Source organism: Streptomyces sp. NPDC041122, assembly GCF_055592445.1.
The window spans coordinates 169,163-225,984 of the sequence record NZ_JBVIYQ010000003.1 but is presented as its reverse complement, the minus strand read 5'-3'; the positions used below and the strand labels follow the sequence as shown (position 1 = coordinate 225,984).

The following is a 56,822-nucleotide window of genomic DNA, read 5'->3' as shown; positions in this document are numbered from 1 at the left end:
GTGCGGCGATCAGGGCCTGGGCGGTCCCGGTGTCCCGGGCGATGAGCGGGCCCACGACATGGGTCTCCATGTTGGGCCAGGCACCCGCGTAGCCGACGATTTCTCCGTCGGTCTCGGCGACTCTGAGCTGGTCGGTGAAGGCGGGCAGCCGGGTGATGACGTGCATCCGGTCATGGCCGAAGACTTCGGTGTCGAGCCGGAGGATGGCGGTCAGGTCTTCCGAGGTGGCCGGCCGGGTGGCGATGTCGGGCAGGGGGCCCGCGGGAACCAGGTGGCCCATGACCATCTCGGCCCGGCCGATCGCCTCGAACCCGAGCTGTTCGTACAGCGGACGGCCGAACGGCGTCGCGTGGAGGGTCAGCGGAGTGGTGCCCGCCTCCTCGACGGCGTTCTGCATCATGCGGCGGCCGATGCCCCGCCGGGCGTACCGCTCGGCGACGAGGACCATGCCGATGGCCGCGAGGTCGGGGCGCTCCGTAGCGCCGTACCGGGTCACCACATAGGCGCCGATCAGGCCGTTGCCGTCGGGGTCGTCGATGCCGTACCCCGTGCCGGCCGACAGGAGCAGGCCCCACTTGTGTTCTTCACGCGGCCAGCCCCGGTCTTCGGACAGGTCGGCGCAGGCCGGCAGGTCGCGGAGCGTCAGTCGGCGGATGGGCAGGGCGGAGAGGGAAGGTGTCGACACCTGGTTCAGGCTGTCGGACGTTCATCCTTGGCGTCCACCTGTTTGTGGAGAGAAGCACGGTGCTTTTGGCCACGGAGCAAGTGCGTCCAGCGGCGCGACGTTTCACGTGAAACACGATGTCGAGCGGGGAAGGCTGGGATGCGGAGGGGAGGGGTGTGTGGCAGCGGGAGCCGTCGCGGGCACTAGCCTCGGCGCACATGGCACGCCTACACCTCTTCGACCTGGACGGGACGCTGCTGCACGGCACGGCGGCGCCCGTGGAGATATCCCGTCAGCTAGGCCTCGACGCTGAGATCGCCGAGCTGGAGCGGGACTTCGTGGCTGGGCTGATCGGCTCACCGGAGTACGCGGCACGGGTGCACGTCCTGTGGGCGGAACTCACCGACGCCCACGTCACGGCCGCCTTCGACGGGGCACCGTGGCTCTCCGGCATCCAGGAGACCTGGGCCGCGATCCGGGAGAACGGGGAGTACTGCGCGGTGATCTCCCTCTCGCCGTCGTTCTTCGTCGAGCGGCTCACCGGGTGGGGCGCGCATGCCGCGCACGGCTCAGTCTTCCCGGCCGTGCCGTTCACCCGGCCCGTCGACCCGACGGGCCTCCTCGACGCCGCGGCCAAGGTGAAGGTCGCCGACCAGCTCTGTGGAGAGTTCGGACTGGAGCGGAGCGATTGTGTCGCGTACGGCGACTCGCTCTCCGACCTGGAGTTGTTCGGCGCGGTGCCCGTTTCTGTGGCCGTCAATGCGGATCAACGTCTGGTGAGCCTGGCCACCCACTCTTATGTCGGGCGGGATCTACGTAAGGCGTACGAATTGGTTCGGCACGACCGGTAATTATCGGCAATGCACAGTCAGAGCGGTGGAATTCCGGACGAGGGGTAGAGGGGCTTGTGTGTTCGACGGCTGCCGGTAAGGTCGATCAAGGTCGTACCCGGTGCGTCTCTTCGCACCCCGGGGGTACACGCGGCACTCCAGGGAGTGCACGCGCAGGGCAATGAAGCCTAACGGCGTGGAGAGATCCAGAACTCGGACTTTCCGTTATGCGGCTGTCACGGCGGCGGCAAATGGGATGCTGCGGTGAGATGACTGCGGGCAATGTCACATTCTCGACCTACTTGTCCGTAGGGTCCGGGACGCCGGGGTTCAATGTGGCCGTAAGGGCCGTCGAGGCAGAGCGGGGAAAGCAGGCAGCTTCCAGTAAGGAAGTGCACAGACCGACAGAGAGATGTTCGAGGCGAGGCACAGCATGGACGCTCCGACCACCACGTCGGCGGATGACGGCACTTCCGGTGACGGAGGCGGCTGGTTCACTCCGCGCAGACCTCCGCAGCAGGAGGAGGAGGGCGCACGGCACAGGCCGGACGCTTCCGGCGGCCCCTCCGAGGGGCATGCCCACCCGGCCGAGGCGTCCGAAGCGTCGTCCGGTACCGAGGCCGGTCCGATCGCGGCCTCCGGCGCAACGCCGCCTGCCGCAACACCTACCGCAACACCCGCAGCGGCGCCCGCAGCGACGTCAGTGGACGAGCGAATAGCCGCGGCTCCGGCTTCTCCGGCGCCGCCGCCCCAGCCCCAGCCGGCCTCGCCCCCCATCACCGCCCCGACGCCGTCGCCCTCACGGAAGGCGTCGCCCGACGCGGTGCTGGTGCAGCGCACGATGGCTGAGATAGGGCCCGTGGCGGACAAGGTCACCTCGTACTTCTACGCACTGCTCTTCACCCGTCACCCGGACCTGCGCGCCCTGTTCCCCGCGGCGATGGACACGCAGCGGGACCGGATCCTCAAGGCGCTGCTGACCGCGGCCGAGCACATCGACAACACCGACGTCCTCGTCTCGTACCTCAAGAACCTCGGGCGCGGACACCGCAAGTACGGCACGCAGCCCGAGCACTATCCGGCGGTCGGCGAGTGCCTGATCGGCTCGCTGAGCCGGTACGCGAGCGCCGTCTGGGACGACGAGACCGAGGCCGCCTGGGTCCGGACGTACACGACGATCTCCCAGACCATGATCGACGCGGCGGCCGAGGACGAACTGCGCGCTCCCGCCTGGTGGTTCGCAGAGGTCGTCTCGCACGAGCTGAGGACCCCGGACATAGCCGTCGTCACGGTCCGCCCCGACCAGCCGTACCCCTTCCTCGCCGGGCAGTACACCAGCCTGGAGACCCCCTGGTGGCCGCGGATCTGGCGTAACTACTCCTTCGCGTCGGCTCCGCGAGCGGACGGGCTGCTGTCGTTCCACGTCAAGGCCGTACCGGCCGGCTGGGTCTCCAATGCCCTGGTGCACCATGCCCGTCCCGGTGACGTCCTGCGCCTCGGCTCGCCCACCGGCTCGATGACCGTGGACCACACCACCGACAGCGGCCTGCTCTGCCTGGGCGGCGGCACGGGTATCGCGCCCATCAAGGCCCTGGTCGAGGACGTCGCCGAACACGGCAGGCGCCGCCCGGTCGAGGTGTTCTACGGCGCCCGCACCGATCACGACCTGTACGACATCGACACGATGCTGCGGCTGCAGCAGTCCCACCCGTGGCTGGCCGTGCGTGCCGTCGTCGACCAGCGGGCCCAGCTGCCGGACGCGGTGCGCGAGTACGGGCCGTGGGACGAGTTCGACGCGTACCTTTCGGGGCCGCCCGGCATGATCCGCAACGGAGTGGACGCGCTGCGGGACATCGGCATTCCGGACGGCAGGATCCGTCACGACGCCATCGAGGAACTGATGGCGGCGAACTAGCCGAGGAACGGATCGGGACGCCCAGCGGATCAGTCGAGGTCGGCCGTCAGCCGAGATCGGGGGCGTGCATCGCGCGCACGCCCTCGATGTTGCCGTCCAGGTAGTGCCGCAGGGACAGCGGTACGAGATGGACCGAGGCGATGCCGACCCGCGTGAACGGCACATGCACGATCTCGTACTCGCCGCACGGTTCCTCGACCTCGGGGCCGTGTCGACGGCTGGTGTCCATGGACTCCAGCCGGCAGACGAAGAAGTGCTGCACCTTCACGCCGGTTGCGCCACCGTCCTCGCCGATGTGCTCCACGGTGTCGACGAAACAGGGCACGACGTCGGTGATCTTGGCGCCGAGTTCCTCGTGGACCTCTCGGTGGAGCGCGTCCACGACGGAAGCGTCCTCCACCTCGACGCCGCCGCCTGGGGTGACCCAGTACGGATCGACGCCGGGCTTGGTGCGCTTGATCAGGATCAGGTCGTCTCCGTCCAGCAGGACGGCGCGTGCGGTGCGCTTGACCACGGGTCGGACGGTCATGGGGGGAATGTGGCCCGGACTGTTCCACGTGAAACATCGCGGGCCTGCGGCGCCCCCATCGGGCGCATGGATGTGTCCTCGTGATGGGACACTGACGCAGGGTCAACTAGCCTTGTGTGCACGGTTCTGCGCGCGTGGAACCGGAACGGTCCGAGCCACGAGGGGGGGAGGCTCGGACCGTTCGTTGTGCGCAGTCGCCATGGCGACGCGAGGGTTGCCCCGCGGGGTCAGCCGGTCGCGTCGGCCGACTCCTCCAGCGCCCGCAGTACGTCCGCCACCAGGTCGCCGGAGTCCTCGGCGCCCGCGGAGAAGCGGATGAAGCCCTCGGAAACGGCGTCGCCGCCCCACCGCCGGCGGCGCTCGGCCGTGGACCGCACGCTGCCGAAGCTCGTGGCGTCGTCGACCAGGCGCAGTGCGTCGAGGAACCGCTCCGCACGCGCGCGCGAGGGCAGCGTGAAGGAGAGCACGCACCCGAAGCGCCGCATCTGCTGGGCGGCGATCTTGTGCGAGGGGTCGTCGGGCATCCCGGGGTAGCGCAGCCCCGACACCTCGGGGCGGGCGCGCAGCGCCTCGGCGAGGGCCAGGGCGTTCGCGTTCTGCCGGTCCGCGCGCAGCTGCAGCGTGGCGAGCGAGCGATGGGCGAGCCAGGCCTCCATCGGCCCCGGAATCGCCCCGACGAGCTTGCGCCACTGCCGCACGGAGGCGGTCAACTCGGCGTCACGGCAGGCGACGTATCCCAGGAGGATGTCGCCGTGGCCGGTGAGCATCTTGGTGCCGCTGGCGACCGCGAAGTCGGCGCCGAGCTCCAGGGGACGCTGCCCGAGAGGGGTGGCCAAGGTGTTATCGACGGCCACAAGCGCGCCCCGCGCGTGTGCCGCTTCGGCGAGCCGCCGCACGTCGCACACGTCGAGGCCGGGGTTGGAGGGCGTCTCGATCCACAGCAGCTTGGCGCCGTCGAGAACGTCGAGCTGGGCGTCGCCGCCGGTCGGCGCGGTGCGCACCTCGATGCCGTAGGCCGTGAGCTGCTCCCGGACCAACGGCAGCACCTGATAGCCGTCGTCCGGCAGAACCACCGCGTCACCGGCGCGCAGCTGCGAGAACAGCACGGCCGAGATCGCGGCCATCCCGGAGGCGAAGACCAGCGTCTCGACGTCCGGGACGGCGTCCGGGCCACCGTCGGGCGCTTCGAGCTCGCCGATGGCGCGCTCCAGGTGCGTCCAGGTGGGGTTGTCGTCGCGCCCGTAGGCGTACCCGCCCGTCGGGTCGCCGGGCAGGTGGAAATGCGCGGCGAAGACGGGGCCGGGCAGTGTCGGCTCGTGCTTCACGGGCTCGGGCAGCCCGGCCCGCACTGCTCGCGTGCCGTCGCCGATGCGTGCCGCACCGTCACCCATGGGTCCCGCGTCCGTCATGCCGCCGCCTCTCCACTGCTCACACGTTCATGTACGACGCCGAGCAGGCTGCTCGGCGCCCGACCAAGCGCCCGCCCCGCGCCCGACCAAGCACCCGACCTGGCGCCTGGCAGGATCTCGCTCGCCGTCTCCCCCATTCTCCGACACGCCTCGAACGCCAGAACGCGACGAGCGTTCGAGCGCCTCGCACGAGGTGCTCCCGGGAGGTGCTCCCACGAGGTGCTCCCGAGCAAGAGTGCTCGCACGCGGTCACCCGCTCTTGGTCGCGCGCTCTCGGTCACCGCATCCGATCAGTCGTCGTCGGGGAGCACCACGTTCAACGCCCAGGACACGATCGAGATGATCAGGCCGCCCAGCACGGCGGTCCAGAAGCCCTCGACATGGAAACTGACGTCGAACTTGTCGGCCAGCCACGACGTGAGCAACAGCATCAGAGCGTTGACGACGAGGGTGATCAGGCCGAGCGTCAGGATGAACAGGGGAAAGGTGAGGACCTTGACCACCGGCTTGACCAGGAAGTTCACCAGGCCGAAGAGCAGGGCGACGACGATGAGCGTGCCCACCTTCTTGCCCGTGCTGTCGCCGGTCAGGGTGATCTTGTCGAGCAGCCACACGGCGACAGCCAGGGCCGCGGCGTTGGCGATCGTCTTGACTACAAAATTCTTCATGTGTGTGATCGTGGCAGACAGCGGCGGACAAAGGTCGGTCAGCAGGCATCAGCGAGGGGTGTGCGGGAGCGATGAAGGCATTCCGACTGGACGAGCTGGAAGCGGAGCGCGCCGCGAACGACGGTGCGTATCTGCAGTTCCTGCGTGAGCGGAACATGTCGGTCGGGCTGTACGCGCTGGACGCCGGCGAGGCCGACCCGCAGCAACCGCACCGCCAGGACGAGGTGTACATGGTCGTCAGTGGTCGTGCCTCGATCACGGTCGGCATGGAGACCACGCAGGTGGCACGGGGCAGCGTCATTTATGTGCCGGCCGGGGTGGCCCACAAGTTCCACCACATCAGCGAAGACCTGCGGGTGCTCGTCGTCTTCTCTCCGCCCGAATCCTGAGCTCCCTCCGCGGCGCGTAAATCCTCCTGCCAGCTTTCCCTCTGCGGGCTCTCCCTCTGTGGGGTGACCTCTTCAGGGCTGCGACCTCGGGGTTCCCTCAGGGTCGGATCAGGGGACGGCAAGGGGTCCGAGGCCCCCGTTGCGCCCTTCGGCGCCCTAGCATCGAATGCAAGACGCCAGGAACCTGCGGAGATTCAGGAAACCGCACCGAGGCGAAGAGCGCGAAGAGCGCGAAGTGCGGGCAGAGCGCGGAAGCGCGGACAGAGCAGAGAGAGGTAAGGACGATGGCAGCGAAGGAGATCTTTGCGGGAATGCCGTGGTGGGTGAAGTGGGTGGCGATACCCCTCATCGCACTCGTCGTGTTCGGCGGCGTGATAGCGGCTGTGGTCGGATTCGTGGTCGCCCTGCTCTTCAAGGCGCTGATATTCGTAGCCTTGGTCGGTGGACTCATCTATGTCGTACGGAAGTTCATATCCGGCTCGTCCTCGTCCCGCAGCGACTGGTGATCTCCCGGGTTCACCCGTCGGCCGGCTCCCGTGGCGGGGTTCCCTCGGGCGGGGGAAGTTTTCCCGTGCGGCTCCGTAGGGCGAAGGCCAAGGATTAGAGTCCGGAATCCGACGCGGGCTCGATATCCGCGGACGGGCGCACGTGCACGGTCCCTCCCTCGCTACTCCGGGCACGGGCGGACCCTTCACGCGCTTCGGGAGTGAACCTTGGACGCGGTCGACAACACCATGCCGCCGGTTGTTGATGCCGTCACTTCACCGTCCGACGACGTCTCCGCTGCCGTCGGGCCGACCCTCATCGGCTCCGTGCAGCGGGCGATGCGGTTGCTGGAAGCCGCCGCCTCGCACCAAGGCGGGGCGCCCGCAAAGCAGTTGGCCCGGGAGGCGGGACTCGCCCTCCCCACGGCGTACCACTTGTTGCGCACTCTGGCCCATGAGGGCTATCTGCGCCGGGAGAAGGGAGTGTTCGTGCTCGGCGAGGCCGCCGAGCGGCTGGGCGGAAGCGGAGCCCAGCAGAACCGGCGCGGAGCCATCGACAAGGCATTGGCGCACTGGCGGGACACCATCGGCGTCCCTGTGTACTTCGCCGTCTACCGCGAGGGCGAGATCGACGTCGTCGCCATCGCGGACACCCCGGGGAATCCGGCTGTCGAGGAGTGGGCGGACTTCCGGGAGACGGGCCACGCCCACGCGATCGGTCAGTGTCTGCTGGGTCAACTGGACGACGCGGCACGCAAGGACCATCTGGACCGGTATCCCGTGCAGTCGATCACGCGCTATTCGGTCCGCGACGACCGTGCGTTCGTCCGGCGGCTCGACGCGCGGGAACGAATGCAACCCGTGGTGGAGCGGCAGGAGTACGCGCTCGGCACGGTCTGTGCGGCGATTCCGATCACTGCCGGTGACACCGCGGCTACCATGGCCATTTCTGTTCCCTCCTATCAAGCCGATCGGCTGCTGCCCGCAGCCCACCGGCTGCAGCGTGAGATCGGAAAGCTACTAGGGACACTCGCCTTCTCTATCAGCATCTGAAAACTCACTCCTTGTGATCTGCCCTGTACGTTAAGCAAGATGCCAGGGGTGTCGGGAAGTTGGTTCCTGGCTCCTTGCGGGCGATGCGACGGGGTAGGGCGGGATGGGCGAGACGGTTCAGGCAGAGGTCATGATGAGCTTCCTTGTGTCCGAGGAGCTGTCGTTCCGCATCCCGGTGGAGCTGCACTACGAGATGGGCGACCCCTATGCCGTGCGGCTGACGTTCCATCTGCCGGGGGACGCCCCGGTGACCTGGACGTTCGGGCGGGAGCTGCTCATCGACGGAGTGGGCAGGCCGAGTGGGGACGGCGACGTACGGGTGAAGCCCACCGACTCCGCGAAGCTCGACGAGGTGCTGATCAGGCTTCAGGTCGGCGCGGATCAGGCGCTGTTCCGGGCGGGCATTCCGCCGTTGCTCGCCTTCCTCGACCGCACGGACAAGCTGGTGCCGCTCGGACAGGAGCGGGCGCTCGCCGGCTTCGACACCCATCTCGACGAGGCGCTCGACAGGATCCTCGCCGAGGAGCAGAACGCGGGCTGACGCTCAAGGTCAACTGCGCTGCCCAGGTGGCATTTTGGTGCATTTCATGGCATCGGGATTGGCGCGAAATGGTCAGCGCTTGCGACGACGTCCCTTGCCGCCGCGCGAGGGCCGCGGAATACCGGCGCCCACCTCCGAGCCGGCCCCCACCTCCGAGCCGGTCCCCACCCCCGAGCCGGAACCGACACCCGCGCCCGAACCGACCCCCGGACCGGCCCCGACACCGCCACCGGCCCCACCACTGGCCCCGACTCCAGTAGCCCCAACACCCGCGCCACCAACACCCGCGCCACCAACCCCGGCACCACCAACTCCGGCACCACCAACCCCCGCACCACCAACCCCCGCACCGAAGCGCAGGCCGGAAGCCGCACCGCTCCCCGATCCGGATGTGCGGTCCGCCGAGACGACCAGGGCGGCCAGCGCGGTCGTCACCGGCACCGAGGCGACCAGGCCGATCGAGCCGATGAGGGTACGCACGATCTCCTCGGCGACCAGTTCGCTGTTGGCCACCGTGCCCACGCTGGACTGGGCGATGGAGAAGAGCAGAAGCAGGGGCAGTGCGGCGCCCGCGTAGGCGAGGACCAGGGTGTTGACGACCGAGGCGATGTGGTCGCGGCCGATGCGGATGCCCGCCCGGTAGAGGCCGCGCCAGCCCATCGTCGGGTTGGCCTGGTGCAGTTCCCAGACGGCGGAGGTCTGGGTGACCGTCACATCGTCGAGGACGCCGAGCGAGCCGATGATGACGCCCGCGAGAAGGAGGCCGCTCATGTCGATGGACGGGTACAGGCCATGGATGAGGCCGGTGTTGTCGTCCGTGTTGCCGGTCAGCGAGGCCCAGCCGATGAAGAGGGAGCCGAGAAGACCGATCAGGAGGAGGGAGATGAGCGTGCCGAGCACCGCGACCGACGTACGGGCCGTGAGGCCGTGGCAGAGATAGAGCGCGATCAGCATGATGGCGCTCGCCCCGATCACCGCCACCACCAGCGGATTCGAGCCCTGCAGGATGGCCGGCAGGATGAAGAAGGTGAGCACCAGGAAGCTGATGGCGAGGGCGACCAAGGCCATCACGCCGCGCAGCCGACCCACCACGACGACGGCGAGGGCGAAGATGCCGGCGAGCAGGGCCATGGGGAGCTTGCGGTTCACGTCGGTGACGGAGTACTGGAGGCCTTCGGGGGCCTTGGGTTCGTAGGCGACCACCACCTTCTGACCCTGCTTCAGTTGCCGGGGGGAGTCCGGCTGGATGATCTCGGTGAAGGTGCGGCCCTGGTCGTCGCCGCTGGTGACCTCGACCGTCGCCCGCTTGCAGGTGCCCGCCGCCCGGGACTGTGCGGACTGGCCTTCGGCGGTGGAGGTGTCGCCGTTCGGCGGGGTCTGCGAGGGGTTGAGGTCCTTGCAGGGGAGTTCCTGGATCTTCGTGACCTTCGCCGACTGGGTCTGCCGGTCGAAGCCGACGCCGGTGCGCTCGTGACCGGGCGTGCCTCCCGGCCACAGCACCGCCAAGCCCACGACGACCGCGGCGGCGAAGGGGATCAGGACCGCGGCGATGACCTTGCGCAGATGCTGGGAGACGGGGGCGGCCGGACCGTGACTGTGTGAGTGGCCGTGCCCGCCGTGTCCGCCGTGTCCGCCATGCCCATGGTGCCCTCCGTGCCCATGGCCTCCGTCCGCGTGACCTCCGTCCCCGTGGCCTTCGGGCCGGTGGCTTCCGCTCTCGTGGCCTTCGGATGCGCGGCGGTCGGGCGGGACGGGGCCGGGTCGTCCGGACGGGGGCGGGAGCGGCGGCTCTGTGGTGGTCACTGCCCGATCATCGCAAGAACAGAGGGGGCCCTCTGTTCAGCGCGCCCGAGATGACGCTAGCGTGGAGCCACCTTTGCAATCGCGGGAGCTCGGAGCACCGGGCTGAGAGGGCGCTGACCTCCGTACGAACCGGCACGAACGTGCACGAGCCGTACGGGATCCGCTGCGTCGACCGCCGAACCTGTTACCGGGTAATGCCGGCGTAGGGAGTAGGTCTCATGACCACATCGGACGCACGCACGCCTGCCTCCAGCAGCGACAACAGCACCGCCGCAGCTGACGAGGCCGGGAAGTCCATCGGCTGGCACAAGGCGTATGTCGAGGGTTCACGCCCCGACCTGCGCGTGCCGGTCCGCCAGGTGCACCTCACCAACGGCAAGGCCGTCACCCTGTACGACACCTCAGGTCCGTACACCGACCCGTCGGCCGAGACCGACGTCCGCCGCGGTCTGCCGCCGCTGCGGGAGAACTGGATCATCGCCCGCGGCGACACCGAGGAGTACGTCGGACGGCCGCTCCGGCCCGAGGACGACGGTCTCAAGCACACCTCGCCGCGAGGTGGTCTCAAGAACCTCGACGCGGTCTTCCCCGGCCGCCCCCGTCAGCCGCGCCGCGCCCGCGAGGGGCAGGCGGTCACGCAGCTCGCGTACGCGCGCCGCGGCGAGATCACGCCCGAGATGGAGTTCATCGGGATACGCGAGAACCTCGACCCCGAGGTGGTGCGGGCCGAGGTCGCCGCGGGGCGCGCGGTGATCCCGGCGAACGTCAACCACCCGGAGATCGAGCCGATGATCATCGGCAAGAAGTTCCTGGTGAAGGTGAACGCCAACATCGGCAACTCCGCGGTCACCTCGTCCATCGAGGAGGAGGTGGACAAGATGACGTGGGCGACCAAGTGGGGCGCCGACACGGTCATGGACCTGTCCACCGGCCGCAACATCCACACCACCCGCGAGTGGGTGCTGCGCAACTCCCCCGTGCCGATCGGCACCGTGCCGCTCTACCAGGCCCTGGAGAAGGTCGACGGCAAGGCCGAGGAGCTGACCTGGGAGATCTACAAGGACACGGTCATCGAGCAGGCCGAGCAGGGCGTGGACTACATGACGGTGCACGCGGGCGTGCGCCTTCCGTACGTCCCGCTCACCGCGCGCCGCAAGACCGGCATCGTCTCGCGCGGCGGTTCGATCATGGCGGCCTGGTGCCTGGCGCACCACAAGGAGAGCTTCCTCTACGAGCACTTCGAGGAGCTCTGCGAGATCCTCGCGGCGTACGACGTGACGTACTCGCTGGGTGACGGGCTGCGGCCCGGGTCGATCGCGGACGCCAACGACGAGGCGCAGTTCGCCGAGTTGCGGACGCTCGGGGAACTCAACACGATCGCCAAGCGTCACAACGTACAGACGATGATCGAGGGCCCCGGGCACGTCCCGATGCACAAGATCAAGGAGAACATCGACCTTCAGCAGGAGATCTGCGAGGAGGCGCCGTTCTACACGCTCGGTCCGCTGACCACGGACATCGCGCCCGCCTACGACCACATCACCTCCGGCATCGGCGCCGCGATGATCGGCTGGTGGGGCACGGCGATGCTCTGTTACGTCACGCCCAAGGAGCACCTGGGCCTGCCCAACCGGGACGACGTGAAGACCGGAGTCATCACGTACAAGATCGCGGCGCACGCGGCGGACCTCGCCAAGGGCCATCCGGGTGCGCAGGACTGGGACGACGCGCTCTCGGACGCGCGCTTCGAGTTCCGCTGGGAGGACCAGTTCAATCTGGCCCTCGACCCGGTCACGGCACGGGAGTTCCACGACGAGACGCTGCCGGCCGAGCCCGCCAAGACGGCGCACTTCTGCTCGATGTGCGGGCCGAAGTTCTGCAGCATGAAGATCTCGCAGGACATCCGGCGTCAGCACGGCGGCGACCTCGGTGAGGCGGACATCGAGGCGGGGATGGAGCAGAAGTCCAAGGAGTTCGCCGCGGCGGGCAACCGGGTCTATCTGCCGATCGCCGACTGACCAACTGACCAACCCATCGGGCGGTCCGCCACCGTGCTCCGCGTGCTCCGCGCAGGGCGGACCGCCCGCCTGTCGTTGTCGGCGCGCCTCCCCTGCGCGACCGGCCCGGACTTGGACGGCACCGCTCCGGGATGCCGACCCCGAGCGTCGCCGCTCACCGGCGGCGACGCTTCGGCAGCGGGACCGGGCCCGCTACTCCGGCTTGTGGTCGGGCCCGCCGAAGTCGGGGCTGGAGAAGTCGGGGCTCGAGTAGCTCGGCCGCGGACCCGCGGCCGAGCCGCCGTCCGGGCTGCTGAACCCCGGCCGGTGATAGCCGAGTTGGGGCATCCGGCCGTGACCGCCGGAGGCCCCCGCTCCGGCCCCGGAGCCCGCCGCCGACGTCCGGGCGGCGGGAGCCGCGCCCGGGTCCGTCAGCGCCTCCCGGAGGAACGGCACGACGCCGCGTTCGAGGAGCGCCCGCCCCCAGTCCTCCCTGGCGCGGGACACCTCCTCGTACCGCTCGCCGTGCAGTCCTGCCTGGAGTGAGGTGGAGCCGTTGCGCAGCGCGGTCAGGAGCAGACCGACCGCCGCGACCAGGATGCCCCCGGCGGTGAGCGCGCCGAACAGCCAGCCCACGGTGAGCAGGGTGTCCGCGAAGGCGGGCTCCGGGGTGAGCATCTTCAGGATGTAGCCGACGAGCAGGAAGATCGCGGCGGCCGCCCCGGCGAGGACGGGTGCGAGGACCGCGACGACGGCGATCGCCCCGGCTCCCGCTGCCGCCGGTTCCGCCACCTCGCCCATCGTGGTGGCGAGGCTGAGGCCGCCGGAGCCCGACTCCGCGGCGCTCTGTCCGTTCCCTTCACGGATCGATGTGGACGTCGGTCGAGGTTCGCGCAACTCCTCGCGAACCTGCACGTAGTGCGCGTACTCGGCCGCTGCCGCGGCCGTGATCAGTGCTGTCGCGTTCAGGGCCATGGTGCGCAGTTGTTCGGTGTTGAGCCGCTGGCCCACTGCGGCGAGTTCAGGACGGTCAGGTGCGGTGCGCAGCGCCTCGTCGAGGATCCGCTCGTACTCGGGGCGGTCCTCATTGAGCAGGTGTGGAGCGCTGTTCATGTGCATCCCCCGATGCTCCGTAGGGCTGAGGCTCGCATGGCTACGAGCCGTTGGGCAGAAACGGAGGGGAGCCTGCTACGGATAAGCCGATGGTAGAGCCGTGACCGCGCGCGGTGACAGGGGGTTTCCGGAAATTGCCCCCCTGGCCAGCGTGATCGTGTAGAGGGGCGCCTGCCCGAATAACGCTCAGATACCCAGGGGGAGTTGGCGGACCAGTAGCTTTCCGGCCATGGTCACTCCGCCGTCCATGGCGATGGCCAGGCCGTCGGCGTAGACGTGCGGACCCTCGATGACGGGGCCGCCGCCGTCCGACTCGTCCTCGGAGCCGACGTCGCCCAGGAGGTAGGGGATGGGGCTGTGGCCGTGGACGATGCGGGTGCCGCCGAAGACGTCCAGGAGTTCGCGGGCGGCCGAGGGGCCCGACTCGTCGCGGAAGGCGAAGCGCTTGGTGAACTTGCGGAAGAGGTCCCAGCACTCGTCGGCGTCGTTGCGGGTGAGGGTCTCCCGGATGGTGTCGTTCACCGCCTCGATCGAATCGCCGTAATCCAGGTAGGCGGTCGTGTCGGAGTGCACGAGCAGGTGGCCGTCGGCCTCCTCCATCGCGTCCAGGCGGGCCATCCACTGCAGGTGGTGGTCCTCCAGGCGCTCCATGTCGGACTTCTGCCCGCCGTTGAGCAGCCAGGCCGCCTGGAAGGTGGCGGTGCCCGCGCCGGAGTTGACGGGGGTGTCGCCGAAGCGCTTGGCGCCGAGCAGGAGCAGCTCGTGGTTGCCCATCAGCGCCTTGCAGTAGCCGCCGGCGGCGGCGGCCTCGGCGGACAGCCGCATCACGAGGTCGATGACGCCGATGCCGTCGGGCCCGCGGTCGGTGAAGTCGCCGAGGAACCACAGGCGCGCGTTGCCCGCGGCCCAGTTGCCGTCGGCGTCGAGAAGGCCCTGCTCCTGGAGGGCCGCGACGAGCTCGTCCAGATATCCGTGCACGTCGCCGACGACGAACAGCGGTCCGTGCTCGTCGCCGGGCGGCGGCTGCGGAGGCTCCGGCATGACCTGCACCTGCACCTGGACGGTGTCGCCCCGGTTGATGACCGGCAGGTCGCGCTGGGTCGGGGTGTAGCCGTCACCCGGCCCCTCGACCGCCACGTCGCCGCCCGGCGCCTCACCGGGCGCGCCGGGGCTCACCGGGCCGGGGCCGGCCGTCTCATGGACGTACGCCGGTACGCGGAAGTCGCGCAGCGTCGCCGTCCGCACATCGGGTCCCTGACCGGCCCCCTGAGTCATCGACCCCTCCACCACCATTGCGCCGCATCTGCACCGAGATCGGACTGCCTGGTCGCAGCGGCCCGCGGTGTCGTCCGCCCATCATAGGAATGCGGCTCCCGCTGTGTGGTGCACCAGGGGTGGTGAATCGGTTCCGGACCGCGGTTCACCGTGGATTTCTCCCGAATTGGGCAGAGGTTCTCCCCTGATTTCCCCCCGGGCGGGGAAAGGAAGTCGGCCTCTGCCCGGGGCCGGGTGCTCGGGCGGGAGCGGTCAGCCGTGGCCGGGCGAGCGGGGCGGGCTGACCGTCGTGCGCGGGGGACGTCGCTCGGACGAGGTGCGCACGATCAGTTCGGTCGGTATCACCTGCTCGACGGGCCGGCCCGAATCCAGGCCCTCGATGGCGTCGATGAGGAGCTGGACGACCGCCGTGCCGATCCGCCGCGGTTTGAGCGACAGCGTGGTGATGGGCGGCTCCGTGGTGGCGTACACCGTGGACTCGCTGCAGCAGACGAGCAGCAGGTCGTCGGGGACGCGCAGGCCGTACCGCCGGGCGGCGGCGAGCAGGTCGGTGCCGTTGGGGTCGAAGAGGCCGTAGACGGCGTCGGGCCGGTCGGGCCTGGCGAGCAGCCGGTCGGCGGCGACGGCGCCCGCGCACGGGTCGTGCGCGGGGTAGGACTCGTAGACCGGATCCTGGCCGACGCGTTCGCACCAGCGCAGATAGGCGGTGGTGGAGAGGTGGGTGTACGTGTCGGTGGTGGTGCCGGTGAGGAGGCCGATCCGGCGGGCGCCGGCCGCGGCGAGGTGGTCGAGGATCTCCAGGACGGCCGCCTCGTGGTCGTTGTCGACCCAGGCGGTGACCGGGAGGGAACCCGCCGGGCGGCCGTCGGAGACCACCGGCAGGCCCTGCCGGACCAGTTCGCTGACCACGGGATCGTGGTCGGAGGGGTCGACGACGACGGTGCCGTCGAGGGCGACGTTCGACCACACGTCGACGGGGCTGCGGCGTGAGGTGGCGGGCAGGATGACCAGGGCGTATCCCCGGGCGAGTGCCGCTGAGGTGGCGGCTCTGGCCATCTCGGCGAAGTAGGCGAACTCGGTGAAGGTGAAAGGTTCATCCCCGTACGTCGTCACGGTCAGGCCGATGAGTCCTGACTTGCCGGTACGGAGCGTGCGGGCCGCCGCGGACGGGCGGTAGCCCAGCCGTTCTGCGACCTCGCGGACGTGGCGTCGGGTGGCGTCGGGCAGCCGACCCTTGCCGTTGAGGGCGTCGGAGACAGTCGTGATGGAGACACCGGCGGCGGCGGCGACGTCTCTGATGCCCGCTCGACTTTGCCGGTTGCCCCGGCGTGCGGTCTCCGCTCGGCTCACCTGATGCTTCCCTGCTGCTGTCATGGCGACCCGATAGTAGGGCTCATGGGGGTGGGTAGCAGGGGCGCATATTCACTCGTTGACAGGCACGTTTCTGCATGGCCAGCGACCGCCAATGACCTTGGAACGGAAGGCAGTTGGCGGGGCCGACGGGTAGCTGCCCCTGATCGTCGCGCATGAGCCTGCCAAGTGGGGCAGGTCTCGAAGAGGTCTCAACTCACCTTCACGGGGGACGCGCGCCACGGAGCGAGCCACCGGCGCACGGGGGAGCACTGGGCGCCCCCTGTCGTGCGTACGCCTTCGCGCGGAAGGGGGCCGGAGGGGGCTGTGCGGTGAGAAGGGGCGGGCCAGGGCGCAGGCCAGGGGCTCGTGAGGTGCGTGCGGCAATGCCGGATCGTTCGTACGCCGATGCCGGGAGGCCATTCGCAGCGGGGCGGAATCCTCATAAGGTAAGCAGTATTCGAACTGGTTGTGCCGGGCTACGAGGAGGACTGCGGTGAGCGAGACGAACCCGAGGCTGCGCGCCGAGCTGGCGGGGATCCCCACCTACAAGCCGGGCAAGCCCGCGGCGGCCGGCGGTCCTGTGGCCTACAAGCTGTCCTCGAACGAGAACCCCTACCCGCCGCTGCCCGGCGTGATGGAGAGCGCGCTCGCCGCGGCCGGCTCCTTCAACCGCTACCCCGACATGGCCTGCACGGGCCTGATGAGCGAGCTGGCCGAGCGGTTCGGGGTGCCCGTCTCGCACATCGCCACGGGCACCGGTTCCGTCGGTGTCGCCCAGCAGCTGTTGCAGGCCACCTCTGGCCCGGGTGACGAGGTGATCTACGCCTGGCGGTCCTTCGAGGCGTACCCGATCATCACCCAGGTCAGCGGCGCGACGTCGGTGCGGGTGCCGCTGACGGACGGCGAGGTGCACGACCTCGACGCGATGGCGGACGCCATCACCGACCGCACGCGACTCATCTTCGTCTGCAACCCCAACAATCCCACCGGCACCGTGGTCCGCAGGGCGGAGCTGGAGCGGTTCCTGGACCGGGTCCCCCGTGACGTGCTGGTCGTCCTCGACGAGGCCTACCGCGAGTTCATCCGCGACCCTGAGGTGCCGGACGGCGTCGAGATCTACCGCGACCGCCCGAACGTCTGTGTGCTGCGCACGTTCTCGAAGGCGTACGGCCTCGCGGGGCTGCGCGTCGGTTTCGCCATCGCCCACGAGCCGGTGGCCGCCGCGCTGCGCAAGACGGCGGTGCCCTTCGGCGTGAGCCAGCTGGCGCAGGACGCCGCGGTGGCGTCGCTGCGCGCCGAGGACGAGCTGATGGGCCGGGTCGGCTCGCTCGTCGCCGAGCGCAGCCGCGTGGTGGAGGGGCTGCGCGCCCAGGGCTGGACGGTGCCCGAGACGCAGGCGAACTTCGTGTGGCTGCGGCTCGGGGACCGGACCCTGGACTTCGCGGCGGTGTGTGAGCAGGCCGGTGTGGTCGTACGGCCGTTCGCCGGTGAGGGAATGCGGGCGACGATCGGCGAGACCGAGGCCAACGACGTCTTCCTGCAGGCGGCGGAGGCCTTCCGCAAGGAGCTGTAGCCGGTAGCCGGGGTAGCTTGCGGAGGCCTTCCGCAGGCCCCCGTCAGTCCTCGACGGCCTCGACCCGGATGGGGTCGCCGCTGCGCACCGTGGCGAGCAGGCGGGCGTCGCCGTCCAGGCGGCCGAGGACATTGCACGGGCTCGCGAGGCGGCACTCCTCGCCCCGCGAGATCGGCGTCGGGCCGTAGGGGAGGGCGAGGGCGTCGCCGTCCGTCCAGAAGGCGACCGTGCCGGGCTCGACGACCTGCTGGGCACCGCCCTCGCGCGGGACGCTGACGCCCGTGTCGAAGTACACCTCCTCGCCCCAGGTGTGGGCGGTGGAGCTGAGCGGCAGGACCTTGCCCAGGGCCTGGGCGGTCGGGGTGTCCTCGAGCGTGGCGGTCAGGTGTCCGGCGGGCCAGGAGATCCGTATCTGCGTCTGCATGACGCGGATTCAACAATATGTTGAAGAGATGGGGAAGGCCCCGGACGACGGTCCGGGGCCTCCTCGCGTTTTAGGGGGACCCCCCGTTCGGAGATCGACAGCCCGTACGACATAATGCTTGTGAATGTGAACGCGTTCACAAGCGTGTCCCGGTTCATCCGGAGATCAGCGGGACAAAAGACGCAAAGTGTCTTCTGACCCGCGGTGAGTAAGGAGAAGGCAGTGGACCTGGCTCTGGCGCCGGAAACCCTGGCGCGATGGCAGTTCGGCATCACGACCGTCTACCACTTCCTGTTCGTCCCCCTGACGATCTCGCTCGCCGCCCTCACGGCGATCCTTGAGACGGCATGGGTGCGGACGGGCAAGGAGCACTACCTCAGAGCGACCAAGTTCTGGGGAAAGCTGTTCCTGATCAATATCGCGATGGGTGTCGTCACCGGCATCGTCCAGGAGTTCCAGTTCGGCATGAACTGGTCCGACTACTCGCGCTTCGTCGGTGACGTCTTCGGGGCGCCGCTCGCGTTCGAGGCGCTGATCGCCTTCTTCTTCGAGTCGACCTTCATCGGCCTGTGGATCTTCGGCTGGGACAAGCTGCCGAAGAAGCTGCACTGCGCCACGATCTGGATCGTCTCGATCGGCACCGTCCTGTCGGCGTACTTCATCATCGCCGCCAACGGCTTCATGCAGCACCCGGTCGGCTACAAGATCGTGGAGCGCGACGGCACCAAGCGCGCGGAGCTCACCGACTTCTCCAAGGTGCTCTTCCAGGAGACGACGCTCGTCAACTTCTTCCACGTCATCTCGGCGGCCGTCCTGGTAGGCGGCGCCTTCATGACCGGCATCGCCATCTTCCACCTGCGCAAGAAGCAGCACGTGCGCACCATGCGGACGTCGCTGCGGCTCGGCCTGGTCGCCGCGTTCGCCGGCACGCTGCTCACCGTGGTCAGCGCCGACACCCTCGGCAAGGTCATGTACGAGCAGCAGCCGATGAAGATGTCGGCCGCCGAGGCGCTCTGGGAGTCGGAGAAGCCGGCGCCGTTCTCGCTCTTCGCGTACGGAGACGTCGCCAAGGGCCACAACGACGTCGCCATAGAGGTACCGGGCGTCCTCTCCTTCCTCGCCAAGAACAACTTCAGCGCCGAGATCCCCGGCATCAACGACCTCAACAAGCAGGCGCAGGAGAAGTTCGGGCCCGGCGACTACCGGCCCAACATCCCCACCGCCTACTGGTCCTATCGCTGGATGATCGGCTTCGGCGGGGTCTCGATGGCCCTGTGCACCGTGGGCCTGTGGCTGACCCGCAAGAAGTTCTGGCTCGCGCCGGAGCACCGCACCGGCGAGGACGACGTGCCCAAGCTGATGCTCACCAAGAACAAGGAGCTCGCGCCACGGCTCGGCTCGTGGTGGTGGCGGCTCTCGCAGTGGACGCTGATCTTCCCCCTCATCGGGACCGCCTGGGGCTGGATCTTCACCGAGACGGGACGTCAGCCCTGGGTGGTCTACGGAGTCCTGCGCACCAAGGACGCGGTCTCCCCCGGCGTCTCGCAGGGCGAGGTGCTCACCTCACTGATCGGGTTCACGCTGATCTACGCGATCCTCGCCGTGATCGAGGTGAAGCTGCTGCTCAAGTACGTCAGGAAGGGCCCGCCCGAGCTGACCGAGGCGGACCTCAACCCGCCGACCAGGATCGGCGGACCCGGGTCGGGCGGTGGCTCCGGCTCCGATTCCGGCCAGGACACCGACGCCGACCGGCCGATGGCCTTCTCGTACTGAAGGAAGGAGCGACAGGGACATGGAACTTCACGACGTCTGGTTCGTACTGATCGCCGTCCTGTGGATCGGCTACTTCTTCCTGGAGGGCTTCGACTTCGGGGTGGGGGTCCTCACCAAGCTGCTCGCCCGTGACCGGGTCGAGAAGCGGGTGCTCATCAACACCATCGGCCCCGTCTGGGACGGCAACGAGGTGTGGCTGCTCACGGCGGGCGGCGCGACCTTCGCCGCCTTCCCCGAGTGGTACGCGACGCTCTTCTCCGGCTTCTACCTGCCGCTCCTGATCATCCTGATCTGCCTGATCGTGCGCGGCGTCGCCTTCGAGTACCGCGCCAAGCGGCCCGAGGAGCGCTGGCAGACCAACTGGGAGCACGCGATCTTCTGGACCTCGCTGATCCCGGCGCTGCTGTGGGGCGTGGCCTTCGGCAACATCGTGCGCGGCGTCAAGATCGACGCCCACAAGGAGTACGTGGGCAGCTTCGGCGACCTGCTCAACCCGTACGCGATCCTGGGCGGCCTCGTCACCCTGACGCTGTTCACCTTCCACGGCGCGGTCTTCGCCGCCCTCAAGACGGTGGGCGACATCCGGATGCGGGCCCGGAAGATGGCTCTTGGCCTCGGGCTCGTCACGGCCGTGCTCGCGCTCGGGTTCCTGATCTGGACGCAGGCCGACAAGGGCGACGGCAAGAGCCTGGTCGCCATGGCCGTGGCCGTGATCGCGCTGGTCGGGGCCATCGCGGCCATCAGGATCGGGCGCGAGGGCTGGTCGTTCGCGCTGTCGGGGATCACGATCGCGGCGGCCGTCGCGATGTTCTTCCTGACGCTCTTCCCGAACGTCATGCCGTCGTCGCTGAACGACGAGTGGAGCCTCACGGTCACCAACGCCTCGTCGAGCCCGTACACGCTGAAGATCATGACGTGGTGCGCGGGTGTCGCGACGCCCGTCGTGCTGCTCTACCAGTCGTGGACGTACTGGGTGTTCCGCAAGCGCATCGGCACGCAGCACATCGCCGACGCGCACTGAGTTCGCCTCGAACCGCCGGCCCCCTGCCCTTCGGAGGGTGTGTTTCACGTGAAACCAATCGACCCGCGTCTGCTGCGGTACGCCCGTGCCACCCGCTTCTTCCTGGTCGCGGTGGTGGTCCTGGGGTTGCTCGGGGCGGGGCTGGTCGTCGGTCAGGCGATGCTCATCGCCGAGATCGTGGTGGGCGCCTTCCAGAAGGGCCACTCCGTAGCGGACATGGGGACCCCGCTATGGCTGCTCGCCGCGGTCGCGGTGGGGCGGGGTCTGGTCTCCTGGCTGACCGAGCTCGCCGCGCACCGGGCGAGCGCGGCGGTCAAGTCGGAGCTGCGCGGGCGGTTGGTGGAGCGGGCGGGCGCGCTCGGGCCCGGCTGGCTCGGGGGGCAGCGCACGGGATCGCTGATCTCCCTCGCCACACGGGGCGTGGACGCGCTCGACGACTACTTCTCGCGCTATCTGCCGCAGTTGGGGCTCGCGGTGGTGGTGCCGGTGGCGGTGCTCGCCCGCATCGTCACCGAGGACTGGGTCTCCGCCGCGATCATCGTGGTGACCCTGCCGCTCATCCCGGTCTTCATGATCCTCATCGGCTGGGCCACGCAGAACCGCATGGACCGTCAGTGGCGGCTCCTCTCGCGGCTCTCGGGCCACTTCCTGGACGTCGTGGCCGGGCTCCCCACCCTGAAGGTGTTCGGCCGCGCCAAGGCGCAGGCCGATGCGATCCGCAGGATCACCGGTGAGTACCGGCAGGCGACGATGCGGACGCTGCGCATCGCCTTCCTGTCGTCGTTCGCCCTGGAACTCCTCGCGACGATCTCGGTCGCCCTGGTCGCGGTCACCATCGGCATGCGGCTCGTCCACGGCGAGATGGAGCTGTACGACGGGCTCGTCGTCCTCGTCCTCGCGCCCGAGGCCTATCTGCCGCTGCGGCAGGTGGGGGCGCAGTACCACGCGGCGGCGGAGGGGCTCTCGGCCGCCGAGGAGATCTTCGAGGTCCTGGAGACCCCGGTGCCGGATGCCGGGACGGGGGCGGCGCCCACGGGTGTGCTGAGCGTGGAGGGAGTGACGGTCCGGTATCCGGGGCGCTCGTCCGACGCGGTCTCCGGCGCCTCCTTCGCGGTGGCCCCGGGCGAGACCGTGGCGCTCGTCGGGCCGAGCGGGGCGGGCAAGTCGACCCTGCTGAACGTGGTGCTCGGCTTTGTGCGGCCCGTCGCGGGACGGGTGTGTGTCGGGGGCGTCGACCTGGCCGACGTCTCGCCCGAGCGGTGGCGGGAGCGGATCGCCTGGGTGCCGCAGCGGCCGCACCTGTTCGCCGGGACCATCGCGGAGAACGTACGGCTGGCGCGGCCGGACGCGGCGGACGCGCAGGTGCGGGAAGCCCTGCGGGAGGCGGGCGCCCTGGAGTTCGTGGACGCGCTGCCCGCCGGGGCGGAGACGGTTCTGGGTGAGGACGGCGCGGGTCTCTCCGCGGGGCAGCGGCAACGGCTCGCCCTGGCGCGGGCGTTCCTCGCCGACCGGCCCGTGGTGCTCCTCGACGAGCCGACGGCGGCGTTGGACGGCGGCACCGAGGCGGAGGTGGTCGACGCCGTCCGACGACTGGCCGTCGGCCGGACGGTGCTGCTCGTCGTGCACCGGCCCGCCCTGCTGGCCGTCGCCGACCGCGTCGTACGGCTGGACGACGCCACCGGAGCGGTGGCGCAGGGGCAGCGGGCGCGGGGGACCGGGGCGGCGTCCGCGCACGGTCCGGGCCCGCACGCCACGGCGGACCCGGCGACGGACTCGGCGGATGTCATCTCCGACCTGGCGGCTCGGAGCGGTGGCCAGGTGGCTGCTCGCGGTAGCGGTGACCCGGAGGCTCGGAGCGGTGGCCATCCGGCCGTCGCCGGGCCGCAGAACCGGGTGTTGGCCCGGGTTCGGCGCGCGGCGCGGGCCCGGTGGGGGCAGCTCGCTCTCGCGCTGCTGCTCGGCAGCCTCGCGCTCGCGAGCGCGGTGGGGCTCATGGCCACCTCGGGCTGGCTGATCTCGCGGGCCTCGGAGCAGCCCCCGGTGATGTACCTGATGATCGCCGTGACGGCGACCCGCGCCTTCGGCATCGGCCGGGCCGTCTTCCGGTACGCCGAGCGGCTCGTCTCGCACGACGCCGTGCTGCGGATGCTCGCCGACACCCGCGTCGCCGTCTACCGGCGCCTGGAACGGCTCGCCCCGGCCGGCCTGCGCGGGGCCCGGCGCGGTGACCTCCTCTCCCGTCTCGTCGCCGACGTCGACGCCCTGCAGGACTACTGGCTGCGCTGGCTGCTGCCCGCGTCCGCCGCGGGGCTCGTCAGCGCGGGCGCCGTCGGGTTCACCGCCTGGCTGCTGCCCGAAGCGGGCGCCGTGCTCGCCGCGGGGCTGCTCGCCGCGGGCGTCGGCGTGCCGCTCCTGAGCGGTGCCGTGGCCCGGCGCGCCGAGCGACGGCTCGCTCCCGCGCGCGGGGTGCTCGCCACCCGGGTGGCCGACCTGCTCACCGGGACCGCCGAGCTGACCGTCGCCGGTGCGCTGCGGCGGCGTACCGCCAAGGCCGGGGAGGCCGACGCCGAGCTGACCCGGATCGCCTCGCGGGGCGCCACCGCCACCGCGCTCGGCGACGGGCTCGGGGCGCTCATCACCGGGCTCACCGTGGCGGCGGCCGCGCTCGTCGGTGTGCGGGCGGTCGACGACGGACGGCTGAGCGGGGTGGCCCTCGCCGCGGTCGTCCTCACCCCGCTCGCCGCCTTCGAGGCCGTCATGGGCCTGCCGCTCGCCGTCCAGTACCGCCAGCGGGTCAGGAAGAGCGCCGAACGCGTCTACGAAGTCCTCGACGCGCCCGTCCCCGTCCCCGAGCCCGTGGCCCCCGCCCCGGCGCCGAAGACGCCGTTCCCGCTGCGCGTCGAGGGGCTGCGGGCCCGGTACGAGGAGCAGGACCGGGACGCGCTCGCCGGCGTCTCCCTCACGCTGGAACGCGGCCGCCGGATCGCCGTGGTGGGGCCGTCCGGGTCCGGCAAGACGACCCTCGCGCAGGTGCTGCTGCGCTTCCTCGGGACGCGGGAGGGGACGTACACGCTCGGCGGCACGGACGCGGCCGCGCTGGACGGCGACGCCGTGCGCCGCATGGTCGGCCTGTGTGCCCAGGACGCGCACATCTTCGACAGTTCCGTGCGCGAGAACCTGCTGCTCGCCAAGAAGGACGCCACCGAGGCGGAGCTGCGCGACGCCCTGGAGCGGGCGCGGCTCGACGGCTGGGCCGACTCGCTGCCCGACGGGCTCGACACGCTCGTCGGCGAACACGGCGCGCGGCTCTCCGGAGGGCAGCGGCAGCGGCTCTCGCTGGCCCGCGCGCTCCTCGCCGACTTCCCCGTCCTCGTCCTCGACGAGCCCGCCGAGCACCTGGACCTGCCGACCGCCGACGCCCTCACCGCCGACCTCCTGTCCGCGACCGAGGGCCGTACGACGCTGCTCATCACGCACCGCCTCGCCGGGCTCGACGCCGTGGACGAGGTGCTCGTCCTGGACGCGGGGCGGGTGGCGCAGCGTGGCACGTACGCGGAGCTCGCGGCGGAGGAGGGCCCGCTGCGGCGCATGCTGGAGGTGGAACGTGCGGCGGACCTGCTGGTGGCGGGGTGACGGGACGCGACCGACGCCGCCGCGCGGGGCGCGGCCCACGGGTCCGGTGCCGCGCCGCTCAGATCCGCGACGGCTTCGACTTTCCCCTGCAAATAGGACTTACTAGGCTCAAAGGCATGTCAGCACCCTCGGCCTCCGCCGGCTCATCGCCCCCCGACGGCACACCCAGCTCGGTGGAGGCGGCGGCGCAGGCGACCCGCAGCCTCCAGGGGCTCTCGCCCGAGCTGACCTCACGGGTGCCGCAACTGCTCGAGGCCATGCGGTCGGTCGGCACCGGACTCGAACTGCACACCACCCTGGACCGCATCTGCGAGACCGCCGCCGAGCTCGCGAACGCCCACTACGCGGCGATCGGCGTCGTCGCCGAGGACGGCGAGGGGCTCTCCGACTTCGTCTACCACGGCATCGACGCGGAGACGGCCGAGCGGATCGGGCGGCTGCCCGACGGCCACAAGGGACTCCTGGGCGCCCTCATCCACCAGCCGCGCACCCTGCGGCTCGCGGACCTCTCCGCCGACCCGCGCTCGTGCGGGTTCCCGGCCCACCACCCCCCGATGCGGACCTTCCTCGGCGTCCCCATCCGCGTCCAGGGCGAGATCTTCGGCAACCTCTATCTGACGGAGAAGCGGGACGGCGCGGAATTCAACGACTACGACGTGCACATGGTGCGCGTCCTCGCCACGGAGGCGGGCATCGCCATCGGGAACGCACGCCTCTACGAAGCCGCCAAGCAGCGCGAGCGCTGGATCGACGGCTCCGTGGCGGTCACCACCGCCCTGCTGTCCGGCAGCGACGCCGAGGAGGCGCTCGCCGTCGTCGCCGAGCAGGCCAGGCACCTCGCGGACTCGGCCGCCGGCATCGTGCTGCTGCCCGACGAGGAGGGCGGCATGGAGGTCGTCGCGGTCTCCTCGGACGAGCCCACCGGGGCGCTCGGCGTGGTCGTGCCGCCGGAGAGCCGCATCGTCGCCGACCTGCTCGAAGGCCACTCCGTGTTCATCGACGACATGGCCGGCGACCCTCGCGTGATGACCGAGGTCGCCCGCGCCTTCGGGCCCGTCATGATGCTGCCGCTGCAGAGCGACGGACGGGTCCTCGGCACGCTCGTGACGCCCCGCGTGCGCGGGGAGCGGCCGTTCAGCGAGGCCGAGCGGACGCTCGCCACCCAGTTCGCCTCGCAGGCCGCGCTCGCGCTGATGATGGCCGAGGCGCAGCGGGACCGGGAGCGGCTCGCGGTCTACGAGGACCGCGACCGGATCGCCAGGGACCTGCACGACCTGGTCATCCAGCGGCTGTTCGCCACCGGGATGATGCTGGAGAGCGCCCAGCGCCGGTCGGTCGTGCCGGAGGTGCAGGTCGGCGTGGGCAGGGCCGTCGACGAACTGGACGTGACGATCCAGGAGATCCGTACGGCGATCTTCGCGCTGCAGCAGGGGCCGGCCGAGGCACCCTCGGGGCTGCGCACCCGCGTCCTGCGCGAGATCAACATGGCCGCCGTCCCGCTCGGCTTCAAGCCCTCGCACCACTTCGTCGGCCCCGTCGACACGGTGGTCGGCGAGCTGACCGGCAAGAACCTCATCGCGGCCCTGCGCGAGGCGCTGTCCAACGCGTTCCGGCACGCGCAGGCGGCCCGCATCGACGTCGTCGTCGACTCGACCGTGGTCCTCCCCGACGGCCAGCACGGCGTACGGCTGACCGTCGCCGACGACGGCGTCGGCATCGCGGAGGGCGGCCGGCGCAGCGGCCTGAAGAACCTCAAGAGGCGCGCCGAGTCGCTGGGCGGCGACAGCTGGTACGGCCCCGGGATCGGCGAGGACGGCGGCGGTACGACGGTGGTGTGGGAGGCGCCGTACTGACCTCGGCGAGGCGAGACGAGACAAGGAGGGGCGGGGCGGCCCGTTCCGTCCCGTCTGTCCGTTGCCCCCGTCGGCCTCCCGCCCCGCGTCAGTCCTTCGTCCGGCGGCGGTCCGCGAGGATCTGCTCGATGACGACCGCGACGCCGTCGTCGTTGTTGGCGACGGTGCGTCCGGAGGCCGCGGTGACGACGTCGGGGTGCGCGTTGCCCATCGCGTACGACGTGCCCGCCCACGCGAGCATCTCGATGTCGTTCGGCATGTCCCCGAAGGCGACGACTTCCTGCGGGGTGATGCCGCGCTCGGCGCAGCACAGCTCCAGCGTGCTGGCCTTGGAGACGCCGGGGCCGCTGATCTCCAGGAGGGCGCTCGGGCTCGAACGCGTGACGGTGGCCCGGTCGCCGATCGCCGCGCGGGCGAGCACCAGGAACTCGTCGGGGGCCAGCCCGGGGTGGAAGGCGAGCACCTTCAGGACGGGCTGGTCGGCGGCGGACGGGGCGGCCAGGGCGCCGTCCCCGTTCGCGTCCGCGCCGCCGCCACCGTGCGTGGCCACGCCGGCTCCCGTGCTCTCCGCGAGCAGCTTCTCCGCGGGGGCGATGCTCTCGCCCGGCTCCATGTGCAGCGGCGGATACGTCTCCTCGTGGTGGAGTCCGCCGGTCCGCTCGACCGCGAAGGACGTGCCCGGCGCCGCGGCGCGCAGCCTGCGCACGACGTCGAGGGCGCACTCCCGGGTCAGCTCACGGACCTTGACGAAGCTGTGGGTGCCGGGGCCGCCGTGCAGATCGACCACCGCGGCGCCGTTGCCGCAGATGGCGAGGCCGTGGCCGTGCACGTGGGCGCTGACGACGTCCATCCAGCGGGCCGGGCGGCCCGTCACGAAGAAGACCTCGATGCCTGCCTCCTCGGCGGCCGCGAGCGCGGCGACGGTGCGGTCCGAGACCGTCTTGTCGTCACGCAGCAACGTGCCGTCGAGGTCCGTCGCGATCAGCCGGGGCCGCGGCCGCGACCCGGCCGGGACGCCGACTGCCGGAGCGGTGGCTGCCGGGGTGGGGGCCGGGCGCTGCGGCCCTGGGGTAGCTGAGGTCACGCCGTCGATTGTCCCGCACCCGCGTGCACGACCGTGCGCTGGGGCGCACATCTGAGTGCCCCGCGACCGCCCGCGCGGGTGGGGGCCGTGGGCGGTGGCCGGGGCAGCGCCCACGCGTCAGGGTCCCGGCTCCGCCGTAAGCTCTGTGACATGAGTCTGCGCCTGAGCACCGTGATTCTTCCCGTACGCCGCTGGCACGAGGGGGCCCGCGACCAGTGGGTGCGCGCCGAGGAGCTCGGCTTCCACGCCGCGTACACGTACGACCACCTGGCCTGGCGCACCTTCCGGGACGGCCCGTGGTTCGGCGCCCTGCCCACGCTGACCGCCGCCGCGACGGCCACCACGCGGCTGCGCCTGGGCACGCTCGTCACGTCGCCCAACTTCCGGCACCCGGTGACGCTCGCCAAGGAACTCATCTCCCTCGACGACATCTCCGGCGGCCGCGTCACGCTCGGCATCGGCGCCGGCGGCAACGGCTTCGACGCCACGACGCTCCTGAAGAGCGGCGAGGAGCCCTGGACCCCGCGCGAGCGCGCCGACCGGTTCGGGGAGTTCGTGCCGCTGCTCGACCGTCTGCTGACCGAGGACTCGGTGACGTACGAGGGGACCTTCTACTCGGCGACCGAGGCGCGCGGCATCCCCGGGTGCGTGCAGCGGCCTCGGCTGCCCTTCGCCGTGGCGGCGACGGGACCGCGCGGTCTGAAGCTCGCGGCCCGGCACGGACAGGCGTGGGTGACCACGGGGGACCCGAAGCTCTACGAGGCGGGCACGCCGGAGCAGTCGCGTGAGGCGCTCGCGGGCCAGGTCGAGAGGCTCGGCAAGGCGTGTGCGGAGGTCGGCCGGGACGTCGCCGAGCTGGACAAGGTCCTGCTGACCGGCTTCACCCCGGACCGCGCCCGTCCGCTGGAGTCGGTCGACGCCTTCGTGGACTTCGCGGGCCGCCACCAGGAGCTGGGCTTCACCGAGATCGTGGTGCACTGGCCGATCCCGGACTCGGTCTTCGCCGCGGACCGGTCGGTGTTCGAGAAGATCGCCACGGAGGCGGCCCAGCAGCTCGCCTGAGGCCCGTGTCCGCAGGGCCCCCGCACCCCACCGTGCGCCCCCCCCTCGCACCCCTCGCCGCGCGCTCGCTTCAGCGCCGCGGCCCGGGAAAGCGCAGGTACTCGGGCGGTACGGCGGCGGTGAGCCAGACGCCGTTGGCGCTGACCTGGAACGCCCGGCCGTCGCGGTGCATCGCGCCCGCGTCGACGGTCAGGACGACGGGCCGGCCGCGCCGGGCGCCGACGCGCGTCGCGGTCTCGCGGTCCGGTGAGAGGTGCACGGCGTGCCGGTTCATGGGGCGCAGCCCCTCGGCGCGGATCGCGGCGAGGGCGGCGGCCACGGTGCCGTGGAAGAGATACGCGGGCGGGGTGGCCGGCGGCAGCGCCAGGTCGACGTCGATCGAGTGGCCCTGGCTGGCGCGGATCCTGCCGTCCGCCACGGCGAAGCGCTGCTTGTCGTTGACGGCGACCACGTGGTCGAGCTCTTCCCGGGTGAAGGGGAAGTGGTGCGCGGCCGCCGCGGCGAGCAGCGCGTCGATCTCCACCCAGCCGTGCGCGTCGAGGGTGAGCCCGATGCGGTCAGGGCGGTGGCGCAGGTGCCGCGACAGGTATCTGGACACCTTCACGGTGCGCGCTTCGGTCCCGTCAGGAGGTCTTTCCTTCATGCCTTCAGGGTCTCGGCCAGCTGTTCTCCGCGCACTCGATTTTCGTCCATCGACTTTTCATCGACGGATTTCGATCCGAAGGTTTGATCCACAGCCAAGTCGAGTTATCCACAGGCTAGTTGACGATTCTGTGGACAACTCTCAGGCCGTGGGAGGCATTTGCCCAATTTCCGCACCTTGCACCCCAGTTGTGGCAAGAGCGTCCAATTTTCTTTTCTGCACCTCACGTTCGGCTGCCGCCGCCACGAACGCGGCAGCGTTGTCGGTACCAACCAGCCGCTCCACGCTGTGCATTGTGGATGCCGGGAGCGCCACATTCCGCGGCTCGTCCGACGGGCCATCCTGAGCTCCCGGCTCCAGGTGCAGCCGCAGGTGGCGGGTGGCGAAAAGGCGCATCGCGCGGGCCAGTTCGGCGTCCACCGACTGCTGGGCGAGCGGGCGCAGCCGCCGTACGAGCGCCGCCGCCTCGGCCGCGTCCGCCTCGGTGGGCGGGTGGTGGCCGAGATAGCGCGCGAACACGTGCTCGGTCGTGAACTCCAGGAAACGGGCGGCGATGTGCTCGACCTGCCCCCTCAACTCCCGCAGATGGCCGGAGATCGCGGAGAGTGGCACTCCCGCCGCGTACAACTCGACGGCCACCGACAGCTCTTGAGGGCTCGGCACCAGGAACTCGTCCTCGCGCCCCGGCATCGGTTCGAGCACCCCGAGGGCGACCGCGTCGGCCACCGCCGCCTCGTCCGGCGTACCGCCGAAGGCCGCGTCGAGCTCCGCGCGGGTGATCCGGTCGGCCTTCTCGTCCGTCCACGGACCGTCGACCTCCGCCGCCAGACCGAGCACCCCGCCGAGGCCCCGACCGGCGTCCCAGGCCTCCAGGAGCTCCTTGATGGAGGCCAGGGTGTACCCGCGGTCCAGCAGGTCGGCGATCTGCCGCAGCCGGGCCAGATGCGCGTCCCCGTAGACATTGGACCGGCCGCGCCGCTCCGGGCGGGGGAGCAGCCCGCGGTCCTGGTAGGCGCGGATCGTGCGGACCGTCGCGCCGCTGAGGTGCGCCAGATCCTCGATGCGGTACTCCGCCCGGTGCTCGGTGGGCTCCGTGTTCGCCACGCTCCCCGCCCTTCGTGTTGCCTCGTGCCAGGACCTAGGCGGTGGCCGCCCGGCCGATCGCGCCCGCCGCGGCCCGCGCCGGGGGCGACCGCGCCAGATAGGCGACGGCCTCGCGCAACGAGCCTTCCTGCGAGGGATGGTACGACCGCCGCAGATAGCGGGGTATCGCCGTACCGATCTCACGCCAGGTGGGCAGCAGGCCCTTGGCGACCGCCCTGTTGTGCTCCGCCAGTGAGTACCGCACGCGGCCCGCGAGTTGGGGGTCGTGACGGATCAGATAGGCCGTGCCCCACACCCAGAGGTAGAGCATCACGGGCGCCGTCACGGTCATCCCGGCGACCCGTCGGGCGTACCGGGGCAGGCCGCTGCCGCCGCAGTGCTGGAACATGTCTAAGGCGACCGCGCGGTGCTCGACCTCCTCCGCGCCGTGCCAGCGCAGCAGGTCGAGCATGACCTCGTCGGCCTCGGCGCGGTCGAGGCCCTCGGCCCGCAGGACCCAGTCGCCGAGGACCGCCGTGAACTGCTCGATCGCGGCGATGATCGACAGCCGGAACCGCAGCCACTCCTGCGTCGGCACCGGCGCCCCCAGCGGCGGCCGCTCACCGAGGAGCTTCTCGAAGAGGAAGTCGACGTACCGGGTGAAGGCGGCGGTGTTGAGGTGCTGCGCGGCCAGGTGGTCGAGCACATGCGCGTGCTGCACGCTGTGCGTGGCCTCCTGGCCCATGAACCCCTTGACGTCCCCGCGCAGCACCGGGTCGGTGATCAGCGGCAGGCCTTCCTTGAAGACCTTCACGAACCATCGCTCCCCCGCCGGGAGCAGCAGATGCAGGACGTTGACTACGTGGGTGGCGGTCGGCTCGTCCGGTATCCAGTGCAGCGGCGTGCCGTCCCAGTCGAACGAGACCCGGCGCGGAACGATCGTGTGGTGCTCCTCGGCACGGGGGTGCGGATCCGTCTCCTTGCTCACAGCGGCGGCTCCAATCGGGCGATCGCGCGCAGGGCCTTCGGGCTGAAGCGGGACATGAAGCGGGCGCCGCGCGCCTCGGGGGTGACCGGGACCACCGCCTGGTTCTTGACCACGGCGTTCAGAATGGCGTCGGCGACCTTCTCCGGCGGGTAGTTGCGCAGGCCGTACAACCGGGCCGACTTCTTCTGGCGGCGCTTCTCCTCGTCGGCCGCGACACCGACGAACCGGGACGTCGACGTGATGTTCGTGTTGACGAGGCCCGGGCAGATCGCGGAGACCCCGATGCCCTGGCCCGCGAGCTCGGCGCGCAGGCACTCGCTGAGCATCAGGACGGCCGCCTTGGAGGTGCTGTAGGCGGGCAGGGTCCGGGAGGGCTGGTACGCCGCCGCGGACGCGGTGTTGACGATGTGGCCGCCCTGGCCGCGCTCGGCCATCTGCTTGCCGAAGAGCCGACAGCCGTGGATCACGCCCCACAGATTCACGTCGAGGACCTTCTTCCAGTCCTCGCTGGTGGTGTCGAGGAAGGAGCCCGCGAGGCCGATGCCGGCGTTGTTCACCAGGACGTCCACCACGCCGTACTCCGTGGCGACGCGCTCGGCGAGCTTCTCCATGGCCTGCTCGTCGGTGACGTCGACCGTCTCGCCCCAGGCGTCGGGGGCGCCTATCAGACGGGACATCTCCGCGGTGCGCGCCGCGCTCTCCGCGTCCCGGTCGACGGCCACCACGCGCGCGCCCGCCTCGGCGAACGCGAAGGCGGTGGCCCGCCCGATGCCGCTGCCCGCGCCGGTGACCAGGACGAGCCGGCCGCCGAACCGGTCGGCGTGCTTGCCCGTGGCGCTGCTGTCGTTGACAGGCATGCCATCCTCGTTCGTCGTCACGAATTCGCCGATCCAGGCGGCCAGTTGGTCGGGCCGGGTGCGCGGCACCCAGTGCTTGCCCGACAGGGTGCGGCGGACCAGCTGCGGGGCCCACAGCTCCAGCTCGTCGTAGAGCCGCTCGGAGAGGAAGACGTCCCCGGACGGCGTGATGAGCTGCACGGGAGCGTGGGCGTAGGCGTCGGTGCGGGGCCTGCGCAACCGGGCGCGGATGTTGTCGCGGTAGAGCCAGGCGCCGTGCGCCGCGTCCTGGGGCAGCGACGTCGTCGGGTAGTCGCCCGCCGGGACCTTCTCCAGGCGCTGCAGGATCGTCGGCCACCGCTTGCCGAGCGGGCCGCGCCAGGCCAGTTCGGGCAGGACGGGGGTGTGCAGCATGTACACGTACCAGGACTTGGCGCCCTGGCCGAGGAGCTGGCCCACCTTGCGTGGCGTGGGCCGGGACACGCGCTTCTTGATCCAGTGACCGAAGTGGTCGAGCGAGGGCCCCGACATCGATGTGAAGGACGCGATGCGCCCCTCCGTGCGCTTGACCGTGACGAACTCCCAGGACTGCACCGAGCCCCAGTCGTGCCCCACCACGTGCACCGGGCGGTCCGGGCTCACCGCGTCGATGACCGCCACGAAGTCGTCGGTCAGCTTCTCCAGCGTGAAGCCGCCGCGCAGCGGTCGCGGGGCGGTCGACCTGCCGTGGCCCCGGACGTCGTACAGCACGACATGGAAGCGGTCCGCGAGCCGCCCGGCGACCTCGCTCCACACCTCCTTGGAGTCCGGATAGCCGTGCACCAGCACGACCGTGGGCCGCTCCGGGTCGCCCAGCTCGGCGACGCACAGCTCCACGCCGCCCGTGCGCACCCAGCGCTCGCGCGCGCCCGTGAGGCCCTGTCCCATGCCGGCGCTCCCGCCGATGTCTCCCGTCGTCATGCGGCGGCCCTCTCCTCAGCCCAGCGCCGCACATGCGGCAGGTCGTCGTCCAGCCAGAACGCGCTCTCTTCGGGGTCCCCGGAGTCGGTGACGACCAGGATCTCCTCGAACTTCGCGCCCGTACCCCGGAAACCGAGGTGCGGCTCGACCGCCCAGAGCCCCTGCTGGGGCGGGTGGTCGGAGAACTTGTAGGGGGACCACAGGGGCGACCAGCCGTCCCGGTGGCCGCGCAGCGCGTCGCTCGCCAGGCCCTTCAGCGACTGCGTGCCGAAGCCGAAGAGGTGCGGGGTCAGCCGTCGCTCCTTGACCCGGTCGACCTTGTGCGCGATCACGCCGAACGGATACGCGCGGTGGCGGTTGGCATAGCCCTGGCGGACCATGAGCCGGTCGACGTCCTCATAGATCTCACGCAGCGGCCGGCGCTCGCGCACCTCGCGCAGGATCAGCTCGCGGTGCGCCTCCAGGTCGGCGAGGAGCCGGTCGTGCACCGGATTGAGGCCCAGACAGCCGGAGTAGCCGATGTCGGCGGTGAAGCCCTTGTAGACCGGGGCCATGTCGAGGATGAAGGGCATCCCCGGCTCCAGCTCGCGACGGGTGGGGAAGAACTGCAGCGGGACGCGGAAGTTGACGAACGCCGTGCGGTCCCCGAACCAGGCGAAGGGCAGATGGAACCAGTCCCGCACACCCCGCTCGCGCAGCCAATCGCGCTGCATCCGCGCCGCCTCGCGCTCCGTCACGCCCGGCCGGAGCTGAGCCGCGACCGCCTCCGCGCACTCGTACGCGAGGGTCTGCACTTCCCTGAACCCCCGCAGCTCCGCGGAGAGCTCGCCTGCCACCCTTGAGGTCATGCCACCGTCCGTCCCGAGTCCGGTCATCCCGTGTCCGGTCCATCGCCGTACGCGGTCGTAACTTGACACTGATGAATGTGACAATGCCCGGCGGCTACGTCAAGAGTTCTGTCCGACTGTGCGGGAGAGGTCCGGAAGAACCCCCAGGGGGCGACTCCCGGACGACCCCTACGGACCCGTAATACTCCAGAGTGAGAGCAGGACAAGCCCATGGTCTGACGACCGGTGTGGTCTGCGCCACTACCGTCGAAACGTGACTGTGATCGCGACCGAAAGCCTGAGCAAGCGGTTCCCCAGGGTGACCGCGCTTGACCGGCTCTCCATGGACATCGGGCCCGGTGTGACCGGACTCGTCGGAGCCAACGGAGCCGGCAAGTCCACACTGATCAAGATCCTGCTGGGTCTGTCCCCCGCCACGGAGGGCCGCGCCGCCGTGCTCGGTCTGGACGTCGCCACCAGCGGCGGCGAGATCCGCGAACGCGTGGGGTACATGCCGGAGCACGACTGCCTGCCGCCCGACGTCTCGGCCACCGAGTTCGTCGTCCACATGGCGCGGATGTCCGGACTGCCGCCCTCCGCGGCCCGCGAGCGCACCGCGGACACCCTGCGCCACGTGGGGCTCTACGAGGAGCGCTACCGCCCCATCGGCGGCTACTCGACCGGCATGAAGCAGCGCGTGAAGCTCGCGCAGGCCCTCGTCCACGACCCCCAGCTGGTCTTCCTCGACGAGCCGACGAACGGCCTCGACCCGGTCGGACGCGACGAGATGCTCGGCCTGATCCGCCGCGTCCACACCGACTTCGGCATCTCGGTCCTGGTCACCTCGCACCTCCTCGGCGAGCTGGAGCGCACCTGCGACCACGTCGTCGTCATCGACGGCGGCAAGCTCCTGCGGTCCAGCTCCACCACCGACTTCACCCAGACCACCACGACGCTCGCCGTCGAGGTCACCGACACCGAGACCCACCCCGACGGCACCCGCGCCCTGCGCGACGCGCTGCACGGCCGCGGCATCGACACACAGACCGGCGGCGAACTGCCCGGCGCGGGCCACACGATCCTGCTCACCGCGGACGGCGAGGAGACGTTCGACGTCGTCCGCGACCTCGTCGCCGATCTCGGCCTCGGCCTGATCCGGATGGAACAGCGCAGGCACCACATCGCGGAGGTCTTCAAGGACGAGCCCCGCCAGGAGCCCGTACCCGAGCGGACGGCCGCCCTGGCCGCCACCGCCGCCGCTCAGCAGAAGGAGGGAGGCGCGCGATGAGCACCGAGTCCACCCAGATCCACAACATCGGCTACCGCAGCTACGACGGCCCGCGCCTCGGCCGCGCCTACGCCCGCCGTTCGCTCTTCTCCCAGAGCCTGCGGGGCGCGTACGGACTCGGCCGCTCCGCCAAGTCCAAGGTCCTGCCGATGATCCTCTTCGCGGTGATGTGCGTGCCCGCGGCGATCATGGTGGCGGTCGCCGTCACCACCAAGGCCGACGACCTCCCCGTCGACTACACGCGCTACGCCATCTTCCTCCAGGCGGTCATCAGTCTCTTCCTGGCCGCCCAGGCCCCGCAGACCGTCTCGCGCGACCTGCGCTTCAAGACGGTGCCCCTGTACTTCTCGCGGCCCATCGAGCGCGGTGACTACGTGGCGGCCAAGTTCGCCGCGATGTCCTCCGCCCTCTTCGTGCTCACCGCGGCGCCGCTCCTCGTGCTCTACGTGGGCTCGCTGCTCGCCAAGCTCGACTTCGCCGACCAGACGAAGGGATTCGCCCAGGGGCTCGTCTCCGTCGCGCTGCTCTCGCTGCTCTTCTCCGGCATCGCGCTGGTCGTCTCGGCGGTCACACCCCGCCGCGGCTTCGGCATCGCCGCCGTCATCGCCGTCCTGACCATCAGCTACGGCGCGGTGTCCACGGTCCAGGCCATCGCCTACGAACAGGGCAGCACCGGAGCCATCGCCTGGCTCGGCCTCTTCTCCCCGATCACCCTCGTCGACGGCGTGCAGTCCGCCTTCCTCGGCGCGACCGCGTCCTTCCCCGGCGGGGAGAGCCCCTCGACCGGCGTCGGCCTCGTCTACGTCCTCGTCGTCCTCGCCCTCGTCGCGGGCTGCTACGGCGCCCTGATGCGCCGCTACCGGAAGGTCGGCCTCTGATGACCACCCTCACCATCGACCACGTCTCCCGCTGGTTCGGCAACGTGGTCGCGGTCAACGACATCACCATGGACATCGGCCCGGGCGTCACGGGGCTCCTCGGGCCGAACGGCGCGGGAAAGTCGACCCTCATCAACATGATGGGCGGCTTCCTGGCCCCCTCCACGGGCAGTGTCACCCTCGACGCCCGGCCGATCTGGCGCAACGAACAGATCTACAAGGAGATCGGCATCGTCCCCGAGCGGGAGGCGATGTACGACTTCCTCACGGGCCGCGAATTCGTCGTCGCCAACGCCGAGTTGCACGGCCTGGACGAGCGCGCCGCCAAGAAGGCGCTCGCCACGGTCGAGATGGAGTACGCGCAGGACCGGAAGATCTCGACGTACTCCAAGGGCATGCGCCAGCGCGTGAAGATGGCCTCCGCCCTGGTCCACGACCCGTCCGTGCTGCTGCTCGACGAGCCGTTCAACGGCATGGACCCCCGCCAGCGCATGCAGCTGATGGAACTGCTGCGGCGCATGGGGGACGAGGGGCGCACGGTCCTGTTCTCCTCGCACATCCTCGAAGAGGTCGAGCAACTGGCCTCGCACATCGAGGTGATCGTCGCCGGACGGCACGCGGCGAGCGGCGACTTCCGCAGGATCCGCCGGCTGATGACCGACCGCCCGCACCGCTACCTGATCCGTTCCAGCGACGACCGCACCCTGGCCGCCGCGCTGATCGCCGACCCGTCGACGGCCGGCATCGAAGTCGACCTCAAGGAGGGCGCGTTGCGCATTCAGGCGGTCGACTTCGGCCGGTTCACGGCGCTGCTGCCGCGGGTCGCCCGCGAGCACGGCATCCGGCTCCTGACGGTCTCGCCCTCGGACGAGTCCCTCGAGTCGGTCTTCTCCTACCTCGTCGCGGCCTGAAGGGAGCCCTCATGTACGACCCCACCGTCGCCCGGCTCACCTACCGGGCCCTGCTCGGCCGCCGCCGGGCACTGATCCTCTTCGCCCTGCCCCTCCTGCTGGTCGTCATCGCCGGAGCCGTCCGCGGCTTCAGCGGCGCCGACGACCAGGTGGCCGTCGACGTCCTCGGCGGTTTCGCGCTCGCCACGATGGTGCCGATCATCGGCGTCATCGCGGGCACCGGCGCGATCGGCCCGGAGATCGACGACGGCTCCGTCGTCTACCTCCTCTCCAAGCCGGTCAAGCGGCCCACGATCATCGTCACCAAGCTGACCGTCGCCATCGCCGTGACAATGGCCTTCTCCGCGATCCCCACCTTCATCGCGGGCATGATCCTGAACGGCAACGGCCAGCAGATCGCCGTCGCCTACACGATCGCCGCGCTCGTCGCGTCCATCACCTACGCCGCGATCTTCCTGCTCCTGGGCACGATCACCCGGCACGCCGTCGTCTTCGGACTCGTCTACGCCCTGGTGTGGGAGGCCCTCTTCGGCTCCCTCGTCTCCGGTGCGCGCACGCTCAGCGTGCAGCAGTGGTCCCTCGCCGTGGCCCAGAAGGTCGGCGAGGGGGACCTGATCACCTCGGACGTGGGCCTGCCGGCCGCCACCGTGCTGCTGGTCGTGGTCACCGCGATCGCCACCTGGTACGCGGGACAGAAGCTGCGGTCGCTGACGCTGGCCGGCGAGGAGTAGCCCCAAGGGCGGTGCGCGGGCGGCGCGGCGGGGCGCGCTTTATTCGGTGGCGGTGAACCGCCCGCCCGGGCACAGTGGTTGGTGGCAGCGTCCGCGGGAGACTCCGGAGCGGTCACTCGCTCCGTGGAGTCCCGCACACGGGGGAGCTGCCGGGGGCGGCCGCTTCGAGCGCGCCGATCCGCATCGCTGCGCGGGTCGCCCCTCCCGGCCGACGCACCGAGCCGGGCACCGCGTCCTGCGGCGCCCGGCTCGGGTGCGTCGGGGGAACACCGGGCGCCGGGCGCCCGGTCCGGCTAGCCCAGCAACCGCTCCAGCACCACCGCGATGCCGTCCGCCTCGTTCGACGTCGTCACCTCGTCCGCGACGGCCTTGAGCTCCGGGTGGGCGTTGGCCATGGCCACGCCGCGCGCCGCCCAGCCGAACATCGGGATGTCGTTGGGCATGTCGCCGAAGGCGATCGTGTCCGCGGCCTTCGCGCCGAGGCGGCGGGCCGCCAGGGAGAGACCGGTGGCCTTGGAGAGGCCGAGCGGCAGGATCTCGACTATGCCCTCGCCCGCCATCGTCACGCCGACCAGGTCGCCCGCCACCTTGCGGGCCACCTCCGCCAGCGCGTCGTCGCCGAGGCCGGGGTGCTGGACGTACACCTTGTTCAGCGGGGCCGCCCACAGGTCGGCGGCGTCCTTGATGGGGACGGCGGGCAGCGGCCCGTCCTGGACCGCGTATCCCGGGCCCACCAGCACCTCGCCGTCCAGGCCGTCGCGGCTCGCGGCGAGGAAGAGCGGGCCGACCTCCGCCTCGATCTTGGCGAGCGCCAGACCGGCGAGCTGCCGGTCGAGCGTCACCGAGGTGAGCAGCCGGTGCTCCCCCGCGTGGTAGACCTGCGCGCCCTGGCCGCACACCGCGAGACCGTCGTAGCCGAGGTCGTCGAGGATGTGCCGGGTCCAGGGCACCGCGCGGCCGGTGACGATGATGTGCGCGGCGCCCGCCGCGGTGGCCGCGGTGAGTGCCTCGCGCGTCCGCTGCGACACCGTGTCGTCGGGGCGCAGCAGCGTCCCGTCGAGGTCGGTCGCGACCAGCTTGAACGGGAAGGCCGGTGTGACCGGAGCAGGGTGACTCACTTGGCGATGGGCTCCAGGATCTCTCGGCCCCCCAGGTACGGACGCAGGACCTCGGGCACCACCACGGAGCCGTCGGCCTGCTGGTGGTTCTCCAGGAGGGCGACGATGGTGCGCGGGACGGCGCACAGGGTGCCGTTCAGCGTCGCCAGCGGCTGCATGACCTTCTTGCCGTCGCGGTTGTCGCGCATGCGGATCGACAGGCGGCGGGCCTGGAAGCCGTCGCAGTTCGAGGCCGAGGTCAGCTCGCGGTACTTGCCCTGGGTGGGGATCCACGCCTCGCAGTCGAACTTGCGCGAGGCCGAGGCGCCGAGGTCGCCGGTGGCCACGTCGATCACCTGGAAGGGCAGGCCGAGGCCGGTGAGCCACTGCTTCTCCCACTCCAGGAGGCGCTGGTGCTCGTTCTCCGCGTCGGCCGGGTCGACGTACGAGAACATCTCGACCTTGTCGAACTGGTGGACGCGGAAGATGCCGCGGGTGTCCTTGCCGTACGTGCCCGCCTCGCGGCGGAAGCAGGGCGAGAAGCCCGCGTACCGCAGGGGGAGCTTGTCGGCGTCGATGATCTCGTCCATGTGGTAACCGGCGAGCGCGACCTCGGAGGTGCCGACCAGGTAGTAGTCGTCCTTCTCCAGGTGGTACACGTTCTCCGCGGCCTGGCCGAGGAAGCCGGTGCCCTCCATGGCGCGCGGGCGGACCAGCGCGGGCGTCAGCATCGGGATGAAACCGGCCTCGGTGGCCTGCGCGATCGCGGCGTTCACCAGCGCGAGCTCCAGCAGGGCGCCGACGCCGGTGAGGTAGTAGAAGCGCGATCCGGAGACCTTCGCGCCGCGCTCGACGTCGATGGCGCCGAGCAGCTCGCCGAGCTCCAGGTGGTCCTTGGGCTCGAAGCCCTCGGCGGCGAAGTCCCGCGGGGTGCCGATCTGATCGAGGACGACGAAGTCCTCCTCGCCGCCGACCGGGACGTCGGGGTGGACGAGGTTGCCGAGCTGCCCGAGCAGGCGCTTGGTCTCCTCGTCGGCCTCGTCCTGCGCGGCGTTGGCCGCCTTGACGGCGGCGGAGAGCTCGCCGGCCTTCTTCAGGAGCTCCTGCTTCTCCTCGGGCGGGGCCTTGGGGATCAGCTTGCCGAGCGCCTTCTGCTCGGCGCGGAGTTCGTCGAAGCGGGTGCCGGACGACCTGCGCCGCTCGTCGGCGGAGAGCAGGGCGTCGACGAGCGCGACGTCCTCTCCACGGGCGCGCTGGGAGGCGCGAACACGGTCGGGGTCCTCACGGAGCAGGCGAAGGTCAATCACCCCTCAAGGCTACCGTCGCGCCGTTCGGGCCCACGACTCCATATTCCCTGGCGTGCGGTTTGCCCGTTTTGCCGGAATGTGAATTCCCGGGGAGGGTGGCCTCGAATCGCCCCCGCGGCGGCCGGAAAAGGCCCCTTCGCGCTCGTCCGGCCACCGGTCAATAAAACGGGCGCCATTCCCCGAAATGGGGCAGAGCACGCCTGCCGCCTTGACCTGAAGCCCTTGTGGGAGACGGGACTTGGGCCCTCCGTCCACCGCGGTTGTCCACAGGAACCAGGGGCTCCGGACGGTTATCCACAGCCTGTGCGAAAGATCTGTGGATGCCGGAAGGCGACGTTCCGAAAGCCTCGTGCCGGGCCAATGATTCCCTTCCCAAACCACCCGCACACCCACTTTCGAGTGGAAATCACTCGCTCCAAAGAGTTGATCAATAGAAAAGAGTGGACGAGGGGTGACGTGCGGGACTGTGGACGGACTTGGGGGCTGTGGGCCGATTTGTCGACCATGTCGCGCTTCGTTGTCGACTTGTCCCCAGGTCGAGACGCAGCCCTGTGGATAACTTCTGTGGACAACGTAAATCTGCAGGTAGGACCGGAGAGAAGAGCCGCGGGCAGCCGTCGGACCGGCTAGAAACGGCCGTCCTGGCAGCGCGCCAGCCAGTCCGACGCCGCCATGAACTCGGTGTCGGTGGTGCCGGGACGCGGCGGCTTGACGTCCTCCGTCGCCACCCCGGCGCGCGGATACGAGCCGAGGAAGCGCACCTGCGGGCAGACCCGCTTGAGCCCCATCAGGGCCTCGCTGACGCGGCGGTCGGTGATGTGCCCCTCGGCGTCCACCGAGAAGCAGTAGTTGCCGATGCCCTGGCCCGTCGGGCGCGATTCGATCCGCATCAGGTTGACGCCGCGCACGGCGAACTCCTGCAGCAGTTCGAGCAGGGCGCCGGGGTGGTCGTCGCCCAGCCAGATGACGACGGAGGTCTTGTCGGCGCCCGTCGGTGCGGCCGGGCGCGCCGGGCGGCCGACCAGGACGAACCGCGTCTCGGCGTTGGCCGCGTCGTGGATCTCGCTGACCAGCGGCTCCAGGCCGTACGTCGCCGCCGCGAACTCGCCCGCGAAGGCGGCGTCGAAGCGGCCCTCCTGGACGAGCCGGGCGCCGTCCGCGTTCGAGGCAGCCGACTCCCACAGGGCGTCGGGCAGGTGGGTGGCCAGCCAGTTGCGGACCTGGGGCTGCGCCACGGGGTGGCCGGTGACGGTCTTGACGTCCTTGAGCTCCGTGCCGGGGCGCACGAGCAGCGCGAAGGCGATCGGCAGGACGACCTCGCGGTAGATCATCAGCGGCTCGCCCTTGGCGAGCTCGTCGACCGTGGTGGTGACGCCGCCCTCGACGGAGTTCTCGATCGGCACCAGCGCCGCCGCCGCCTCGCCCCTGCGGACGGCGTCCAGCGCGGCGGGCACGGAGACCATGGGGACGAGCTCCCGGGTGGCCGCCTCGGGCAGCGTGCGGAGAGCCGCCTCGGTGAAGGTGCCTTCAGGACCCAGGTACGTATAGCGCGTCGCCGACATACCGTCACCCTAATGGGCCGGACGTGGCACGGCTCACGCGTCTCACGGAGCGGCACCCGCCTCGCGTACGCGCGTACGAAGGCGCCGCGCGTGCCCGCCCGCGCTGTAGGGAGGGCCTGGGCCTCACCCCTCCGGGCTCACCCCTCCAGCAGCCGCTGCCCCACGTACTCGCCCTTCGCTGCCCCGCCCGGCACCGCGAAGAGCCCGCTCGCCTCGTGCCGGATGAAGTCCGACAGGGCGTCGCCCCGGTCGAGCTTGCGCTGCACCGGGATGAAGCCCTGCATCGGGTCCGCCTGCCAGCAGACGAAGAGCAGGCCCGCGTCCGGCTCGCCCTTGGCGTCGAAGCCGTCGTGGTACGAGAAGGGCCGGCGCAGCATCGCGGCGCCGCCGTTCTGGTCGGGCCGGGTGATGCGCGCGTGCGCGTTGAGCGGGATGACGACCTTGCCGTCCGGGCCGGTCTTCTCCAGCTTCGGCTCGGTCGTCTCGGTGCCGCCGGTCAGCGGGGAGCCGTCCGACTTGTGCCGGCCGATCACCGCCTCCTGCTCCGACAGGCCGAGCTTCTCCCAGTCGTCGAGGAGCATGCGGATGCGGCGCACCACGACATAGGAGCCGCCCGCCATCCAGGCCGGATCCACGCCGTCGGGCACGAAGATGCGCCGGTCGAAGGTCTTCTCCGACGGCTTGGGGTTGTTCGTGCCGTCGATCTGGCCCATCAGGTTGCGGGTGGTCAGCGGGCGCGCGGTGGCGCCCGGCGAGCGGTTGAACCCGTTCATCTGCCAGCGGACCTTCGCCGTGCCCGCCGCCCGCTGCTGGAGCGCGCGCAGCGCGTGGAAGGCGACGAGCGGGTCGTTCGCGCCGATCTGCACCCACAGGTCGCCGTTGCTGCGCGCCTTGTCGAGGTGGTCCGAGGAGAAGTCGGGCAGCGGGTCGAGGGCGGACGGGCGCTGCTTCTGCAGCCCCGTACGGGAGAAGAAGGAGGCGCCGAAGCCGAAGGTGACCGAGAGCGAGGACGGACCGGCGTCCCGGGCGACCGCGGTGTCCTCGCCGTCGGCGGGCCGGCCCGCCATCAGCCGCTCCGCCGTGGCCGACCAGCGGCGCAGCAGCGCCGCCGCCTCCTTGCGCCCCGCGCCCGCGGCCAGGTCGAAGGCGACCAGATGGCCGCGGGACTGCATGGGCGTGGTGATGCCGGGCTGATGTTTCCCGTGAAACATCACCTCGTCCGCGCCGAGGGACGCCAGCGCCGACGAGGAGCCGCCCGGACCCGCCGCGTCGGACGGGTCCGAGGGGGCCGCGGCGTATCCGACGGCGCCGCCCGCGGCGCCGAGCGCGAGACCGGTCGCACCGGCGGTGCCGAGCAGCCGCCGCCTGGAAATGCCGTTGTCCGCCATGGTGGTTCCACTCAGCCGATCTGCGCGTTCTTCTGCACGGTGATCTGGTCGATGTCGGAGGTCCGCACCGTCACCGCGATCTTCCAGTTGCCTGCCATCGGGATCTGCACGCCGTTCGCGCTCCAGTGTCCGGTGGCGATGTGGTCCGGCGCGACGGGCAGCGGGCCGAGGTCCTTCGACTTGAGCGTGAAGGACACCTTCACCTCGGGCACGTCGAAGGCGCTGCCGTTGGGCCGCTTCACGTACAGGTGCAGGGTGTTGCTGCCGCTGCGCCCGGGGTCGAGGTCCAGCTGCACGGTGCCCTTGCCGTCGGTGCCGCCCGTGTCGAAGGGCACCTTGACGGCGAGCGGGCCGGAGCGCTGGGCGGCCGCCGCGGCGGTGGCGCTCGCGGCCTCCTCCTCGGTGCGGCCGGGCTCGGTGGTGGTGAGGATCGTCGTCACGGCCAGCAGGACGACGGCGATGCCGGTCTCGGTGAGCACCGAGCGGCGCAGGCCCGAGCGGCGCGGATCGGCGTCGCGGATGCGCTTGTCGCGTGCGCTGTCCATGGCGGCCTGCTGGCGCGCCAGCTGCGCGGACCGCTCGGTGTCCTGGCCGGCCCGCTTGCCGCCGCCGGTGCCGTCCGCCGTGCCGCTCGCCTTGCCGTTCTCCACTCCAGCAGCCGCTCCGCCGTCCTCGCCGCCGGACGACGGCACCGTGACCGCCTTCTTCTGCGGCTTCTTCGACGACGACTGCTTCCCGCGCTGCTCGACCACCACGGCGGCCGCGGCCTCGGGAGCCAGGCCGTCCGCCTCGGCGGCGATCCGTCCGGTCCACCGCCGGGAGATCGAGGCGACGCCCACCAGGACGACGACCAGACCGATCTTGACCAGGAGCAATTGCCCGTACGAGGTGCCGGTCAGCGCCGACCACGAGCCGACCTGACGCCACGACTGATAGGTGCCGGTCGCGGCCAGGACGACGACGCTGGTGAACGCCACGGTCGAGAACCGCCGCACCGCCGACGCCTCCAGCGAGGGCGTGCGGAAGAGCGCGAGGCCCAGCGAGGCGAGACCGCCGAGCCAGGTGGCGACGGCCAGCAGGTGCAGCACGTCGACGGGCATCGCGAGGCCCGCCTGGATGCCGGTCGACGCGTGCTCGGCCATCGCCCAGGTCGCCGCGATGCCGATGGCCACGACGGTGCCGCCGATGGCGAGGCCGAAGGTGAGGTCCTTCTTCTCGGCGGCGTTCTCGGGCCCCTCGCGCTTCCCGTACGCCCCGAACAGCACCGCGATGAACAGCGCGGCGGCGGCGAGCAGCAGCAGCCGGGAGACCAGCGCCGCGCCCGTCTTGGTGTTGAGGACGTCGCCGAGCTTGCCCAGGTCGAAGATGTCGGCGAGCTTTCCGGAGCCGGTGTAGGGGGCGCGCAGGAGCAGCAGCAGGAGCGTCGCGGCGGTGAGCGTGACCCAGCCGGACGTCACGAGCCGCTGCACCGGCCGCACCCCGGCGCCGCGCGGCCAGCAGCCGAGCACGAAGGCGCCGCCGCCGACGAGCAGGATGAACCCGGCGTAGGAGAAGTAACGGGTGATGTCGTAGAGCACGCCGACGAGACCGCCGCCGGCCTCCTGGTCGGGGAGCGCCACCTTGGTGTCGGAGGGCGCGCCGATGGAGAAGGTGAAGGCGCCGGAGACCGGGTGGCTGTCCGCGGAGACGACTTGGTAGGCGACGGTGAAGGTGCCGTCGGGCAGGCCAGGACGCAGCTTCACGCCGTACGTGTTGGAGCCCAGGTCGGCCGTCCTGCCGGCGTCGGCGCGCTTGCCGGACGGGTCGAGGACCCGCACGGAGCCGTCCGACATGGCGACCTTCTCGGAGAAGGTGAGCTTCACCTCGGCGGGGGCCGAGGTGACCACCGCTCCCTGCTTGGGGTCGCTGCCGGTCAGCGCGGCGTGCGCGGAGGCCGGGGCGGCTCCGGCGAGGAAGGCGCCGGCCGCGGCGAGCAGGACGAGCAGGAGCCGCCAGACGCGGGGGATGCCCGGGGAGACGCGGGAGGCGCCCGCGGTCCGCGGAGTGGCCCTGGAGCGGGGAGCGATGGTCTGCATCAACGGTCCGTCCCTCAGTGCGAGTCGTGTGACGTGTCGTGCTGCGGGGGCTGGTACGTGGCTTCCTTGACCGGAACCTCGACCTTGATCGGGTCCGACTTCTCGAAGTGCAGCGTCAGGGTGACCTTCTCGCCCTGCTTCGGCTTGTGCCGGAGCTTCTCCAGCATCAGGTGGTTGCCGCCGCTGGCGAAGTCGAGGTGGCCGTTCGCGGGCACGGCGAAGGACTTCTGCTCCTTCATCTCGCCGCCCTTGGTGCTGTGCAGGGTGACCGAGCCCGCCAGGTCGCTGGTGGCGGAGGTGAGCTTGTCGGCGCCGCCCTTGTTGGTGAGCGTGAAGAAGCCGGCCGCCATGTCGGCCATGGTGGGCGCGGGGATGTAGGCGCCGCTGACCTTGAGCTCGGGCGCCTTCGCGGAGTCCGACGCGTCGGAGTCCGAGCAACCCGTCAGGACAAGGGCGGCGGCGGACATCAGGACGCCGCCGGCGAGCGTGCGGCGCCGGGTGGTGCGGTGGCGCCGGGTGGTGCGGTGGTTCACGGATTCTGTCCCTTGAGGAGCTTGGGGAGGTCCTTGGTGTAGTCGACGGCGGTCGCCTTGTCGCTGTACATGACGTAACCGGCGTCGTTCTTCGGCGAGAAGGCGAAGACCTGCGTGCCGTGCATCGAGACGATCTTGCCCTTCTCCTTCTTGGACGGCTCGATGCTGATGGCGAGCTGGCGGGCGCCGGCCTGGATGGTGGCGAAGTCACCCGTCAGACCGATGAAGTCGGCGTCCACGCCCTTGAGCCACTTGCCCAGCTCGGCCGGGGTGTCCCGGTCGGGGTCGGTGGTCACGAAGACGACCTTCAGCTTGTCCTGGTCGGCCTTGGGCAGCTTCTTCTTGGCGACCGCGATGTTGTTCATCGTCAGCGGGCAGACGTCCGGGCAGTGCGTGTAGCCGAAGTAGATCAGCGTCGGCTTGCCCTTGGTCTCTTCGCGCAGGTCGTACTTCTTGCCGTGCGTGTCGGTGAGGACGAGGTTCGGCTTCTCGTACGGCTTGTCCAGGACCGTGGCGGCCTTGCCGGAGTCGGTCTCCACGGAGACGTCGGCGACCGGCTTCTTGCCGTCGTCGGCGCCGCACGCGGTCAGCGTGAGGGTGGCCGCGGCCAGCAGGGCGGCGGCGGCGAGCTTGGTGCGGCTGCTCTTCGAGGGGTGCGGGGAGTGGCTCTTCGAGCTGTTCGTGCGCATATGGAAATGTCCCAGATGTGAGGGGGCCGGGGTGCACCGGGGCGGCTGTCCGCCGCGCCGGTACACCCCGAAGGTGGCTCGGCGCGGGTCAGCCCGTGACGCGGCGGCGGCCGGCGAGCACGCCGAACGCGACGCCCGCCGCACCGACGACGATGCCGACGATGCCGAGGACCCGCGCGGTGGTGTCGCTGCTGTCCGACGAGTCGGAGGACGCGCTCTCGGTCTTGGCGCCCTTGTCGTCCGACGCGGGGTCGGCGGCGGCGCCGTGGCCCTCGGTCGCGGCGGTCAGCGGGAGCGCGGGCGCGGGGTGCTCCGGCTCCTCCTGACCCTTCTTCTGCGGCTCGATCCAGCGGACGACTTCCTTGTTGTCGTACGTCTGGACGGCCTTGAAGACGAGCTCGTCGGTGTCCTCGGGCAGCTGGCCGAGGGAGAGCGGGAACTTCTCGAAGGAACCGGGCCGGATGCCCTTGCCGTCGGCGGTCCAGGTGACCTTGGAGACGGCCTCGTCGATCTTCTCGCCGTGCATCTCCAGCGGCTTGGCGAGCTTGGTCTTGGTGACCTCGACCTTCCAGCCGGGCACGGCCTGGGTCATCACGGAGGCCAGCGGGTGGTCGGCGGGGAAGGAGACCTCGAGCTTGTTCGTCGAGGCGTCGTCCATCTCGTTCGGCACCTTGAAGTTGACCGTCGCGTACCCGCCCTTGGCGGCCTGGCCCTCCGGCGCGACGCTGACGTGCGCGAACGCGGGCGCCGAGAGGACGAGGACGGCGGAGGCGGCAACGGCGCCGGCGGCGGCGACACGGGACATCTTCATGACAGGAACACTCCACTTTCGTCAGTGGTCATCGGTACGCGACATGCGGCGTCGTACCGAGTGCTGGATACGAGGGGTGAGCGCGGCCGTGCGGCACGCGCGCGTGCGCGCCGAGCGACCCCTCCGTACAGCGGTGTTCCGTACAGCGGTGTACGTACGGCCGGCAGGGAGTGCGTCGCGTCAGGCGGCGAGTTCTACGTCGAGGGCGCGGGCCGGGGGACCGCGCCGGATCACCGCGTCCTCCAGGGCGACGGTGCGCGGTGTGGCGGGCGCGAGCAGCGCGGTGCGCGGTGCGCGCGGGCCGGTGGTCTCGGGCGCGCCGGGCAGGCCCGCCCGCAGGGCGCGGACGAGGGTGAGCGCCGAGCGCAGGGAACGCACGAGCGCTCCCTCGGCGACTCCGTGCGCCCCGCCGGCGAGCCGCACGAGGCGGAGCAGCGCGACGTCGCCGCGGCGCAGCAGCCAGCCGGCGGCCACGGCGGCGAGCAGGTGGGCGAGGAGCATCGGCAGGGACGGCAGCAGCGCCATGGCGCCCATCGAGCCCATGGAGTCCATCGACCCCGGCGCGCCCGCGGCGCCCGGGGCGACGGCCGTGCCCGCCATGGAGTCCATCGCGGTGCCCGCGGCGGCGGTCCCGCCGTGCGCGTGCGCGGTCGCGTGGCCCGCTCCGGAGGCGCCCGTACCGCCGGGGCCGAGCCCCGCGGTGGTCAGGATCCGGTGGGCCTGCGCGGGCGTGATCGTGGCGGCACCGGCCCCGCAGACCAGGCGCGCGGCCCGCTCCACGAGGGTGCCGTCACCGTTCTGGGTGACGGTGGAGCCGTGCTGGCCGAGGCCGAACAGGGCGTGCAGACCGAGCTGTCCCGCCGCGAGCAGCGCGGCGATGCCGGGCAGCGAACGGGCCCGCCCGGCGAGCGGCAGCGTGACGGCCAGGACGACGAGGAAGGCGGCGCCGAGCGTCCACAGCGGGACGGCGACGCAGGAAGCGAGCACATGGCCCCCGGCGGACAGCACGACGCAGACCGCGGCGAACGTCGCGGCCCTGAGCAGCCGGAGATCGGCTCCGTCGCGCGCCTCGCGCTGATGGGGGGCAGTCATGGCCGAGTCATCATCGCACTGGGCCCACCCGGTCCACACGGCAGGTCCGGAAGGTCCGGTTCCATGGTGTTGGGGGGTGTCCGGGGGGTGTCCGGGGTCTGTCCGGGGCCCGGCGGAGGGCGGATGGAGGGCGGACAGAGAGCGGACGGAGGGCGGACGGAGGGGCTCACGGGCCGCCTCCGCACACCGGTTTCCTACACCGGGTGGCGGCGCCCGCGCGTCCGCCGTATGGGCGGTATCACGTCAACCGGGCGCTTATCCGTGGGCGGGTGTGGCAATACGTATCGGTATGTCGAGCCGCAGCCAGGAGGCTGGAGCATGAGCATCTGGTGGTCTCTCCATTTGCGGCGCGAAGCTGCGAGCGTCCCGCTCGCCCGCCGCCTGTTGATCGGCACGATGGAGACCGCGGGCGTGGACCCGGACGTCTCCTACGACCTGTCGGTCGCCCTCAGCGAGGCGTGCGCCAACGCCGTGGAGCACGGCGGGGCGGGCGCGCCCGGCGGCGGCGCGGCCGGGGCGGGCGGCGCGGGGGGATACCGGGTCACGGCCTACCTGGACGGCGAGAAGTGCCGCATCGAGGTGACCGACTCCGGGCCGGGATTCCCCGGGGCTTCGCGCGGCTGTCCCGCCCCCCGGCCGCCCGCCGCGGAGACCGACGAGCACGGCCGGGGGCTGTGCCTGATCCAGGAACTCGCCGACCACGTCCACCTCGGCAACAAGCCGGGCAGGGGCGGCGGCGCGGTGATCAGCTTCGACAAGATCCTCAAGTGGCGCGAGGACGCGCCGCTGATGACGGCCTGACCGGGAACACGGCCCGCGGACCGGTCGTTGGCAGTGAGCATGACGACGACAACTGCGGTGACTGCGGCGGAAGATGAGCGCGAGCGGTTCCGGCGGCCCGCCCGGATGCACACGGTGCGGCTCGGCCGGACGAAGCTGACGTACATACCCGACGGTGCCGTACAGCTGTCGCCGCGCGGGTGGTTCGCCGCCTCCACGGAGGAGGACTGGGCGGCCCACCCCGAATTCCTGGACGCGACCGGTTACTTGGTGGCGAGCGTCGGCGGACTGCTCGTCGAACACGAACACGAACACGGGGACGGGGACGGGGACGAGGGCAAGGCCGGTGCCGGTGTCGAGGGAGAGGATGCGGGCGGCAGCGCGGGCGCGCTCCTCATCGACGCCGGCTTCGGACCGTTGACGGCATCCGCCCGGGAGGGCGAGCGGATCGGCGCGGCGCACAGCGGGGCGCTGCTCGAAAGCCTCGCGGCGGCGGGCCGTGCCCCGGCGGACATCGGCGCCGTGGCCTTCACGCATCTGCACCCCGACCACGTGGGCTGGGCCTGGCACGCGGCGCCCGGCAGCGAAGGGCCGGCGCTCGCGGGCGCCGCGTACGTGCTGGCGGAGCAGGAGTGGTCCGGTCGGCACAGCGCAGGTCACGAGGGCCTCGACGACGCCATCCTGAAGACGCTCGAACCGCGGGTCCGCACGGCCGCCGACGGCGAGGAGATACGCCCCGGCGTCCGCGTCCGCCTCCTGCCCGGGCACACGTCCGGGCACACGGGTTACGTCATCTCCGCGGGCGGCAAGCGCGTCATCGCGTTCGGCGACACGATGCACTCGCCCGTCCAGATCTCCCACCCCCAGTGGTCGGCCTCGCCCGACCTGGACGGGGAAGCAGCGGCGGAGGCCCGCCGCGCCCTCATCGCCGAACTGGCGGAGCCGGACACCATAGGCTTCGGCATCCACTTCGCGGACGTCCCGTTCGGGACGGTCCAGCGGGACGGCGACGGGCTCCACTGGGTGCCGTATCCGACGGAGGTCGCGACGCCGTAGGAACGCGGCGCCGGGGCAGGCGGCCCTCCCCCGCACGCCTCACCCCACCTAACCCCAAGCATCACCTCGCCCCAAGCCTCACCTCACCCCACGCGCCCCCTCCTCCTCCCCCTCCGCCGGTGGCAGCGCCCGGAGCAAGGTCTCCAGTGCCGCCCCGTACGCGTGTTCCGTAGGGGTCGCGTAGCCGACCACGAGGCCGGCCGGCGGGGGCATCGTGGCCTCGGGGTGGCGGAACTCGGCAAGGCCGTCCAGCGCGATCCCCTGCCAGGCCGCCGCCTTCACGGCGGACGCCTCCGTGCCGGGCGGCAGCCGCAGCACCGCGTGCAGCCCCGCCGCGATGCCGGTGGCCGTGATGTGCGGGGCCCGTTCGGCGAGGGCGTCGACGAGCCGGTCGCGGCGGCGCCGGTAGGCCTGCCGCATCCGGCGGACGTGCCGGTCGTACTGCCCGGACGCGAGGAACTCCGCGAGCGTCAGCTGGTCGAGCACGCTCGCCCACGCCTCCCGCTCCCCCTTCGCCGCGAGCACCCCGTCGACGAGCCGTTCGGGCAGCACCATCCAGCCCAGGCGCACCGCGGGGGACAGGCTCTTGCTCACCGAGCCGAGGTAGACGACGTGTTCGGGGTCGAGGCCCTGCACCGCGCCGACCGGTTCACGGTCGTAGCGGAACTCCCCGTCGTAGTCGTCCTCCAGGACCACCCCGCCGCTGGTGCGGGCCCAGTCGACGACGGCCGCACGGCGCTCCGGGTGCAGCGGGCCGCCGGTGGGGAACTGGTGTGCGGGCGTGAGCAGTACGCCCCTGACCCGCGGCCCCCCGGTCAACTCCGCGATACGGGCACCCTGTTCGTCGAGGCCGAGCGGGACCGTACGTACCCCCGAGCCCTCCAGGATCCCGCGGTGGAAGCCGAGCCCGTACGCCTCCACGGCGAACGGGCCGCGCAGCACCCCGCCGCCCGCGCCCCGCGTCCCCGCGAACAACAGCCGCAGCGCGTGCGCGAACCCGGAGCAGACCACGATCCGTTCGGGATCGGCGCGCACCCCGCGCGCCCGCGCCAGATAGTCGGCGAGCGCCCTCCGCAGCTCGACGCGGCCCCGCGGATCGCCGGGCCCGAACGCGTCGTTGGGCGCGGCCGAGAGCGCCCGCCGCGCCGCCGCGAGCCAGGCCGTACGGGGGAAGGACGCGGTGTCCGGAGTGCCCTGCCGCAGGTTGTACGCGGGGGCGGCGGACCGCGCGGGAGCGGGCTTCGGCTGCCGCGGGCGCTTGAGCGGGGCGGCCCGCTCGGCGACCCGTGTCCCCGACCCCTGCCGGGCCGTCAGCCAGCCCTCGGCGACCAGTTCGGCATAGGCGTCGGCGACCGTGTTGCGGGCGAGACCGAGGTCGGCGGCGAGCGAACGGTACGGCGGCAGCCTGGTGCCCGGAGGGAGCCGCCCCGCCCGGACGGCGTCCCGCAGCGCCCGGATGAGAACGGCGCGGCGACTGCCGGGACCGGACAGGTCCACGTGCAGGTCACTCCCGATGCGCTCCGCCATATTGACCCATGATTCCGGCATGGGAATGCACCCTACGCGAGGTCTTTCCCGCCCCTAGATTCATGGTCATGACGAACAACACGAACGCCTCGCAGCCCACCGCCACCGCCTCGCAGCCCACCACCGCCGTTCACCCCGACCACTCCCAAGTCCACGCTCCCCGCCTCAACTTCGCCAAGGCCGCCCCCAAGGCCTTCAAGGCCCTCATCGGATTCGACGCCGCCGCCCGCGAGGGCATCGACCCCGCCCTGGTCGAGCTGATCCAGATCCGCGCCTCGCTCCTCAACGGCTGCGCGTACTGCCTCCACATGCACACCTCCGACGCCCGCAAGGCCGGCGAGGACGAGGCCAGGCTGCACATGATCGGCGTATGGCGCGAGGCCAGGAACTTCTTCTCGGAGAAGGAGCAGGCGGCCCTCGCCCTGACCGAGTCGGTCACCCTCGTCGCCCGCGGCGGCGTCCCCGACGACGTCTACGCCGAGGCCGCCCGCCACTTCGACGAGCAGGAACTGGCCCGCGTGCTCGCCCTGATCTTCACCATCAACACCTGGAACCGCATCGCCCTGAGCACCGGCAAGGTCGCCGGCGAGGACGAGCGGGTGGCCCACTGATGGCCGTCACCCTGGAGCCGGCGGCCGGCACACACCCGGCCCCCGCCCCCGCCCCCGCCCCCGCCCCCGCTCCCGCCCGCCGCACAGCGAGCGCCGCGACCCTCGCCCTCCTCGCCTTCGCCCAGCTGATCATCTCCGTCGACTACAACATCGTGTACGTGGCGCTCCCCGAGATCGGCGGCGGACTCGGCTTCTCCGCGCAGCACCTCCAGTGGGTGATCAGCGCGTACGCCGTCGCCTTCGGCGGCTTCCTGCTCCTCGGCGGCCGGGCCTGCGACCTCTTCGGCCCGCGCCGGATGTTCGTGCTCGGCCTCGGCCTGTACGGCGTCTCGTCGCTGGCCGGCGGCCTCGCCACCGGCCCCGGCCTGCTGATCGGCGCCCGCGCTGCGCAGGGCGTCGGCGGCGCCTTCCTCTTCCCCGCCACGCTCACCCTCGTCGGCACGCTCTTCGCCGAGGGCCGCGCACGCGACCGTGCCTACTCGGTGTGGGGCGCGGCCGGCGGCAGCGGACTCATCGTCGGCGCGCTGCTCGGCGGCGTCCTCACCGAACTCCTCGGCTGGCGCTCGGTGTTGTACGTCAACGTCCCCCTCGCCCTGATCGCGGCGGTCGCCGCCGTCCGCCTCATCGCCCCGGACACCGTCGACCGCGCGGGCCGCCGGATCGACCTGCCGGGCGCCCTGACCTCGACGCTCGGCGTCACCGGTCTGGTCGTCGCCCTCGTCCAGGGCCCCGAGTCGGGCTGGCTGTCGGCGACCGTCGTGCTCCCCGCGTCGGCGGGGGCGGCGCTGCTGGCCGCCTTCCTCCTGATCGAGTCCCGCACCCGCGACCCCCTGATGCCGCTGCGGCTGCTGCGCGGTCGCGGTCTGCGCACCGGCATGGCCGTGACGTTCCTGTTCATGGCGACGATCGGCAGCCTCGCGTACTTCCTGACGCTCTACTTCCAGAACGTGCTCGGCTACGGCGCCCTGCGCACCGGTCTCGCCTACCTCGTCCCGATGCTGGCGATCACCGCGGGCTCGCTGCTCGCGGCCCGGATCACCACGCGGCTCGGCACCCGCACCGCGATGACCGGCGCCCTCGCCCTCGGCGCGGCGGGCACGGCCCTGGTGGCGTTCGCGATGGGCGCGGACGGCTCGTACGCGGCGCTGGTGCCCGGCTTCCTGATCCTCGGCCTCGGCCAGGGCGCGGGCTACACCCTGATGTTCGGCGCCGCGTCGGCCGGCATCGCGGGCCACGAGCAGGGCATCGCCTCCGGCATGGCGTCCACCGCCCAACAGGTCGGCGGCGCGGTCGGCCTCGCGGTCCTGGTCGGCGTCGCGGGCCTCGGCGGGCACGCCTCGGCCGCGGCCACCGCCGACGGCGCGCGCACCGCCCTCTTCGTCGCCACGGCGGGCATCGCGCTGACCGCGCTGGTGGCGCTCGGATTCCCCCGGCGGGCGACGCGGTGAGGCACCGCCGACGGCAATGCCGAAGGGCCGGCCCCCGGACGGGGACCGGCCCTTCGGCGTCGGTGGGTGCGGCTCAGCCCTTGACCCGTGCCATCCACGCCTCGACCTCGTCCGAGGTGCGGGGCAGCGCGGCCGACAGGTTCCGGTTGCCGTCCTCCGTCACCAGGATGTCGTCCTCGATCCGGACGCCGATGCCGCGGTACTCCTCCGGCACGGTCAGGTCGTCGGCCTGGAAGTACAGGCCCGGCTCGACGGTCAGGCACATGCCCGGCTCCAGCGTGCCGTTCACGTACGTCTCGGTGCGCGCCACGGCGCAGTCGTGGACGTCCATGCCGAGCATGTGGCCGGTGCCGTGCAGGGTCCAGCGGCGCTGCAGGCCGAGCTCCAGGACGCGCTCGACCGGGCCCTCGACGAGACCCCACTCGACCAGCTTCTCGGCGAGCACGCGCTGCGAGGCGTCGTGGAAGTCACGGAACTTGGCGCCCGGCTTCACCGCCGCGATGCCCGCCTCCTGCGCCTCGTACACCGCGTCGTAGATCTTCTTCTGCAGCGCGTCGAAGCGGCCGTTGATCGGCAGCGTGCGGGTGATGTCCGCGGTGTAGTACGAGTGCGTCTCCACACCGGCGTCGAGCAGCAGCAGCTCGCCGGAGCGGACCGCGCCGTCGTTGCGCACCCAGTGCAGCGTGGTGGCGTGCGGGCCCGCGGCGCAGATCGAGCCGTAGCCGATGTCGTTGCCCTCGACACGGGCGCGCAGGAAGAACGTGCCCTCGATGTAGCGCTCGCTGGTGGCCTCGGCCTTGTCGAGGACCTTCACGACGTCCTCGAAGCCGCGCGCGGTCGAGTCGACGGCCTTCTGCAGCTCGCCGACCTCGAAGGCGTCCTTCACCAGACGGGCCTCGGAGAGGACGACGCGCAGCTCCTCGTCGCGCTCCGCGGCGACCTTGTCGGTCAGCGCGGCCTCGATCCCGGCGTCGTACCCGCGCACGACGCGCACGGGCCCGGTCGCCTCGCGCAGGGCGCCGGCCAGCTCGCGCACGTCGGAGGCGGGCATGCCGTACAGCTTCTCGGCCTCGGTGAGGGAGTGCCGGCGGCCGACCCAGAGCTCGCCCATGCCGTCCAGCCAGAACTCGCCGTTCTCCCGGTTCGAGCGCGGCAGGAGGTAGATCGTCGCGTCGTGGCCCCCGCTCCTCGGCTCCATGACGAGGACGCCGTCCTCGGTCTGGTTGCCGGTGAGGTACGCGTACTCGACGGAGGCCCGGAAGGCGTACTCGGTGTCGTTCGACCGCGTCTTCAGGTTGCCCGCGGGGATCACCAGGCGCTCGCCCGGGAAGCGCGCGGAGAGCGCGGCACGGCGGGCGGCGGTGTTCTCGGCCTGCGCGATCGGCCGCAGGTCGTGCAGCTCGGTGTCGGCCCAGCCGGACTTCATGTTCTCGGCGAGCTCGTCGGACACGCCCGGGTACAGCCCGTTCTTGCGCTGCTTGATCGGCTCTTCTTCGGTCTCTTCCGGGGTCGCCGGGTTGAGCGCCTCCGACACGATCTGCCTCCTCTGTACGACACTGGGCCGTCCTCCATCGTACGGGCGTACGGAAGGGGTCCCAGGGCCGGAAGGCCACTTACACACCGTGCCCGGCACCTCACGCCGGCGGGCCGGGGCGGCTCACTCGAAGCGGGCCGCCAGCAGCACCACGTCCTCGTCGCTGTCCACCGCGTCGAGCCCGTCCGGCAGGACGGTGTGCAGCACGTGGTCGGCGATCGCCCCGGGGTCGTCCCTGATGCCCCTGGGCACGCTCGCCGCCGCCGCGTGCAGCCGCGCGAAGGCCCGGTCCATCGCCTCGCCCGTGCGGTACAGCAGCCCGTCGGTGTAGAGCAGCAGCGTTTCTCCCGGCTCCGGGCTGATCTCCACGCTCGGCGCCTCCCAGCAGGCGAGCATCCCGAGCGGCGCGGACAGGGAGGTCTCCACGAACTCGGTGCGCCGCTCCCCGACGATCAGCGGCGGGCTGTGCCCGGCACCGGCGAGGACGACCTTGCGCAGCGCGGGCTCGCAGTACGCGAAGAGGGCGGTCGCCGACCGCGCGGGCTCGGTCAGCCGCAGCAGCAGCTCCAGGTCGGAGAGGACGGCGACGGGATCCTCGCCCTCCATCACCGCGTACGCCCGCAGTGAGGCGCGCAGCCGGCCCATCGCGGCCACCGCGCTCGGCCCCGACCCGGTCACCGACCCGACCGCGAGCCCGAGCGCCGCGTCCGGCAGCGGCAGCGCGTCGTGCCAGTCGCCGCCGCCGCGCGGTCCGGTGCGGTGCCGGGCGGCGAGCTGCACCCCGGCGACCCGGGGCAGCCGCGAGGGCATGAGCTCCTCGCGCAGGGTGGCGTCGGCCGCGCGGGCGCGGTCCAGTTCGATCAGCCGCGCCACGTGCTCGGAGGCGTGGCGTGCGTAGAGCCCGACCAGGTGGCGGCGGCGCTCGGCCGGTTGGGCGGGCTCGTCGTACAGCCAGACCGCGGCGCCGATCCGCGGGCCCGTCCCGGCGGTCAGCGCCACGGCGTAGCTCGCGGCGCAGCCGAGGCGGACGGCCACCTCGCGCCGGCGCGGGTCGAGGCCGTCCTCGGCGAGCAGATCGGGCTGCACGATCTCGTCCGGCACACCACCCGGCTGGCCCTCGACGGCGTCCAGGATCCGGCCGTACGAGGTGGCGCCGCGCGGCACCGTCTCGATGTGCCCGAGATCCGCGCGGCCGAGGCCGAGGGCGACGGTGGTGTCGGGGCCGAGCCCGTCGGCGGGCTCCACGACGACGAGGCCGCGCCGGGCGCCCACCAGCGCGGCGCCCGCGCGCAGCAGCTCCCGCAGGGCCTCGTCGAGGGTGGCCGTACGGGCCAGCCGCTCGGTCAGTTCGTGCAGCGTGGTGAGGTCCGAGACCCAGCCGGCGAGGCGGTCCTGGAGCACGGCGCCGGGAGCGGTGAGGACGGGGGCGCCTTCGGGGACGGCTGCGGCGGGTGTGGTCTGCGCGGTGGGCGCGACAGTGTGGGCCGGTGGCGGAACTGTGGAATCGATTCCGGCCACTTTCGGAAGGTGAGGGGCGTTCATGGCTGACGGCTTTCCGGCCGGTGCGTAATGCTCGATAGCATCGCAAACCCCCATGTCATTCTGCGCCGCTAGCAATGCCTCCAGATGTACACGCACTGGTGAGGGGATGTCCAGCATTGTCCTGCCGGGATTCCTGGTGTCCGAGGGAATTGCGTGCCGTAGAAAAGATCTTGAAAAG

General features: G+C 71.4%; 48 protein-coding genes (1 of these 48 cut by a window edge). 21 read left to right on the top strand and 27 right to left on the bottom strand.

The window, feature by feature from the left end:
• Positions 1-685, bottom strand: the 5' portion of a protein-coding gene (locus tag ACZ6B8_RS13345) for a GNAT family N-acetyltransferase (RefSeq protein ID WP_471088443.1). Its footprint begins 185 nt before the window's first position; the window shows 685 of its 870 coding nt (coding positions 1-685); it begins with the start codon at positions 683-685; its stop codon lies off the left edge, out of view.
• Positions 686-882: 197 nt separating this feature from the next.
• On the opposite strand from ACZ6B8_RS13345, the gene ACZ6B8_RS13340 reads away from it, so the two are divergent.
• Positions 883-1,515: an HAD family hydrolase gene (locus tag ACZ6B8_RS13340; protein ID WP_471607307.1), complete on the top strand. Its 633-nt coding sequence runs from the start codon at positions 883-885 to the stop codon at positions 1,513-1,515.
• 391 nt (positions 1,516-1,906) lie between these two features.
• Positions 1,907-3,409: a globin domain-containing protein gene (locus ACZ6B8_RS13335; protein ID WP_471088439.1), complete on the top strand. Its 1,503-nt coding sequence runs from the start codon at positions 1,907-1,909 to the stop codon at positions 3,407-3,409.
• Between the two features lie 46 nt (positions 3,410-3,455).
• Here ACZ6B8_RS13335 and ACZ6B8_RS13330 read toward each other — a convergent pair whose 3' ends face one another.
• The 3 genes from ACZ6B8_RS13330 to ACZ6B8_RS13320 form a co-directional block, all read right to left on the bottom strand.
• On the bottom strand, positions 3,456-3,938 hold the full coding sequence (locus ACZ6B8_RS13330; protein ID WP_471088437.1) for an NUDIX domain-containing protein: 483 nt from the start codon (positions 3,936-3,938) through the stop codon (positions 3,456-3,458).
• Between the two features lie 227 nt (positions 3,939-4,165).
• Positions 4,166-5,347 carry a cystathionine gamma-lyase gene (locus ACZ6B8_RS13325; protein WP_471607306.1) on the bottom strand — a complete coding sequence of 394 codons (1,182 nt, stop codon included), beginning with the start codon at positions 5,345-5,347 and terminating at the stop codon, positions 4,166-4,168.
• A gap of 290 nt (positions 5,348-5,637) precedes the next feature.
• Positions 5,638-6,015, bottom strand: coding sequence for a phage holin family protein (locus tag ACZ6B8_RS13320; RefSeq protein ID WP_355814358.1), 378 nt, complete (start codon positions 6,013-6,015; stop codon positions 5,638-5,640).
• A gap of 71 nt (positions 6,016-6,086) precedes the next feature.
• Here ACZ6B8_RS13320 and ACZ6B8_RS13315 point away from each other — a divergent pair, with 71 nt between their 5' ends.
• The 4 genes from ACZ6B8_RS13315 to ACZ6B8_RS13300 all read left to right on the top strand — a co-directional run bounded on the left by ACZ6B8_RS13315 (position 6,087) and on the right by ACZ6B8_RS13300 (position 8,483).
• Positions 6,087-6,404, top strand: a complete 318-nt coding sequence (locus ACZ6B8_RS13315; RefSeq protein WP_355814360.1) for a cupin domain-containing protein — start codon at positions 6,087-6,089, stop codon at positions 6,402-6,404.
• A 284-nt stretch (positions 6,405-6,688) separates the two neighbouring features.
• On the top strand, positions 6,689-6,910 hold the full coding sequence (locus ACZ6B8_RS13310; protein WP_471088433.1) for a DUF5326 family protein: 222 nt from the start codon (positions 6,689-6,691) through the stop codon (positions 6,908-6,910).
• Between the two features lie 318 nt (positions 6,911-7,228).
• Complete coding sequence (locus ACZ6B8_RS13305; protein WP_471607558.1) at positions 7,229-7,942, top strand: IclR family transcriptional regulator; 714 nt, start codon at positions 7,229-7,231, stop codon at positions 7,940-7,942.
• A gap of 103 nt (positions 7,943-8,045) precedes the next feature.
• Positions 8,046-8,483 carry an SsgA family sporulation/cell division regulator gene (locus ACZ6B8_RS13300; protein ID WP_471088431.1) on the top strand — a complete coding sequence of 146 codons (438 nt, stop codon included), beginning with the start codon at positions 8,046-8,048 and terminating at the stop codon, positions 8,481-8,483.
• A gap of 72 nt (positions 8,484-8,555) precedes the next feature.
• Here ACZ6B8_RS13300 and ACZ6B8_RS13295 read toward each other — a convergent pair whose 3' ends face one another.
• Positions 8,556-10,286, bottom strand: a complete 1,731-nt coding sequence (locus ACZ6B8_RS13295) for a YibE/F family protein (protein ID WP_471607305.1) — start codon at positions 10,284-10,286, stop codon at positions 8,556-8,558.
• Positions 10,287-10,504: 218 nt separating this feature from the next.
• Between ACZ6B8_RS13295 and thiC the strand changes: the two genes are divergently transcribed.
• Positions 10,505-12,304, top strand: coding sequence for a phosphomethylpyrimidine synthase ThiC (gene thiC, locus ACZ6B8_RS13290; protein ID WP_469250722.1), 1,800 nt, complete (start codon positions 10,505-10,507; stop codon positions 12,302-12,304).
• Between the two features lie 192 nt (positions 12,305-12,496).
• Here thiC and ACZ6B8_RS13285 read toward each other — a convergent pair whose 3' ends face one another.
• From ACZ6B8_RS13285 to ACZ6B8_RS13275, 3 genes are all read right to left on the bottom strand, one after another.
• Complete coding sequence (locus tag ACZ6B8_RS13285) at positions 12,497-13,402, bottom strand: hypothetical protein (RefSeq protein ID WP_471088426.1); 906 nt, start codon at positions 13,400-13,402, stop codon at positions 12,497-12,499.
• Between the two features lie 180 nt (positions 13,403-13,582).
• Positions 13,583-14,686 (bottom strand): metallophosphoesterase, encoded by a 1,104-nt coding sequence (locus ACZ6B8_RS13280; protein WP_471088786.1) that lies wholly within the window; start codon positions 14,684-14,686, stop codon positions 13,583-13,585.
• 237 nt (positions 14,687-14,923) lie between these two features.
• Positions 14,924-16,045, bottom strand: a complete 1,122-nt coding sequence (locus ACZ6B8_RS13275; RefSeq protein WP_471088424.1) for a LacI family DNA-binding transcriptional regulator — start codon at positions 16,043-16,045, stop codon at positions 14,924-14,926.
• Between the two features lie 472 nt (positions 16,046-16,517).
• On the opposite strand from ACZ6B8_RS13275, the gene hisC reads away from it, so the two are divergent.
• Positions 16,518-17,597 carry a histidinol-phosphate transaminase gene (gene hisC / locus ACZ6B8_RS13270; protein WP_471607304.1) on the top strand — a complete coding sequence of 360 codons (1,080 nt, stop codon included), beginning with the start codon at positions 16,518-16,520 and terminating at the stop codon, positions 17,595-17,597.
• Positions 17,598-17,640: 43 nt separating this feature from the next.
• Here the strand turns inward: hisC and ACZ6B8_RS13265 are convergent, their stop codons facing one another.
• Positions 17,641-18,021, bottom strand: coding sequence for a cyclophilin-like fold protein (locus ACZ6B8_RS13265; RefSeq protein ID WP_471088420.1), 381 nt, complete (start codon positions 18,019-18,021; stop codon positions 17,641-17,643).
• 222 nt (positions 18,022-18,243) lie between these two features.
• On the opposite strand from ACZ6B8_RS13265, the gene ACZ6B8_RS13260 reads away from it, so the two are divergent.
• The 4 genes from ACZ6B8_RS13260 to ACZ6B8_RS13245 all read left to right on the top strand — a co-directional run bounded on the left by ACZ6B8_RS13260 (position 18,244) and on the right by ACZ6B8_RS13245 (position 26,301).
• The gene (locus ACZ6B8_RS13260) at positions 18,244-19,794 is read left to right on the top strand and encodes a cytochrome ubiquinol oxidase subunit I (RefSeq protein WP_471607303.1); all 1,551 of its coding nucleotides are present in this window, start codon (positions 18,244-18,246) and stop codon (positions 19,792-19,794) included.
• 19 nt (positions 19,795-19,813) lie between these two features.
• A complete protein-coding gene (gene cydB / locus ACZ6B8_RS13255; RefSeq protein WP_471607302.1) occupies positions 19,814-20,815 on the top strand; it encodes a cytochrome d ubiquinol oxidase subunit II in 1,002 nt (333 codons plus the stop codon).
• A gap of 48 nt (positions 20,816-20,863) precedes the next feature.
• On the top strand, positions 20,864-24,448 hold the full coding sequence (gene cydD, locus ACZ6B8_RS13250) for a thiol reductant ABC exporter subunit CydD (RefSeq protein ID WP_471607301.1): 3,585 nt from the start codon (positions 20,864-20,866) through the stop codon (positions 24,446-24,448).
• A gap of 116 nt (positions 24,449-24,564) precedes the next feature.
• A complete protein-coding gene (locus ACZ6B8_RS13245) occupies positions 24,565-26,301 on the top strand; it encodes a sensor histidine kinase (RefSeq protein ID WP_471088412.1) in 1,737 nt (578 codons plus the stop codon).
• An 88-nt stretch (positions 26,302-26,389) separates the two neighbouring features.
• On the opposite strand, the gene ACZ6B8_RS13240 is transcribed toward ACZ6B8_RS13245, so the two are convergent.
• Positions 26,390-27,385 carry an HAD hydrolase family protein gene (locus ACZ6B8_RS13240; protein WP_471088410.1) on the bottom strand — a complete coding sequence of 332 codons (996 nt, stop codon included), beginning with the start codon at positions 27,383-27,385 and terminating at the stop codon, positions 26,390-26,392.
• A 150-nt stretch (positions 27,386-27,535) separates the two neighbouring features.
• On the opposite strand from ACZ6B8_RS13240, the gene ACZ6B8_RS13235 reads away from it, so the two are divergent.
• Entirely contained in the window at positions 27,536-28,447 is a 912-nt protein-coding gene (locus ACZ6B8_RS13235; protein WP_471088408.1) for an LLM class flavin-dependent oxidoreductase, read from the top strand.
• Positions 28,448-28,517: 70 nt separating this feature from the next.
• Here the strand turns inward: ACZ6B8_RS13235 and ACZ6B8_RS13230 are convergent, their stop codons facing one another.
• The 5 genes from ACZ6B8_RS13230 to ACZ6B8_RS13210 all read right to left on the bottom strand — a co-directional run bounded on the left by ACZ6B8_RS13230 (position 28,518) and on the right by ACZ6B8_RS13210 (position 33,805).
• Positions 28,518-29,090, bottom strand: a complete 573-nt coding sequence (locus ACZ6B8_RS13230) for an RNA 2'-phosphotransferase (protein ID WP_471607300.1) — start codon at positions 29,088-29,090, stop codon at positions 28,518-28,520.
• A 141-nt stretch (positions 29,091-29,231) separates the two neighbouring features.
• On the bottom strand, positions 29,232-30,194 hold the full coding sequence (locus tag ACZ6B8_RS13225) for a MerR family transcriptional regulator (RefSeq protein WP_471607299.1): 963 nt from the start codon (positions 30,192-30,194) through the stop codon (positions 29,232-29,234).
• Positions 30,195-30,228: 34 nt separating this feature from the next.
• Positions 30,229-31,161 carry a metal-dependent hydrolase gene (locus tag ACZ6B8_RS13220; RefSeq protein ID WP_471607298.1) on the bottom strand — a complete coding sequence of 311 codons (933 nt, stop codon included), beginning with the start codon at positions 31,159-31,161 and terminating at the stop codon, positions 30,229-30,231.
• Complete coding sequence (locus ACZ6B8_RS13215) at positions 31,158-32,957, bottom strand: SDR family oxidoreductase (RefSeq protein WP_471088400.1); 1,800 nt, start codon at positions 32,955-32,957, stop codon at positions 31,158-31,160. The genes ACZ6B8_RS13220 and ACZ6B8_RS13215 overlap by 4 nt, the downstream gene beginning before the upstream one ends.
• Positions 32,954-33,805 carry a M24 family metallopeptidase gene (locus ACZ6B8_RS13210; protein ID WP_471607297.1) on the bottom strand — a complete coding sequence of 284 codons (852 nt, stop codon included), beginning with the start codon at positions 33,803-33,805 and terminating at the stop codon, positions 32,954-32,956. The genes ACZ6B8_RS13215 and ACZ6B8_RS13210 overlap by 4 nt, the downstream gene beginning before the upstream one ends.
• Before the next feature lie 259 nt (positions 33,806-34,064).
• Between ACZ6B8_RS13210 and ACZ6B8_RS13205 the strand changes: the two genes are divergently transcribed.
• From ACZ6B8_RS13205 to ACZ6B8_RS13190, 4 genes are read left to right on the top strand one after another with little or no spacing between them, the layout of a single operon-like run.
• Positions 34,065-35,072 carry an ABC transporter ATP-binding protein gene (locus tag ACZ6B8_RS13205; RefSeq protein WP_471607557.1) on the top strand — a complete coding sequence of 336 codons (1,008 nt, stop codon included), beginning with the start codon at positions 34,065-34,067 and terminating at the stop codon, positions 35,070-35,072.
• Complete coding sequence (locus tag ACZ6B8_RS13200; protein WP_471607296.1) at positions 35,069-35,950, top strand: ABC transporter permease; 882 nt, start codon at positions 35,069-35,071, stop codon at positions 35,948-35,950. Before ACZ6B8_RS13205 ends, ACZ6B8_RS13200 begins: the two co-directional genes overlap by 4 nt.
• Positions 35,950-36,861 carry an ABC transporter ATP-binding protein gene (locus tag ACZ6B8_RS13195; RefSeq protein ID WP_471088394.1) on the top strand — a complete coding sequence of 304 codons (912 nt, stop codon included), beginning with the start codon at positions 35,950-35,952 and terminating at the stop codon, positions 36,859-36,861. Before ACZ6B8_RS13200 ends, ACZ6B8_RS13195 begins: the two co-directional genes overlap by 1 nt.
• Positions 36,862-36,872: 11 nt before the next feature.
• On the top strand, positions 36,873-37,592 hold the full coding sequence (locus ACZ6B8_RS13190; protein WP_471088392.1) for an ABC transporter permease subunit: 720 nt from the start codon (positions 36,873-36,875) through the stop codon (positions 37,590-37,592).
• Positions 37,593-37,885: 293 nt separating this feature from the next.
• On the opposite strand, the gene ACZ6B8_RS13185 is transcribed toward ACZ6B8_RS13190, so the two are convergent.
• From ACZ6B8_RS13185 to ACZ6B8_RS13145, 9 genes are all read right to left on the bottom strand, one after another.
• Complete coding sequence (locus tag ACZ6B8_RS13185; RefSeq protein WP_471607295.1) at positions 37,886-38,710, bottom strand: HAD family hydrolase; 825 nt, start codon at positions 38,708-38,710, stop codon at positions 37,886-37,888.
• Positions 38,707-39,996, bottom strand: a complete 1,290-nt coding sequence (serS, locus tag ACZ6B8_RS13180; protein WP_471607294.1) for a serine--tRNA ligase — start codon at positions 39,994-39,996, stop codon at positions 38,707-38,709. The genes ACZ6B8_RS13185 and serS overlap by 4 nt, the downstream gene beginning before the upstream one ends.
• 626 nt (positions 39,997-40,622) lie before the next feature.
• Complete coding sequence (gene pheA, locus ACZ6B8_RS13175; RefSeq protein WP_471607293.1) at positions 40,623-41,558, bottom strand: prephenate dehydratase; 936 nt, start codon at positions 41,556-41,558, stop codon at positions 40,623-40,625.
• A 137-nt stretch (positions 41,559-41,695) separates the two neighbouring features.
• Positions 41,696-42,946 (bottom strand): iron uptake transporter deferrochelatase/peroxidase subunit, encoded by a 1,251-nt coding sequence (gene efeB / locus ACZ6B8_RS13170; protein WP_471607292.1) that lies wholly within the window; start codon positions 42,944-42,946, stop codon positions 41,696-41,698.
• Positions 42,947-42,957: 11 nt separating this feature from the next.
• Positions 42,958-45,021 carry a copper resistance CopC/CopD family protein gene (locus ACZ6B8_RS13165; protein WP_471607291.1) on the bottom strand — a complete coding sequence of 688 codons (2,064 nt, stop codon included), beginning with the start codon at positions 45,019-45,021 and terminating at the stop codon, positions 42,958-42,960.
• A 14-nt stretch (positions 45,022-45,035) separates the two neighbouring features.
• Positions 45,036-45,488, bottom strand: coding sequence for a copper chaperone PCu(A)C (locus ACZ6B8_RS13160; RefSeq protein ID WP_471088783.1), 453 nt, complete (start codon positions 45,486-45,488; stop codon positions 45,036-45,038).
• Positions 45,489-45,550: 62 nt separating this feature from the next.
• Complete coding sequence (locus tag ACZ6B8_RS13155) at positions 45,551-46,243, bottom strand: SCO family protein (RefSeq protein WP_471607290.1); 693 nt, start codon at positions 46,241-46,243, stop codon at positions 45,551-45,553.
• A gap of 88 nt (positions 46,244-46,331) precedes the next feature.
• Positions 46,332-47,054: a YcnI family copper-binding membrane protein gene (locus ACZ6B8_RS13150; RefSeq protein WP_471088378.1), complete on the bottom strand. Its 723-nt coding sequence runs from the start codon at positions 47,052-47,054 to the stop codon at positions 46,332-46,334.
• A 180-nt stretch (positions 47,055-47,234) separates the two neighbouring features.
• Complete coding sequence (locus tag ACZ6B8_RS13145; RefSeq protein ID WP_471088376.1) at positions 47,235-48,146, bottom strand: hypothetical protein; 912 nt, start codon at positions 48,144-48,146, stop codon at positions 47,235-47,237.
• Between the two features lie 318 nt (positions 48,147-48,464).
• On the opposite strand from ACZ6B8_RS13145, the gene ACZ6B8_RS13140 reads away from it, so the two are divergent.
• Both ACZ6B8_RS13140 and ACZ6B8_RS13135 read left to right on the top strand, forming a co-directional pair.
• Positions 48,465-48,947, top strand: a complete 483-nt coding sequence (locus ACZ6B8_RS13140) for an ATP-binding protein (RefSeq protein WP_471607289.1) — start codon at positions 48,465-48,467, stop codon at positions 48,945-48,947.
• Between the two features lie 39 nt (positions 48,948-48,986).
• Complete coding sequence (locus ACZ6B8_RS13135; protein WP_471088372.1) at positions 48,987-49,982, top strand: MBL fold metallo-hydrolase; 996 nt, start codon at positions 48,987-48,989, stop codon at positions 49,980-49,982.
• A 78-nt stretch (positions 49,983-50,060) separates the two neighbouring features.
• Here ACZ6B8_RS13135 and pdxR read toward each other — a convergent pair whose 3' ends face one another.
• On the bottom strand, positions 50,061-51,530 hold the full coding sequence (gene pdxR, locus ACZ6B8_RS13130) for a MocR-like pyridoxine biosynthesis transcription factor PdxR (protein ID WP_471607288.1): 1,470 nt from the start codon (positions 51,528-51,530) through the stop codon (positions 50,061-50,063).
• A 41-nt stretch (positions 51,531-51,571) separates the two neighbouring features.
• Between pdxR and ACZ6B8_RS13125 the strand changes: the two genes are divergently transcribed.
• Positions 51,572-52,120 carry a carboxymuconolactone decarboxylase family protein gene (locus tag ACZ6B8_RS13125; RefSeq protein WP_471607287.1) on the top strand — a complete coding sequence of 183 codons (549 nt, stop codon included), beginning with the start codon at positions 51,572-51,574 and terminating at the stop codon, positions 52,118-52,120.
• A complete protein-coding gene (locus tag ACZ6B8_RS13120) occupies positions 52,120-53,568 on the top strand; it encodes an MFS transporter (RefSeq protein WP_471607286.1) in 1,449 nt (482 codons plus the stop codon). The genes ACZ6B8_RS13125 and ACZ6B8_RS13120 overlap by 1 nt, the downstream gene beginning before the upstream one ends.
• 73 nt (positions 53,569-53,641) lie before the next feature.
• Here ACZ6B8_RS13120 and ACZ6B8_RS13115 read toward each other — a convergent pair whose 3' ends face one another.
• Both ACZ6B8_RS13115 and ACZ6B8_RS13110 read right to left on the bottom strand, forming a co-directional pair.
• A complete protein-coding gene (locus ACZ6B8_RS13115; RefSeq protein WP_471607285.1) occupies positions 53,642-55,102 on the bottom strand; it encodes an aminopeptidase P family protein in 1,461 nt (486 codons plus the stop codon).
• A gap of 123 nt (positions 55,103-55,225) precedes the next feature.
• A complete protein-coding gene (locus ACZ6B8_RS13110) occupies positions 55,226-56,761 on the bottom strand; it encodes a PP2C family protein-serine/threonine phosphatase (protein ID WP_471088362.1) in 1,536 nt (511 codons plus the stop codon).
• Between the last annotated feature and the right edge of the window lie 61 nt (positions 56,762-56,822).

Bases quoted from the DNA above. Each gene is read 5' to 3' on its own strand.
- ACZ6B8_RS13340 (WP_471607307.1), top strand. From the start codon at position 883: ATGGCACGCCTACACCTCTTCGACCTGGACGGGACGCTGCTGCACGGC.
- ACZ6B8_RS13335 (WP_471088439.1), top strand. From the start codon at position 1,907: ATGTTCGAGGCGAGGCACAGCATGGACGCTCCGACCACCACGTCGGCG.
- ACZ6B8_RS13330 (WP_471088437.1), bottom strand. From the start codon at position 3,938: ATGACCGTCCGACCCGTGGTCAAGCGCACCGCACGCGCCGTCCTGCTG.
- ACZ6B8_RS13325 (WP_471607306.1), bottom strand. From the start codon at position 5,347: ATGACGGACGCGGGACCCATGGGTGACGGTGCGGCACGCATCGGCGAC.
- ACZ6B8_RS13320 (WP_355814358.1), bottom strand. From the start codon at position 6,015: ATGAAGAATTTTGTAGTCAAGACGATCGCCAACGCCGCGGCCCTGGCT.
- ACZ6B8_RS13315 (WP_355814360.1), top strand. From the start codon at position 6,087: ATGAAGGCATTCCGACTGGACGAGCTGGAAGCGGAGCGCGCCGCGAAC.
- ACZ6B8_RS13310 (WP_471088433.1), top strand. From the start codon at position 6,689: ATGGCAGCGAAGGAGATCTTTGCGGGAATGCCGTGGTGGGTGAAGTGG.
- ACZ6B8_RS13305 (WP_471607558.1), top strand. From the start codon at position 7,229: ATGCGGTTGCTGGAAGCCGCCGCCTCGCACCAAGGCGGGGCGCCCGCA.
- ACZ6B8_RS13300 (WP_471088431.1), top strand. From the start codon at position 8,046: ATGGGCGAGACGGTTCAGGCAGAGGTCATGATGAGCTTCCTTGTGTCC.
- thiC (WP_469250722.1), top strand. From the start codon at position 10,505: ATGACCACATCGGACGCACGCACGCCTGCCTCCAGCAGCGACAACAGC.
- ACZ6B8_RS13285 (WP_471088426.1), bottom strand. From the start codon at position 13,402: ATGCACATGAACAGCGCTCCACACCTGCTCAATGAGGACCGCCCCGAG.
- ACZ6B8_RS13275 (WP_471088424.1), bottom strand. From the start codon at position 16,045: ATGACAGCAGCAGGGAAGCATCAGGTGAGCCGAGCGGAGACCGCACGC.
- ACZ6B8_RS13265 (WP_471088420.1), bottom strand. From the start codon at position 18,021: ATGCAGACGCAGATACGGATCTCCTGGCCCGCCGGACACCTGACCGCC.
- cydB (WP_471607302.1), top strand. From the start codon at position 19,814: ATGGAACTTCACGACGTCTGGTTCGTACTGATCGCCGTCCTGTGGATC.
- ACZ6B8_RS13245 (WP_471088412.1), top strand. From the start codon at position 24,565: ATGTCAGCACCCTCGGCCTCCGCCGGCTCATCGCCCCCCGACGGCACA.
- ACZ6B8_RS13235 (WP_471088408.1), top strand. From the start codon at position 27,536: ATGAGTCTGCGCCTGAGCACCGTGATTCTTCCCGTACGCCGCTGGCAC.
- ACZ6B8_RS13230 (WP_471607300.1), bottom strand. From the start codon at position 29,090: ATGAAGGAAAGACCTCCTGACGGGACCGAAGCGCGCACCGTGAAGGTG.
- ACZ6B8_RS13215 (WP_471088400.1), bottom strand. From the start codon at position 32,957: ATGACGACGGGAGACATCGGCGGGAGCGCCGGCATGGGACAGGGCCTC.
- ACZ6B8_RS13210 (WP_471607297.1), bottom strand. From the start codon at position 33,805: ATGACCTCAAGGGTGGCAGGCGAGCTCTCCGCGGAGCTGCGGGGGTTC.
- ACZ6B8_RS13200 (WP_471607296.1), top strand. From the start codon at position 35,069: ATGAGCACCGAGTCCACCCAGATCCACAACATCGGCTACCGCAGCTAC.
- ACZ6B8_RS13195 (WP_471088394.1), top strand. From the start codon at position 35,950: ATGACCACCCTCACCATCGACCACGTCTCCCGCTGGTTCGGCAACGTG.
- ACZ6B8_RS13190 (WP_471088392.1), top strand. From the start codon at position 36,873: ATGTACGACCCCACCGTCGCCCGGCTCACCTACCGGGCCCTGCTCGGC.
- pheA (WP_471607293.1), bottom strand. From the start codon at position 41,558: ATGTCGGCGACGCGCTATACGTACCTGGGTCCTGAAGGCACCTTCACC.
- efeB (WP_471607292.1), bottom strand. From the start codon at position 42,946: ATGGCGGACAACGGCATTTCCAGGCGGCGGCTGCTCGGCACCGCCGGT.
- ACZ6B8_RS13165 (WP_471607291.1), bottom strand. From the start codon at position 45,021: ATGCAGACCATCGCTCCCCGCTCCAGGGCCACTCCGCGGACCGCGGGC.
- ACZ6B8_RS13160 (WP_471088783.1), bottom strand. From the start codon at position 45,488: ATGTCCGCCGCCGCCCTTGTCCTGACGGGTTGCTCGGACTCCGACGCG.
- ACZ6B8_RS13155 (WP_471607290.1), bottom strand. From the start codon at position 46,243: ATGCGCACGAACAGCTCGAAGAGCCACTCCCCGCACCCCTCGAAGAGC.
- ACZ6B8_RS13150 (WP_471088378.1), bottom strand. From the start codon at position 47,054: ATGAAGATGTCCCGTGTCGCCGCCGCCGGCGCCGTTGCCGCCTCCGCC.
- ACZ6B8_RS13145 (WP_471088376.1), bottom strand. From the start codon at position 48,146: ATGACTGCCCCCCATCAGCGCGAGGCGCGCGACGGAGCCGATCTCCGG.
- ACZ6B8_RS13140 (WP_471607289.1), top strand. From the start codon at position 48,465: ATGAGCATCTGGTGGTCTCTCCATTTGCGGCGCGAAGCTGCGAGCGTC.
- ACZ6B8_RS13135 (WP_471088372.1), top strand. From the start codon at position 48,987: ATGACGACGACAACTGCGGTGACTGCGGCGGAAGATGAGCGCGAGCGG.
- pdxR (WP_471607288.1), bottom strand. From the start codon at position 51,530: ATGCCGGAATCATGGGTCAATATGGCGGAGCGCATCGGGAGTGACCTG.
- ACZ6B8_RS13125 (WP_471607287.1), top strand. From the start codon at position 51,572: ATGGTCATGACGAACAACACGAACGCCTCGCAGCCCACCGCCACCGCC.
- ACZ6B8_RS13120 (WP_471607286.1), top strand. From the start codon at position 52,120: ATGGCCGTCACCCTGGAGCCGGCGGCCGGCACACACCCGGCCCCCGCC.
- ACZ6B8_RS13110 (WP_471088362.1), bottom strand. From the start codon at position 56,761: ATGCTGGACATCCCCTCACCAGTGCGTGTACATCTGGAGGCATTGCTA.